The organism is Microbacterium sp., from assembly GCF_026393345.1.
In the GTDB taxonomy this organism is placed as follows: domain Bacteria; phylum Actinomycetota; class Actinomycetes; order Actinomycetales; family Microbacteriaceae; genus Microbacterium.
Map to the genome: position 1 here is coordinate 1 of NZ_JAPLAI010000040.1, position 56,702 is coordinate 56,702.

The 56,702-nt window shown below is 70.0% G+C and carries 52 protein-coding genes, 2 tRNA genes and 2 pseudogenes (1 of these 56 running past the window's edge); 35 read left to right on the forward strand and 21 right to left on the reverse strand.

Features of this window, described 5'->3' with window-relative positions:
* The 4 genes from ilvC to serA all read left to right on the forward strand — a co-directional run.
* Window positions 1–693 (forward strand): ketol-acid reductoisomerase (ilvC, locus tag NT132_RS06610; protein ID WP_297786666.1); only part of this gene is annotated, 693 nt, incomplete at its 5' end.
* Window positions 694–759: 66 nt separating this feature from the next.
* Window positions 760–1,314: a DNA polymerase III subunit gamma/tau gene (locus NT132_RS06615; protein ID WP_297786669.1), complete on the forward strand. Its 555-nt coding sequence runs from the start codon at window positions 760–762 to the stop codon at window positions 1,312–1,314.
* On the forward strand, window positions 1,311–1,667 hold the full coding sequence (locus NT132_RS06620; protein WP_297786672.1) for a hypothetical protein: 357 nt from the start codon (window positions 1,311–1,313) through the stop codon (window positions 1,665–1,667). Before NT132_RS06615 ends, NT132_RS06620 begins: the two co-directional genes overlap by 4 nt.
* A 129-nt stretch (window positions 1,668–1,796) precedes the next feature.
* Window positions 1,797–3,401: a phosphoglycerate dehydrogenase gene (gene serA / locus NT132_RS06625; RefSeq protein ID WP_297786675.1), complete on the forward strand. Its 1,605-nt coding sequence runs from the start codon at window positions 1,797–1,799 to the stop codon at window positions 3,399–3,401.
* A 44-nt stretch (window positions 3,402–3,445) separates the two neighbouring features.
* Here serA and NT132_RS06630 read toward each other — a convergent pair whose 3' ends face one another.
* Entirely contained in the window at window positions 3,446–3,991 is a 546-nt protein-coding gene (locus tag NT132_RS06630; RefSeq protein WP_297786678.1) for a helix-turn-helix domain-containing protein, read from the reverse strand.
* A gap of 65 nt (window positions 3,992–4,056) precedes the next feature.
* Here NT132_RS06630 and NT132_RS06635 point away from each other — a divergent pair, with 65 nt between their 5' ends.
* The 5 genes and pseudogenes from NT132_RS06635 (at window position 4,057) to NT132_RS06655 (ending at window position 9,868) form a co-directional block, all read left to right on the forward strand.
* A complete protein-coding gene (locus NT132_RS06635) occupies window positions 4,057–5,592 on the forward strand; it encodes an MFS transporter (RefSeq protein ID WP_297786681.1) in 1,536 nt (511 codons plus the stop codon).
* 44 nt (window positions 5,593–5,636) lie between these two features.
* Window positions 5,637–6,689: a 3-isopropylmalate dehydrogenase gene (locus NT132_RS06640; protein ID WP_297786684.1), complete on the forward strand. Its 1,053-nt coding sequence runs from the start codon at window positions 5,637–5,639 to the stop codon at window positions 6,687–6,689.
* Between the two features lie 61 nt (window positions 6,690–6,750).
* Window positions 6,751–7,867 (forward strand): annotated as a pseudogene (locus NT132_RS06645) (branched-chain amino acid aminotransferase).
* Between the two features lie 8 nt (window positions 7,868–7,875).
* On the forward strand, window positions 7,876–8,640 hold the full coding sequence (locus tag NT132_RS06650) for a fumarylacetoacetate hydrolase family protein (RefSeq protein ID WP_297786687.1): 765 nt from the start codon (window positions 7,876–7,878) through the stop codon (window positions 8,638–8,640).
* Window positions 8,633–9,868 (forward strand): MFS transporter, encoded by a 1,236-nt coding sequence (locus NT132_RS06655; protein ID WP_297786691.1) that lies wholly within the window; start codon window positions 8,633–8,635, stop codon window positions 9,866–9,868. The genes NT132_RS06650 and NT132_RS06655 overlap by 8 nt, the downstream gene beginning before the upstream one ends.
* A gap of 19 nt (window positions 9,869–9,887) precedes the next feature.
* On the opposite strand, the gene NT132_RS06660 is transcribed toward NT132_RS06655, so the two are convergent.
* A complete protein-coding gene (locus NT132_RS06660; RefSeq protein ID WP_297786694.1) occupies window positions 9,888–10,955 on the reverse strand; it encodes an aminotransferase class V-fold PLP-dependent enzyme in 1,068 nt (355 codons plus the stop codon).
* A 125-nt stretch (window positions 10,956–11,080) separates the two neighbouring features.
* Here NT132_RS06660 and gltX point away from each other — a divergent pair, with 125 nt between their 5' ends.
* The 4 genes from gltX to NT132_RS06680 all read left to right on the forward strand — a co-directional run bounded on the left by gltX (window position 11,081) and on the right by NT132_RS06680 (window position 14,906).
* Window positions 11,081–12,595, forward strand: a complete 1,515-nt coding sequence (gene gltX / locus NT132_RS06665; protein ID WP_297786697.1) for a glutamate--tRNA ligase — start codon at window positions 11,081–11,083, stop codon at window positions 12,593–12,595.
* 71 nt (window positions 12,596–12,666) lie between these two features.
* Window positions 12,667–12,738, forward strand: a tRNA-Gln gene (locus NT132_RS06670).
* Between the two features lie 221 nt (window positions 12,739–12,959).
* Window positions 12,960–14,021, forward strand: coding sequence for an epoxide hydrolase family protein (locus tag NT132_RS06675; RefSeq protein ID WP_297786699.1), 1,062 nt, complete (start codon window positions 12,960–12,962; stop codon window positions 14,019–14,021).
* Window positions 14,022–14,087: 66 nt separating this feature from the next.
* On the forward strand, window positions 14,088–14,906 hold the full coding sequence (locus NT132_RS06680) for an SDR family oxidoreductase (RefSeq protein ID WP_297786702.1): 819 nt from the start codon (window positions 14,088–14,090) through the stop codon (window positions 14,904–14,906).
* A gap of 12 nt (window positions 14,907–14,918) precedes the next feature.
* On the opposite strand, the gene NT132_RS06685 is transcribed toward NT132_RS06680, so the two are convergent.
* Entirely contained in the window at window positions 14,919–15,710 is a 792-nt protein-coding gene (locus NT132_RS06685; protein ID WP_297786704.1) for an AraC family transcriptional regulator, read from the reverse strand.
* 49 nt (window positions 15,711–15,759) lie between these two features.
* Between NT132_RS06685 and NT132_RS06690 the strand changes: the two genes are divergently transcribed.
* Complete coding sequence (locus NT132_RS06690) at window positions 15,760–16,209, forward strand: DUF2000 domain-containing protein (protein WP_297786706.1); 450 nt, start codon at window positions 15,760–15,762, stop codon at window positions 16,207–16,209.
* Between the two features lie 3 nt (window positions 16,210–16,212).
* On the opposite strand, the gene NT132_RS06695 is transcribed toward NT132_RS06690, so the two are convergent.
* Window positions 16,213–18,231: a DUF262 domain-containing protein gene (locus NT132_RS06695; RefSeq protein ID WP_297786709.1), complete on the reverse strand. Its 2,019-nt coding sequence runs from the start codon at window positions 18,229–18,231 to the stop codon at window positions 16,213–16,215.
* Between the two features lie 171 nt (window positions 18,232–18,402).
* On the opposite strand from NT132_RS06695, the gene NT132_RS06700 reads away from it, so the two are divergent.
* Entirely contained in the window at window positions 18,403–19,176 is a 774-nt protein-coding gene (locus NT132_RS06700; protein ID WP_297786711.1) for a hypothetical protein, read from the forward strand.
* Window positions 19,177–19,369: 193 nt separating this feature from the next.
* Here NT132_RS06700 and NT132_RS06705 read toward each other — a convergent pair.
* Both NT132_RS06705 and NT132_RS06710 read right to left on the reverse strand, forming a co-directional pair.
* Window positions 19,370–20,743 (reverse strand): annotated as a pseudogene (locus NT132_RS06705) (hypothetical protein); the annotation flags it as partial.
* Window positions 20,744–20,857: 114 nt separating this feature from the next.
* Entirely contained in the window at window positions 20,858–21,496 is a 639-nt protein-coding gene (locus tag NT132_RS06710) for an MBL fold metallo-hydrolase (RefSeq protein ID WP_297786810.1), read from the reverse strand.
* A 138-nt stretch (window positions 21,497–21,634) separates the two neighbouring features.
* Here NT132_RS06710 and NT132_RS06715 point away from each other — a divergent pair.
* A tRNA-Glu gene (locus NT132_RS06715) sits at window positions 21,635–21,710 on the forward strand.
* A 116-nt stretch (window positions 21,711–21,826) separates the two neighbouring features.
* Here the strand turns inward: NT132_RS06715 and NT132_RS06720 are convergent.
* From NT132_RS06720 to NT132_RS06745, 6 genes are read right to left on the reverse strand one after another with little or no spacing between them, the layout of a single operon-like run.
* Entirely contained in the window at window positions 21,827–23,740 is a 1,914-nt protein-coding gene (locus NT132_RS06720; protein WP_297786713.1) for a heavy metal translocating P-type ATPase, read from the reverse strand.
* A gap of 57 nt (window positions 23,741–23,797) precedes the next feature.
* Entirely contained in the window at window positions 23,798–25,054 is a 1,257-nt protein-coding gene (locus NT132_RS06725) for a HAMP domain-containing sensor histidine kinase (protein ID WP_297786714.1), read from the reverse strand.
* Window positions 25,051–25,719 carry a response regulator transcription factor gene (locus NT132_RS06730; protein ID WP_297786716.1) on the reverse strand — a complete coding sequence of 223 codons (669 nt, stop codon included), beginning with the start codon at window positions 25,717–25,719 and terminating at the stop codon, window positions 25,051–25,053. Before NT132_RS06730 ends, NT132_RS06725 begins: the two co-directional genes overlap by 4 nt.
* Window positions 25,720–25,754: 35 nt before the next feature.
* On the reverse strand, window positions 25,755–26,513 hold the full coding sequence (locus tag NT132_RS06735; protein WP_297786718.1) for an FAD:protein FMN transferase: 759 nt from the start codon (window positions 26,511–26,513) through the stop codon (window positions 25,755–25,757).
* Between the two features lies 1 nt (window position 26,514).
* On the reverse strand, window positions 26,515–27,051 hold the full coding sequence (locus NT132_RS06740) for an FMN-binding protein (RefSeq protein ID WP_297786720.1): 537 nt from the start codon (window positions 27,049–27,051) through the stop codon (window positions 26,515–26,517).
* Window positions 27,048–28,343: a ferredoxin reductase family protein gene (locus NT132_RS06745; protein WP_297786722.1), complete on the reverse strand. Its 1,296-nt coding sequence runs from the start codon at window positions 28,341–28,343 to the stop codon at window positions 27,048–27,050. The genes NT132_RS06740 and NT132_RS06745 overlap by 4 nt, the downstream gene beginning before the upstream one ends.
* Window positions 28,344–28,716: 373 nt before the next feature.
* Here NT132_RS06745 and NT132_RS06750 point away from each other — a divergent pair, with 373 nt between their 5' ends.
* Both NT132_RS06750 and NT132_RS06755 read left to right on the forward strand, forming a co-directional pair.
* A complete protein-coding gene (locus NT132_RS06750; protein ID WP_297786724.1) occupies window positions 28,717–29,904 on the forward strand; it encodes a glycosyltransferase in 1,188 nt (395 codons plus the stop codon).
* Window positions 29,905–29,980: 76 nt separating this feature from the next.
* Window positions 29,981–30,988, forward strand: a complete 1,008-nt coding sequence (locus tag NT132_RS06755) for a TerC/Alx family metal homeostasis membrane protein (RefSeq protein ID WP_297786726.1) — start codon at window positions 29,981–29,983, stop codon at window positions 30,986–30,988.
* A gap of 1 nt (window position 30,989) precedes the next feature.
* Here NT132_RS06755 and NT132_RS06760 read toward each other — a convergent pair whose 3' ends face one another.
* Together NT132_RS06760 and NT132_RS06765 are read right to left on the reverse strand one after the other, a co-directional pair.
* Window positions 30,990–32,303: an LLM class flavin-dependent oxidoreductase gene (locus tag NT132_RS06760; RefSeq protein ID WP_297786728.1), complete on the reverse strand. Its 1,314-nt coding sequence runs from the start codon at window positions 32,301–32,303 to the stop codon at window positions 30,990–30,992.
* Window positions 32,300–33,628 carry a PLP-dependent transferase gene (locus NT132_RS06765; protein WP_297786730.1) on the reverse strand — a complete coding sequence of 443 codons (1,329 nt, stop codon included), beginning with the start codon at window positions 33,626–33,628 and terminating at the stop codon, window positions 32,300–32,302. Before NT132_RS06765 ends, NT132_RS06760 begins: the two co-directional genes overlap by 4 nt.
* 221 nt (window positions 33,629–33,849) lie before the next feature.
* Between NT132_RS06765 and leuC the strand changes: the two genes are divergently transcribed.
* The 6 genes from leuC to NT132_RS06795 are packed head-to-tail and all read left to right on the forward strand — an operon-like array spanning window position 33,850 to window position 40,174.
* Complete coding sequence (leuC, locus tag NT132_RS06770; protein ID WP_297786732.1) at window positions 33,850–35,313, forward strand: 3-isopropylmalate dehydratase large subunit; 1,464 nt, start codon at window positions 33,850–33,852, stop codon at window positions 35,311–35,313.
* Window position 35,314: 1 nt separating this feature from the next.
* The gene (gene leuD, locus NT132_RS06775; protein ID WP_297786734.1) at window positions 35,315–35,926 is read left to right on the forward strand and encodes a 3-isopropylmalate dehydratase small subunit; all 612 of its coding nucleotides are present in this window, start codon (window positions 35,315–35,317) and stop codon (window positions 35,924–35,926) included.
* Window positions 35,927–35,937: 11 nt separating this feature from the next.
* A complete protein-coding gene (gene murA, locus NT132_RS06780) occupies window positions 35,938–37,305 on the forward strand; it encodes a UDP-N-acetylglucosamine 1-carboxyvinyltransferase (RefSeq protein WP_297786736.1) in 1,368 nt (455 codons plus the stop codon).
* Complete coding sequence (locus NT132_RS06785; RefSeq protein ID WP_297786738.1) at window positions 37,305–38,075, forward strand: 1-acyl-sn-glycerol-3-phosphate acyltransferase; 771 nt, start codon at window positions 37,305–37,307, stop codon at window positions 38,073–38,075. The genes murA and NT132_RS06785 overlap by 1 nt, the downstream gene beginning before the upstream one ends.
* Window positions 38,059–39,195: an NAD(P)H-dependent glycerol-3-phosphate dehydrogenase gene (locus NT132_RS06790; RefSeq protein WP_297786740.1), complete on the forward strand. Its 1,137-nt coding sequence runs from the start codon at window positions 38,059–38,061 to the stop codon at window positions 39,193–39,195. The genes NT132_RS06785 and NT132_RS06790 overlap by 17 nt, the downstream gene beginning before the upstream one ends.
* A complete protein-coding gene (locus tag NT132_RS06795) occupies window positions 39,173–40,174 on the forward strand; it encodes a D-alanine--D-alanine ligase family protein (RefSeq protein ID WP_297786742.1) in 1,002 nt (333 codons plus the stop codon). Before NT132_RS06790 ends, NT132_RS06795 begins: the two co-directional genes overlap by 23 nt.
* Window positions 40,175–40,426: 252 nt before the next feature.
* Here the strand turns inward: NT132_RS06795 and NT132_RS06800 are convergent, their stop codons facing one another.
* Window positions 40,427–40,894: a DUF3515 family protein gene (locus NT132_RS06800; protein ID WP_297786744.1), complete on the reverse strand. Its 468-nt coding sequence runs from the start codon at window positions 40,892–40,894 to the stop codon at window positions 40,427–40,429.
* A 102-nt stretch (window positions 40,895–40,996) separates the two neighbouring features.
* Between NT132_RS06800 and thiL the strand changes: the two genes are divergently transcribed.
* Complete coding sequence (thiL, locus tag NT132_RS06805; protein ID WP_297786746.1) at window positions 40,997–41,974, forward strand: thiamine-phosphate kinase; 978 nt, start codon at window positions 40,997–40,999, stop codon at window positions 41,972–41,974.
* On the opposite strand, the gene NT132_RS06810 is transcribed toward thiL, so the two are convergent.
* Window positions 41,944–42,519: an RsmD family RNA methyltransferase gene (locus NT132_RS06810; protein WP_297786748.1), complete on the reverse strand. Its 576-nt coding sequence runs from the start codon at window positions 42,517–42,519 to the stop codon at window positions 41,944–41,946. The two genes, thiL and NT132_RS06810, sit on opposite strands and share 31 nt — an antisense overlap.
* Window positions 42,520–42,541: 22 nt before the next feature.
* Complete coding sequence (locus tag NT132_RS06815) at window positions 42,542–43,135, reverse strand: 1-acyl-sn-glycerol-3-phosphate acyltransferase (protein ID WP_297786750.1); 594 nt, start codon at window positions 43,133–43,135, stop codon at window positions 42,542–42,544.
* A 61-nt stretch (window positions 43,136–43,196) separates the two neighbouring features.
* Between NT132_RS06815 and NT132_RS06820 the strand changes: the two genes are divergently transcribed.
* The 6 genes from NT132_RS06820 to mutM all read left to right on the forward strand — a co-directional run bounded on the left by NT132_RS06820 (window position 43,197) and on the right by mutM (window position 48,367).
* The gene (locus NT132_RS06820; protein ID WP_297786752.1) at window positions 43,197–45,356 is read left to right on the forward strand and encodes an ATP-dependent DNA helicase RecG; all 2,160 of its coding nucleotides are present in this window, start codon (window positions 43,197–43,199) and stop codon (window positions 45,354–45,356) included.
* Between the two features lie 83 nt (window positions 45,357–45,439).
* Window positions 45,440–45,940 carry a pantetheine-phosphate adenylyltransferase gene (gene coaD, locus NT132_RS06825; RefSeq protein ID WP_297786754.1) on the forward strand — a complete coding sequence of 167 codons (501 nt, stop codon included), beginning with the start codon at window positions 45,440–45,442 and terminating at the stop codon, window positions 45,938–45,940.
* 87 nt (window positions 45,941–46,027) lie between these two features.
* The gene (locus tag NT132_RS06830) at window positions 46,028–46,525 is read left to right on the forward strand and encodes a YceD family protein (protein WP_297786812.1); all 498 of its coding nucleotides are present in this window, start codon (window positions 46,028–46,030) and stop codon (window positions 46,523–46,525) included.
* Window positions 46,526–46,538: 13 nt separating this feature from the next.
* The gene (rpmF, locus tag NT132_RS06835; RefSeq protein WP_247622624.1) at window positions 46,539–46,748 is read left to right on the forward strand and encodes a 50S ribosomal protein L32; all 210 of its coding nucleotides are present in this window, start codon (window positions 46,539–46,541) and stop codon (window positions 46,746–46,748) included.
* A 10-nt stretch (window positions 46,749–46,758) separates the two neighbouring features.
* Window positions 46,759–47,448 carry a ribonuclease III gene (gene rnc / locus NT132_RS06840; protein WP_297786758.1) on the forward strand — a complete coding sequence of 230 codons (690 nt, stop codon included), beginning with the start codon at window positions 46,759–46,761 and terminating at the stop codon, window positions 47,446–47,448.
* On the forward strand, window positions 47,441–48,367 hold the full coding sequence (gene mutM, locus NT132_RS06845) for a bifunctional DNA-formamidopyrimidine glycosylase/DNA-(apurinic or apyrimidinic site) lyase (protein ID WP_297786760.1): 927 nt from the start codon (window positions 47,441–47,443) through the stop codon (window positions 48,365–48,367). The genes rnc and mutM overlap by 8 nt, the downstream gene beginning before the upstream one ends.
* On the opposite strand, the gene NT132_RS06850 is transcribed toward mutM, so the two are convergent.
* From NT132_RS06850 to NT132_RS06860, 3 genes are all read right to left on the reverse strand, one after another.
* Window positions 48,360–49,436 (reverse strand): GNAT family N-acetyltransferase, encoded by a 1,077-nt coding sequence (locus NT132_RS06850; RefSeq protein ID WP_297786762.1) that lies wholly within the window; start codon window positions 49,434–49,436, stop codon window positions 48,360–48,362. The two genes, mutM and NT132_RS06850, sit on opposite strands and share 8 nt — an antisense overlap.
* Before the next feature lie 38 nt (window positions 49,437–49,474).
* A complete protein-coding gene (locus NT132_RS06855; RefSeq protein ID WP_297786764.1) occupies window positions 49,475–49,744 on the reverse strand; it encodes a hypothetical protein in 270 nt (89 codons plus the stop codon).
* 166 nt (window positions 49,745–49,910) lie between these two features.
* On the reverse strand, window positions 49,911–50,036 hold the full coding sequence (locus tag NT132_RS06860) for a hypothetical protein (protein WP_297786766.1): 126 nt from the start codon (window positions 50,034–50,036) through the stop codon (window positions 49,911–49,913).
* A gap of 335 nt (window positions 50,037–50,371) precedes the next feature.
* Here NT132_RS06860 and smc point away from each other — a divergent pair, with 335 nt between their 5' ends.
* The 4 genes from smc (at window position 50,372) to NT132_RS06880 (ending at window position 56,094) form a co-directional block, all read left to right on the forward strand.
* On the forward strand, window positions 50,372–53,866 hold the full coding sequence (smc, locus tag NT132_RS06865; RefSeq protein ID WP_297786767.1) for a chromosome segregation protein SMC: 3,495 nt from the start codon (window positions 50,372–50,374) through the stop codon (window positions 53,864–53,866).
* A gap of 77 nt (window positions 53,867–53,943) precedes the next feature.
* A complete protein-coding gene (locus NT132_RS06870; RefSeq protein ID WP_297786768.1) occupies window positions 53,944–54,627 on the forward strand; it encodes a hypothetical protein in 684 nt (227 codons plus the stop codon).
* A 31-nt stretch (window positions 54,628–54,658) separates the two neighbouring features.
* Window positions 54,659–55,531 (forward strand): signal recognition particle-docking protein FtsY, encoded by an 873-nt coding sequence (gene ftsY, locus NT132_RS06875; RefSeq protein ID WP_297786770.1) that lies wholly within the window; start codon window positions 54,659–54,661, stop codon window positions 55,529–55,531.
* 62 nt (window positions 55,532–55,593) lie between these two features.
* Window positions 55,594–56,094 (forward strand): DUF2004 domain-containing protein, encoded by a 501-nt coding sequence (locus NT132_RS06880; protein ID WP_297786772.1) that lies wholly within the window; start codon window positions 55,594–55,596, stop codon window positions 56,092–56,094.
* 5 nt (window positions 56,095–56,099) lie between these two features.
* Here the strand turns inward: NT132_RS06880 and lipA are convergent, their stop codons facing one another.
* On the reverse strand, window positions 56,100–56,702 hold the 3' portion of the coding sequence (gene lipA / locus NT132_RS06885) for a lipoyl synthase (RefSeq protein WP_297786774.1). Its footprint extends 399 nt past the window's final position; 603 of the gene's 1,002 nt are visible here — the last part of the coding sequence; its start codon lies beyond the right edge, outside the window; its stop codon occupies window positions 56,100–56,102.

Sequence of the window (56,702 nt, forward strand, 5' to 3'; positions counted from 1 at the left end):
ATCCGCTTCGGCTACATCGAGGCCCCCGAGGGCGTCGACGTCATCCTCATCGCCCCGAAGGCCCCCGGACACACGGTGCGTCGCGAGTTCGTCGCCGGCCGCGGCATCCCGGACATCATCGCCGTCGAGCGCGACGCATCCGGCACCGCCTGGGCGACCGCGCTCGCCTACGCGAAGGCCATCGGCGGCACCCGCGCTGGCGTCATCAAGACGACCTTCACCGAAGAGACCGAGACCGACCTGTTCGGTGAGCAGGCCGTGCTCTGCGGCGGTGTCTCGCAGCTCGTCCAGTACGGCTTCGAGACCCTGACCGAGGCCGGTTACCAGCCGCAGATCGCGTACTTCGAGGTGCTGCACGAGCTCAAGCTCATCGTGGACCTGATGTGGGAGGGCGGCATCGCCAAGCAGCGCTGGAGTGTCTCCGACACCGCCGAGTACGGCGACTACGTCTCCGGCCCGCGCGTCATCGACCCGCACGTCAAGGAGAACATGAAGGGCGTGCTCGCCGACATCCAGTCCGGTGCCTTCGCCGAGCGTTTCATCGGCGACCAGGACAACGGCGCCGTGGAGTTCCTCGCGCTGCGCGAGAAGGGTGCCCAGCACCCGATCGAGCAGGTTGGCAAGGAGCTGCGCGCGCTGTTCGCCTGGAAGCAGCAGGACGAGGGCTACACCGAGGGCTCCGCGGCACGCTGAGTCGGATCGGTCACGACGGCGCCCGGGGGATCACCCCGGGCGCCGTCGCCGATTAGTCTGGAAGCCATGGCACGACGAGACGACGACGCCCTCTCCTGGGGGGACGACGACCCGACCCTCGATGTCGGCGACGACGGCGTCGAATGGGACGACGACCCGGCCGCGCCCGCCGCGCCCGCCCGTCCCGGTGTGGTCACCGCGCAGGTCACCGGTCCGGACGGCGTCACCCGCACGCGCGAGGTCGTGCACCCGTACACCGACGACCGGAAGCGCCCGCGGTCACAGCGATCGACCGCCGAGAACGCGGCCGAGGCCCCGACCGACGCCCCGCTCGGCAACGTGGCGCTGGTGTCCCTCGGTGTGCTCGGCGGCATCTACCTGCTCTTCGCGGTCGGCTGGTTCCTCGCGGGTTCCCGTCTTCAGGTGTGGGGCCTGCTGTTCCTCGACCCCGCCGGCTACATCGCGGCGTGGATCCTCGCGACGGTGGCCCCCGTGGCGTGGTTCGTCACGGTGCTCGTCGTGGCACGCCGCCGGGCGGTGTGGCAGCGCGTGCTGCTCCTCGTTCTCGGGATGCTGATTCTCGTCCCCTGGCCCTTCCTCTCGACGGGAGTCGCGGTATGAGCGCGGACACGGCCAACGCCGCCTCGCGGACCACCGCCCTGCCCGGCTGGCTCATCGGGGTCGTCACCGGGTTCTTCGGCCTCTTCTTCGCGTACGCGATGTGGACCGCGGTCGCCTTCCTGCTCCAGCAGGCCGGGGGAGACGCGGGCCTCACCGGATACGGCTGGTTCGTGCTGCTGCTCCCGGTCGTCTTCCCGGTGATCGTGTGCGCCGCGGCCTTCATCCTGGGCCGTCGACGCCGCATCCTGCCGTTCGTGCTGGTGGAACTCACCGGCCTCGCGCTCGTCGCGGTGTTCTGGATCAACGTTTTTGCTCTGGCGGTCACATCCGCCGCAATTTACAACGCGGTGTGACCGCTCCGACGGGGCGCGCGGCGCGTCCGCGATAGGCTGGCACTGGTCTCGCCGTCGGAGACGAGCGGACCGACCCCCATTCTGCATCCGCCCTGCGCGGACGCCTCGTGACGCCCGAAGGACCTTCTCGTGAGCAAGCCCGTCGTCCTCATTGCCGAAGAACTGTCTCCTGCCACGATCGACGCGCTCGGTCCTGACTTCGAGATCCGAACCGTCGACGGCGCTGACCGCGCCGCGCTCCTCCCGGCGCTGGCCGAGGCCCACGCGGTCCTCATCCGGTCCGCGACGAAGATGGATGCGGAGGCGATCGCCGCGGCCCCTGTGCTGAAGGTCATCGCCCGCGCCGGCGTCGGACTCGACAACGTCGACATCAAGTCGGCCACCACCGCCGGCGTCATGGTCGTGAACGCCCCGACCTCCAACATCATCTCCGCCGCGGAGCTGACCGTGGGCCACGTCCTGAGCCTCGCCCGGCACATCCCCGCCGCGCACGCGTCGCTCGCCGCCGGTGCGTGGAAGCGCAGCTCCTTCACCGGGACCGAGCTGTTCGAGAAGACGATCGGCATCATCGGCCTCGGCCGGATCGGTGCCCTCATCGCCGCCCGCGTGCAGGGCTTCGGCATGCGCGTGATCGCGTACGACCCCTATGTCACGAGCGCCCGTGCGCAGCAGCTGGGCGTCGAGCTCGTCTCGCTCGACGAGCTGCTGGAGCAGAGTGACTTCGTCACCATCCACATGCCGAAGACGCCGGAGACCACCGGGATGATCGGCATCGACCAGCTGCGTCGCATGAAGCGCACCGCCTACGTCATCAATGTCGCCCGCGGCGGCCTCATCGACGAGGACGCGCTGTACAAGGCGCTGACCACGCACGAGATCGCCGGCGCCGGCCTGGACGTCTTCACCAGCGAACCCCCCAAGGAGGGCGGCTCCGCGCAGCGCCTGCTCGACCTGCCGAACGTCGTCGTCACCCCGCACCTCGGCGCCTCGACCGAGGAAGCCCAGGAGAAGGCCGGGATCTCCGTCGCCAAGTCCGTCAAGCTCGCCCTCGAGGGCGACCTCGTCCCGGATGCGGTCAACGTCGCCGGCGGCGTCATCGACCCGTTCGTCCGCCCCGGCATCGCGCTCGTCGAGGCGCTCGGCCAGTTCTTCAGCGGGCTGGCCTCCAGCGCGCTCACCAGCCTCGACATCGAGGTGCGCGGTGAGCTGGCCGCCTACGACGTGAGCGTGTACCGCCTCGCCGCGCTGAAGGGGATCTTCAGCCGCATCGTCAGCGAGAGCGTCTCGTACGTCAACGCACCGCTGTTCGCCGAGCAGCGCGGCGTCGAGGCGCGCCTGATCGTCGAGGCCGAGAGCCCGCTGTACCGCAACATCACGATCCTCCGCGGCACACTCGCAGACGGCTCCGTGCTCGAGGTGGCGGGCACCCTGGCCGGCACCCGCATGGTGCCCAAGGTCGTCGGCATCAATGGCTACGAGATCGAGGTGCCGATCGAACAGCACCACATCGTCATGCGCTACGCCGACCGCCCCGGGATCGTCGCGATCTACGGCCAGGAGCTGGGCGCCGCGAAGATCAACATCGAAGGCCTGCAGGTCGCCGCCCCCGACGCCACCGGCCGGGCGCTGTCGGTTCTGACCGTCGACTCGCCGGTCTCGGACGACCTCCTCGCCGCGATGCGTGACGCCGTCGGCGCCGACCTGTTCCGGCAGATCGAGATCACCGAGGCGTGAGTCTGTTCGGTCGGATCGAGATCACCGAATCCTGAGCCGACGGCTCACGCGCGGGTCGAGCGTTCGACCAGCGCGATGAGCGCGTCCATCGCCGGGCCCGAGGGAACGGGCCCGGCGGCGGCATCATGCTGCTGTTGGTAGTTCGCGTAGAGCCCATCACCGACCAGCAGGACGAGATCCAGGGCTGCAGCGTCCGCGGTGTGCGGGCGAAGTGCATCCGCCCAACTCTCCCGGGTGTCCCGCAGTGCATCGCGCGCGGTCGTGTTCCCGCTTTGCGCGATGCGCGAGGTGGCGACGATGACGCGGTCCAGTGGATCGCCCGCGACGGCTGAGGTTCGCAGGAAGTAGGCCACCGGGCCCTCGGGGGAGGCGGCCATCGCTGCGAGATCCGCATCCACGAGGGCCGCCAGGCGCTCGATGATGCCCTGTTCCAGCGCATCCTTCGACCCGAAGTGATAGAGCAGGCCGCCCTTGGAGACGCCGGCCGCACGTGCCGTGGCGTCCATGGTGGCGGCTCGGGCGCCCTCGTCGATGAGCAGGCGCTCGAACGCGTCGAGCACCTTCTCGCGGGCGTGCGGCGGACGGCTCATGGGTTGAATCGTATCGACGGGAGGGTCAGGGACCTGTTACTATACCAGCTGGACGGTATATAAACATGACTCTGACAGAAGACATCCGCATTGCCGAGGCGAACGGCACCCGCGCCGGTTGGCGGGGGTGGGCCGCACTCGTGGTGCTCATGCTCCCCGTGCTGCTCGTCTCGATCGACAACACGGTGCTCAGCTTCGCCCTGCCCGAAATCGCCCTGTCGCTGCAGCCGACGAGCGCGCAGCAGCTCTGGCTGCTCGACATCTACCCGCTGGTCCTCGCAGGCCTCCTCGTGACCATGGGGACGCTCGGGGACCGCTTCGGCCGCCGCCGGATGCTGCTCATCGGGGCGACCGGCTTCGCCGTGGTCTCCGCGCTCGGTGCCTTCGCCCCGACCGCGGAACTGCTCATCGCCGCGCGGGCACTCATGGGCGTGTTCGGCGCGATGCTGATGCCGGCGACCCTGTCACTGCTCCGCAGCATCTTCACCCAGCGCGCCCAGCGGCGGCTGGCCATCGCTGTATGGGCCTCGATGTTCTCCGCCGGTGCGGCGCTCGGACCCGTCGTGGGCGGCATCCTGCTCGAGCACTTCGCCTGGGGGTCAGTGTTCCTCCTCGCGGTTCCCGTGCTCGTCCCGCTGGTGGTACTGGCACCGCTCCTCGTTCCGGAGAGCCGCGACCCCGCGCCGGGCCGGGTCGATGCATGGGGAATCGTGCTGTCGATGGGCGCCATGGTGCCGATCGTCTACGGCATCAAGGAGACTGCGGTGTCCGGACTGTCCACCACGGTGGCGCTCTCGGTCGCGGTGGGACTCGGATGCGGTGCGCTGTTCGTCCGCCGTCAGCTGCGCTCAGACGCGCCGATGCTCGACATGCGCCTGTTCACCCGCGGCGCGTTCACCGGCGCGTTGCTCGTGAACCTTCTCAGCGTCGTCGCGCTGGTCGGCTTCATCTATTTCGTCGCCCAGCATCTGCAGCTCATCGTGGGCCTCGCACCGCTCCAGGCGGGCCTCACGCTCGTCCCCGGTCTGCTCGCCATGATCATCTCGGGTCTCGCGGTCGTGCCGATTGCGGCGCGAGTGAGCCCTGCCGTGGTCATCCCGGTCGCGCTCGCCTTCTCCGTGGTCGGCTACCTGCTGGTGACGCTCGTCGCCGTGGGCGGCGGTGTCGGCCTGCTGATGATCGCATTCGTCTCGCTCGGGCTCGGTATCGGCGCGGCCGAGACGGTCTCCAACGAGCTCATCCTCTCCTCCGCACCGCCCGCCAAGGCCGGAGCGGCCAGCGCCGTGTCTGAAACCGCGTACGAGCTCGGTGCGGTGCTCGGCACCGCCGTGCTCGGCGGCATCCTCACTGCCCTGTACCGGACCGGCCTCGTTGTGCCTGCTGGCATCGACGCAGAGACCGCCGCGAGCGCGCGCGAGACGCTGGCCGGAGCGGTCGCCGCATCCGATGCGCTCGGTACAGCTGGTGACGGACTCCGGGAGGCGGCCGCGGCCGCGTTCGACGGCGGAGTCGTCGTCACCTCGCTCATCGGAGCGGCGCTCGTCGTCGTGGCGGCGGTGATCGCGGCCACTACGCTGAGAAGGTCCCGTAACGCGTCATAGCGCGCCTCGTCGTCGCGTGTCGCGGAATCCGATCGAGGAGTGCAATGTCGCGTGTCGTGAAGCTGGCCGTCATCCCCGGTGACGGTATCGGACCAGAAGTGGTCGCCGAAGCCGAGAAGGTCCTGGATGCGGCCACCGCGGCAACCGATGTCGTCTTCGACAAGACGCGGTTCTCGCTCGGCGCGGCCCGGTACCTGGAGACGGGCGACACGCTCACGGACGACGATCTGGCGGCCATCCGCGCCCAGGATGCGATCCTGCTCGGCGCCGTCGGCGGCGTCCCCGGCGACCCGCGGCTGAAGGATGCGAACATCGAGCGCGGGCTGCTGCTGAAGCTGCGCTTCGAACTCGACCACTACGTGAACCTCCGCCCGTCGAAGCTGTACGAGGGGGCGTCCGGTCCGCTCGCCGACCCCGGCCAGATCGACTTCGTCGTCGTCCGCGAGGGCACCGAGGGGCCCTATGTCGGCAACGGCGGCTCCATCCGTCGCGGCACACCGCACGAGGTCGCCAACGAGACCTCGGTGAACACCGCTTACGGCATCGAGAGGGTCGTCCGCTACGCGTTCGCCCTCGCCGAGCGCCGACGGCACCGCCTCACGCTCGTGCACAAAACCAACGTGCTCGTCCATGCGGGGGGCATGTGGAAGCGGATCGTCGATGAGGTGGCCTCGGAGTACCCCGGGGTCGCCGTAGACTACCTGCACGTCGACGCGGCAACCATCTTCCTGGTCACGAACCCGGGCCGCTTCGATGTGATCGTCACCGACAACCTCTTCGGCGACATCCTGACGGACCTGGCCGGCGCCGTAACCGGTGGCATCGGTCTCGCCGCATCCGGCAACATCAACCCGGACGGCGCGTTCCCGTCGATGTTCGAGCCGGTGCACGGATCGGCCCCGGACATCGCAGGGCAGCAGAAGGCGGATCCCACCGCCGCGATCCTCTCGGTCGCGCTCCTGCTCGATCATCTCGGGCTGCGCGACGAAGCCCAGCGCGTCACCCGCGCGGTGGAGGAGGACATCGCCGGACGCGGTGACACCGCCCGCACCACTTCCCAGATCGGCGACGCGATCGCGGCGGCATTGCAGGCGTAGCCTGGAATCCGCCGCATCCACAGGCCCCGACAGCGCACCGCGCAGACTCAGTGAGACAGTCATGACCCTTCTCGACATCGATCCCGACGCCGGCCTCGCCCCGCTCGCGTTCACCGTCACCCGCAACCTCGCCGCGAAGACGCCTGCCGCGCGCGAAGAGATCCTTCGGAACCCCGGGTTCGGGCAGCACTTCACCGACCACATGGTCGACGTCTGCTGGTCCGTCGGTGGCGGGTGGCACCGGCCGCGCGTGCAGCCGTACGGTCCCATCTCGCTCGACCCGGCGGCCGCGGTGCTGCACTACGGGCAGGAGATCTTCGAGGGCATCAAGGCGCATCAAGGCATACCGGCACGCGGACGGCTCGATCCACACCTTCCGCCCCGACCAGAACGGCCGGCGGCTGCAGCGCTCCGCGCGTCGCCTTGCGCTGCCCGAGCTGCCGGTGTCGTACTTCATCCAGTCGATCCGCGAGCTGATCGCCGTCGACGGCGCCTGGGTGCCCGGTGGAGATGACCAGTCGCTGTACCTGCGCCCGTTCATGTTCGCGAAGGAGGCGTTCCTCGGGGTGCGCCCCGCCCACAAGGTCGCGTACTACCTGATCGCGAGCCCCTCCGGTGCGTACTTCAAGGGCGGTGTGAACCCCGTCTCCATCTGGCTGAGCGAGGACTTCGCCCGCGCCGGCAAGGGCGGTACGGGCGCGGCCAAGACCGGTGGCAACTACGCCGCCAGCCTGCTGCCGCAGGCCGAGGCGTACGAGAACGAGTGCGACCAGGTGGTCTTCCTCGACCAGGACGGCAACGTCGAGGAGCTCGGCGGCATGAACATCGTGTTCGTCTACAAGGACGGCACGCTCGTCACGCCGCAGTCGGACTCCATCCTCGAGGGCATCACCCGTGAGTCGCTGCTGCAGCTCGCGCGGGATCGGGGCCACAAGATCGAGGGCCGGAACGTCTCCCTGCAGGAGTGGCGTGAGGGCGTGGCATCCGGTGACATCGTCGAGGTGTTCGCCTGCGGCACCGCCGCCGTGGTCACCCCGATCGGCGTGCTGAAGGGCAAGGACTTCTTCGACGAACAGCCCGCCGGCACGCTCGCGCTGTCGCTGCGCGAAGAGCTCACCGACATCCAGTACGGCCGTCGCGAAGACCGCCACAACTGGCTCGTGCGGCTGGACGCCTGAGGCCGTCGATGAGGATCGCACGCTTCAGTCACCAGGACGTCATCCGGTACGGCATCGTCGACGGTCGCGAGATCGTCGAGCTCGTCGGCGACCCGATGTACGCCGGATACGAGACGACGGGGGAGCGGATCCCGCTCGCGGACATCACCCTGCTCGCGCCGGTCATCCCGCGGTCGAAGATCGTCTGCGTCGGGAAGAACTACCACGACCACGCTGCGGAGATGGGCGGGGAGGCGCCGGTGGAGCCGCTGCTGTTCCTGAAGCCCAACACCGCCGTCATCGGCCCGAACGACGCGATCGTGCGCCCCACCCAGTCCGAGCGGACCGATTTCGAGGGCGAGCTCGCCGTCGTCATCGGGAAGATCGCGAAGAACGTGCCGGTTGAACGCGCGCTCGACTATGTCTTCGGCTACACGATCGGCAACGACGTCACGGCCCGCGACCTGCAGAAATCCGATGGGCAGTGGTCGCGCGCCAAGGGGTTCGACACCTTCTGCCCGCTGGGCCCGGCCATCGAGACCGAGTTCGACGCCGCATCCGCCCGCCTCACCACCCGCCTGAACGGCGAGGTGAAGCAGGAGGCGCCGCTCTCGGACATGATCCATTCGGTCGCCGACATCATCGCCTACGCCTCTGCCGCGTTCACGCTGCTCCCGGGCGACGTCCTCCTCACCGGCACGCCCGCCGGGGTCGGCCCGTTCCAGGCCGGTGACGAGATCGAAGTCGAGATCACCGGCCTCGGGATTCTGCGGAGCACTGCCCGCAATGCCTGATGCGACGCCGGTGGATGCGGACCTCCTCCGCATCCGCCGGCGGACGCTGTGGGCGCTCTCGCTCGGTCAGATCCTCGGCGGGATCGCCTTCGGGGCGACGCTGTCGCTCGGTGCCGTCATCGTCGCCGAAGTCTCCGGAGACGATGCGCTGTCGGGTCTCGCCACCGCATCCGTGACCCTCGGGGCGGCGGCGTTCGCGATCCCACTCGCACGCCTCGCTCGCGCGCAGGGCCGCCGCCCTGCGCTAGCGCTGGGGCTGCTCGTCGCGCTCGTCGGCGTCGTCGGCGTGATCGCGGGTACGGGCACCCGCATCCTGCCGCTGCTGCTCGCGGGAATCGTGCTCATCGGCGCGGGGCAAGCGGCCAACCTGCAGTCCCGGTTCGCCGCGGCCGACCTCGCCACCGACCGCTCGCGCGCCCGCGACATCTCCGTCGTGGTGTGGGCGACCACGATCGGTGCGGTGCTGGGGCCCAACCTCGTCGGCCCGGGGGAGGTGCTCGGTGAGGCTCTCGGGTTGCCGGCGCTCACCGGGCCGTACGTGTTCACGATCGCCGCGCAGCTGCTCGCAGTTGCCATGTACCTGGTCCTCCTCCGCCCGGACCCGCTGCTCCTGGCGGCGAAGCTCGTTGCCGACCGCGCCGCGGGTGCCGCCTCCGCGATCGCCCGGGCGGACCGGCCCGTTGCCGCCCGTGTTGCGATCGTCGCGATCGCCGGGGCGCATGGCGTGATGGTCGCCGTCATGGCGATGACTCCGGTGCATCTCATGCACCACGGCGCGACGCTCACGATCGTGGGGCTGACGCTCAGCCTGCACATCGCCGGGATGTACGCGCTGTCGCCCGTGTTCGGCCTGCTCGCGGACCGCTGGGGACGCATCCCGACGATCGTGCTCGGGCAGGCGCTGCTGGCGGCGTCGCTGATCCTCGTCTCGGTGGCGCAGGACAGTCAGCTTGCCGTGACGGTCGGCCTCGTTCTCCTGGGTCTTGGTTGGAGCGCGTCGACGGTCGCGGGCGCGGCGCTGCTGACCGAAGCCTCCGCGGAGGATCTGCGCACCCGGCGTCAGGGCCGCAGCGACCTCGCGATGAACCTCGTCGGCGCGGCGGGTGCCATCCTCGCGGGTGTCGTCCTCGGCTGGATCGGCTACGGGGGTCTCGCGCTCCTCGCGCTCGTGATCGTCGCCGCCGTGCTCCTGCTCCTCCCGCTCGCCGCTCGCGCCGGTCGCCGCTGACACTCACGCCAGCTCGGCGTCAGGGCGAGCGGAGGGCGGCGACGGCGTGGTCCACATCCGCATCGTCGTTGAAGACGTGGAAGGCGACGCGGGCGCGCCCGGCGCGGCCCGAGGCGGTGATCCCGGATGCGGTGAGCCGAGCGAGATCGGCTCCCTTCGGGTCCGGCCAGGTCACGATGGCGCTGGGAAGCTCCGGCTGCGGCAGCCCGCGCTCAGCACGGAACCGCGCCGCGAGTCCCGTCGTGTACGCGTGGATCTCCGGTATCGGGGCGGCGGCGAATAGCTCGAGCGACGGCCGTGCGCCGACGAACGCCTGCCACGCGGGCGACACGTCGAATCGCCCGGCGCCCGGGCCGAGGGTCGCCGCGGTCCCGTACGTCGACACCCACGGATCGGCGCCCGCGTACCACCCCGCCTGCACCGGCCGCAGGCCCGCCGCGTACTCCGGCGCGAGCGCGAGGAACGACACCCCGCGCGGCGCGCACAGCCATTTGTACGCGTGGCACACCGCCGCGTCGAACCGCGCCGCATCCACGGGCATCCATCCCGCCGCCTGCGTCAGATCGCACAGGGTCCGGGCGCCTGCCGCCCGGGCGGCGGTGACGATCGCGCCGGCATCCGCGACTTCGCCGGTCGCCGACTGCACCAGCGAGAACGCCACGAGCGCGACCCCGGGCCGGATCTCGCCCGCCAGGTCGGCGAGCGGCACGGTGCGTACCCGGATGCCGCGACCGGCGTAAACGAACGGCAGCAGCAGCGACGAGAAGTCGCCCTCGACGCCGAGCACCTCCGCGTCGTCCGGCAGGTTCGCGGCGATCAGCGCGACCTGCACCGAGGTCTGCGAGCCGATCGCGACGTCGAGCGCGTCTACACGCAGGATGCGGGCCGCATCCGCCCGTGCGGCCTCCACCGTCGCCGTGAGCGCGCGTGGATCGGGGCCGCGGTCCACGGCGCGGGCGAGGTCCGCCGTCAGCGCGGCCACCGACGCCCGCGGGAACAGCCCGCCGGTGCAGGCGGCGAGGTAGTCCCGGCCGCCGGCGAAGGCTTCGCGCACCTCTGTCACCGTCGACATCGGAGTGGGGCTCATGCCTTCAGCCTCGCGCCGCCGCCCGCATCCGTCCACCCCGCCCGCCGTATGCCAGACCGGCGTCAGGCCTCGGCGGGAGAGCAGTCAACGGGCGTCTCGCCGCCACGCGGGTAGGCTGGATGCCTATGGCTGGCACACCCGATCCCCGCACCACCACCGCATCCGGAACCGACGTCCGCGTCCGGTTCTGCCCCTCCCCGACGGGGCTGCCGCACGTCGGTATGATCCGCACCGCGCTGTACAACTGGGCGTACGCCCGGCACACCGGCGGAAAGCTCATCTTCCGCGTGGAGGACACGGATGCGGCCCGCGACAGCGAGGAGAGCTACCGCCAGCGCGTCGACGCGCTCACCTGGCTGCGCATCGACTGGGACGAGGGCGTCGAGAAGGGCGGCCCGCACGAGCCGTACCGTCAGTCGGAGCGCCGCGAGATCTACGCGGCGGTGCTCCGGAAGCTCGTGGACGTCGGCGCGGTGTATGAGTCCTACTCGACTGCGGAGGAGATCGACGCACGCAACGAGGCCAACGGCCGCGCCAAGCAGCTCGGCTACGACAACTACGACCGCGACCTCACCGAGGAGCAGAAGGCCGCCTTCCGCGCCGAGGGCCGCGAGCCCGCCTGGCGCCTGCGGGTTCCGGACCACGACGTCACCTATGTCGACCTCATCCGGGGCGAAGTGACCTTCCCGGCCGGATCCTTCCCCGACTTCGTCGTCGTCCGCGCCGGCGGTCAGCCGCTGTACACCTTCACCAATCCGGTGGACGACGCGGTCATGGGCATCACCCACGTCATCCGCGGCGAGGACCTCATGCCCTCCACCGCGCGCCAGCTGGCGCTGTACACGGCGCTCATCGAGGCCGGCGTCACCGACTTCGTCCCGCGCTTCGGACACATGCCGCTCGTGCTGGGGGAGGAGGGCAACAAGAAGCTCTCCAAGCGTGATCCGAAGGCCGACCTGTTCCTGCAGCGCGAGAAGGGCTTCATCCACGAGGGTCTGCTGAACTACCTCGCCCTGCTCGGCTGGTCGCTCGCGCCCGACCGTGACGTGTTCTCGCTCGACGAGTTCATCGCCGCCTTCGACATCGCGGACGTGAACCCGAACCCGGCCCGCTTCGACCAGAAGAAGGCCGAGTCGATCAACGGCGACCACATCCGGATGCTGGCGCCCGAGGACTTCGCCGCCCGCATCGTGCCGTACCTCGCCGCCGCGGGCATCGTGCGCGAGACCCCGACGAAAGAGGAGCAGGCCATCATCGCCGCCGCCGCTCCGCTCGTGCAGGAGCGCGTGCAGCTGCTCGGCCAGGTTCCGGGGCTCCTCGGCTTCCTCTTCACCGACGCCATCGCCTACGACGACGACGCGCTGAAGAGCCTTCCGGCGAATGCCGGCGAGGTGCTCGTGGCTTCGGTGAACGCGCTGGAGCTCGTGCCGGAGGCGGAGTTCCACACCGCCGCGATCCAGCAGGCGCTCCAAGATGCGCTCATCGAGGGGCTCGCGCTGAAGCCGCGCGTGGCCTACGGGCCGCTCCGCGTCGCCATCAGCGGCCGCCGCGTCTCGCCGCCGCTGTTCGAGTCGATGGAACTGCTCGGCAAGGCCGAGTCGATCCGTCGCCTGGGCGCGCTCGTGCGACAGATCGGCTGACCGCTCGGTTTGGCCGAGCTGCGCACATCGGCTAATATGGACTCTTGTGCGCAGCTCCGGCTGAGGCATGGTGGGGTATGGTGTAATTGGCAACACGGCGGTTTCTGGTACCGTTGTTCTTGGTTCGAGTCCAGGTACCCCAGCTTTCACGAAGCCCGGAATTCCGCTGAAAAAGCGGAGTCCCGGGCTTTTTTGTGTGCGCCGATCCGCGGTGGCGCAGCGTTCGCTGAGACGTAACCTGATGCGGCAGGGGGCGCGGGGACGACCCCGAGCGGTCTGACGCTGCCGTGTCGGCGCCGGCTGCTAGCGTCGCCGGCATCACACGAAGGAGACACCCATATCGAACGAGGATGCCCCGCCGACCGTGACCGCGGCCGAGATCGACGATCTCCGGGCGCGGCTCACGGCTGTCCGCCCCGTGCCGCTGCCACCGGGGCACGGCTGGCACCGGGGCGTGGATGCGGAGTACCTTGCGGACCTCCTCGCCTTCTGGGCCCGCGACTATGACTGGACCCGGCACGAGGCCCGCATCCAGGCGCTGCCGTGGCGACTCGTGGGGAACGCCCGGCCGCTTCGCGTGATCTACCGGGAGGCGGCGTCCCGCGACGCTCCCGTGCTGCTCCTGCTGCACGGCTGGCCGGACTCGGCGCTCCGCTTCGAGCGGCTCCTTCCCCTTCTCGATGACGTCACCCTGGTCATCCCCGCGCTGCCCGGCTTCCCCTTCGCCGTACCGATGCCGGAGGGTGGCCTCTCCTCCGCCGCCATGGCGGAGATGGTGGCGGACGCTATGACCGACCTGGGGCACGACCGGTACGTGGTGTCGGCCGGCGATGTCGGTTGTGATGTGGCCGAGGCGCTGGCGGCCGGGCACCCGCACGCGGTGTCCGCACTGCACCTGACCGATGTGTCCCAGTACCACTTCCTGGTCGACCCGCCGGAGGATCTGTCCCCGGCAGAGCGGGCGTATGTGCGCCACGGTCATGAATGGCAGCGGCAGGAGGGCGGCTACATGTACGAGCAGTCCACGAAGCCGCACACGCTCGCCGCCGCGCTCGGTGAGTCACCCGCTGGCCTTGCGGCGTGGATCCTGGAGAAACTACGCGGCTGGATCGACGGCGATCTGGAGAGCGTGTTCTCCCGTGAAGAACTTCTCACCTGGATCTCGGCATACTGGTTCGGGCGATGCATCGGCACGTCCTTCACGCCCTACGCCGAAGGCGGCGCGAAGCCCTGGGGTCGGGTCGCGGCGCCGACCGCCTTCACGGTGTTCCCGAAAGACCTCGTCAACGCGCCGCGGGAGTTCGCCGACCGCTACTTCGCGGTCGAGAGCTGGGAGGAGCCGGCGCGAGGCGGTCACTTCGCCGCCTTCGAGCAGCCGGATGCATACGCCCGGGGCGTGCGGACGGCCCTCTCCCTCGCCCGCTGAGAAGGCGCAGAGCGCGGTCGCCGTCAACCGGCCCTCACCCGGGCGGCGCGGGTCTATCGTGTCGGCATGGCTCAGAAGACTTTCTTCATCACCGGAACATCCCGCGGCTTCGGTCGCGCCTGGGCGACCGCCGCGCTCGAGCGCGGCGACCGCGTTGCCGCCACCGCTCGCGACGTCGCGACCCTCGACGATCTGGTCGAGCGCTTCGGCGACGCGATCCTTCCCCTCGACCTCGACGTCACCGACCGGGAGGCGGACATCGCGGCCGTCCGGCGCGCGGCCGATCACTTCGGCGTGCTGGATGTCGTCGTCAACAACGCCGGCTACGGACAGTTCGGGATGGCGGAGGAGCTCGCCGAGCAGGAGCTGCGCGATCAGCTCGAGACCAACGTGTTCGGTGCCATCTGGGTCACCCAGGCGGCGCTGCCGATCCTGCGTGAGCAGGGCTCGGGCCACATCATCCAGGTGTCGTCCATCGGCGGGATCTCGGCGTTCGCCGGTCTCAGCGCCTATCACGCGTCCAAGTGGGCCCTCGAGGGGTTCTCGCAGGCACTCGCACAGGAGGTCGACGAGTTCGGGATTCATGTCACGCTCATCGAACCCGGCGGATTCGCCACCGACTGGGCCGGCGACAGCGCCCGTCGATCCCAGCCGCTGGCGGCATACGACGCCGCGCGGGAGCGGCGCGCGCAGCAGCGATCGGCGCAGACCCCGGGCGACCCGCAGGCCTCCGCTGCCGCGTTCCTGCGCGTCGTCGATGCCGACGAGCCGCCGCTGCGCGTCTTCTTCGGCACGGCCCCGCTCGAGATCGCGCGCCGCGACTATGCCGGGCGCCTGGCGACGTGGGAGGAGTGGAACGAGGTGTCCCGGCTGGCGCAGGGCTGAACGCCCCGCGGCTCAGCTGCGTCCTCGCGCCGCGAAGGCCGCGGGCGTCGTCCCCAGGACGGCGCGGAAGTGCCGCGTGAGGTGAGGCTGATCGAAGAACCCCGCGGCGGCGGCGGCCGCCGACGGCGACACGCCGGCCAGGAGCAACCGCCGGGCGCGGTCCACGCGGCGTCCGGTGACGTAGCGGTGCGGGGCGATCCCGTACGCGGCCGCGAAGATCCGTGAGAGGTGTCCCGGGTGCGCGCCGAGCACGACCGCGGCGTCGGCGAGCGTGACGGTCTCGGTGAGGCGATCGTCCAGCAGCCGCCGGAGCCGCCGTGCCAGCGGGGCATCCTGCGCGATCGGCGGCGGAGGCTCACCGAATTGCGCAGCGGCGATGTCGCGGAGGTCGAGGAGAGCATGCTCGGCGATGGGCTCATCCGCCGGGTGTGCCAGCGCCGCGTGCACGGACTGCGCCGCCCGCACCGCGTGCGGGGTCGTGAGCAGCGGCGCATCGACTGCCCCGCGGGTGGCCCGGGGCGGCAACCAGTCCGCATCCAGGTACAGCACGCGCTTACGGAATCTGGTGCCGGGCTGCGCCGAACGGCCATCGTGCGGCACGAACGGCGGCAGCAGCGTGACCGTGCCGGGCGCCGCGTGATGGCCGGCACGGTGGAGGTCGTACCGAACCGCGCCCTCGTCGATCAGCAGCACGGTCCAGGAATCGTGGGTGTGCAGCGGGTAGGCGTGGTGATCCATCGTCGCGTGCAGCACCTCCTGGACGCCGGCCAGACCGGGGTGCCAGGCCCGCAGCGAATCGACCATGCGACGAACGTACAAGACGGCCTCACCGGTGACGAGAGAGGGTCGCCTCATGACCACTATCGACCCCGCCGCCGGCCCTTCCGAGATCGTCCGCTTCGACACCCGCGTCGTGGTCGTCCTACGTGATGACCTCCTGCCGTGGCAGGAGCTCAACGTCACCGCGTTCCTCATGAGCGGCATCGCCACGAGCGCCCCCGATCTGGTCGGGGCGCCGTACGTGGACGCCGACGGCAACGACTACCTGCCGATGCTGCGCCAGCCGGTGATCATCTTCACCGCGGATGCGGTGACGCTCGGCGAGGTACGTGCCAGGGCGAAGGACAGGGGGATGGCGGTGGCCGTCTACACGGCCGACCTCTTTGGCACGAGCCATGACGAGGCCAACCGTGCGGCGGTGGCGACGGTCGCCGCATCCGATCTGGACCTCGTGGGTGTCGCGGTCCGTGGTCCGCGGAACGCCGTGGACCGCCTCACGAAGCGTGCGGTGAAGCACGCCTGAGGCTCAGCGCATGGCCTCGCCGATGTAGGAGTACTTCAGGAACACCTCGGACGCGATCCCCGCCTCTTCCAGCACGCCCTGCACCGCGGTGAGCATGTAGCGGGAATCCCAGCCCATGTAGAGGGAGCGGGTCTCATCGAGCACATCCCACTGGCCGTTCCACGCCTGGCCCTCGTAGACCGGTCCGCCGTGGCGGGCGCTGTAGGTGAGCACGGCGTCGCGTGAGTCAGCCCAGAGCCGCTTAAACACACGGTTGAAGAGGTACTTGATGTCCGGCACCTCCCAGTGCTCGCCGCGGTACTCCACGTACGCGTACTCGCGCTCCCAGCCGCGTGGCCAGCCGCGGCGACGCACCGCATCCAGGATGGGGGTGAGGCCGTCGTCGTCGATCGCCGTGACCCGTGGCCGGGCCCACAACGCCACCAGCCGCGCGGTGAGTTCCTCGGTCCGCTCGGCCATGGCCGCCGTGCCCCAGGTCTCCCGCTCGCTGAGCGCCGCGGTCAGCGGGATGCGGCTGCGCGCGTAGAGGAGGCGCTTCTCGGGGAAGGACGCATCCACCGCCCGTTCCGCCAGTCGCTCCTCGAGCAGGGTGAGGTTTCCGAGGGTGCCCGCGAGTGCGCGATGGCTGTTCTGCTCGTCGTCGCTGTACTCCGCCCAGGTACGGACGCCGTCACCGCTCCAGGTGTCTGCCGGCGCGAGCGGGAACACGTGCTCCACGTCGATGTCGGCGAGGCTGTCGAGCCCGGCCAAACGCCCCAGCACGTACGACGGATGCGGGAGCTCGCCGAACTTGACCGCAACACGGACGCGCTCGTCCGAGGGGGAGATCCGCGCGATCGCGTGCCACAACGCCTCCTGTCCGTCCTCCCGGGCACGGCAGAGGCGCGCCACGAGCCGGTCGATCGGCATCCCGACGATGCGCCGGCGCAGGAGGAGCGCCTGCACGAACTCGAGTGTCTGCAGCAGCGCGGGCCGATCGAGGGCGCCGTGCAGGTGGTCGTGGACCGCCCGCATCACCAGCGGGTACATCGATCGACCGAAGGTGTTGAGGTAGCCGAGCTGGCGGCCGAGGCCGGCGTCGGCGGCGTGGGCAGGCTCGAGCAGCACCCGGTAGATCTCCGAGTACTCCTTCCACTGCGCGGCCTGATGACGCAGCGTGCTGATGTCGAGACGGGGAAACTCGTGCCGGAACGCGTCGTACACGCCGCGCCCGCCGGCGACCGTGACCTCGCGGCCGGTGAGCATGACGAGATAATGCCGCCAGAACTCGCCGATCGTCTCGCCGGTGTTCTCCTCGATCGGCACCCAGAACGACTGCTCGATCTCGAGTTGCTCGGCGTGCGAGAGACCCATGAGGACGTAGTTGTGGATGAGCTCGTGATCCCGCAGCGGCTCGCCGGTGGAGTTGAGACTCTCGAAGATCTGCTGCGCGTTGGCGTCGGGGCCCAGCGTGATCGCTACGTGCTCCAGGCGCTGCAGGCCCCGCCAGATGCGGGCCACCTCATCGGGGCGGATCTGACTGCGGAAGAACGCGTAGTTGTCGTCGAACCGCGAGGCGCGGGTCGCTTCGTCCTCGGAGCGGCGGTCGAGGACCACGCTCTCGAACACGTCGGCCCAGGCACGGTGCGGTCGTAGCTTCGTACGCGTGGGGTCATCGGGGCGCACGAGCACGCGGCGGAGGTCGGCGGCGAGCTCCGCGTCGGTGTCGCGCACGGTGTGCTGCAGCGCCGCCACGAGCAGCATGAGGGTCGTGATCCGCTGCTGCCCATCGATGAGGACGAGCTCGTCGTCGGCGGGGGAGACCTTGGTCGACAGGATCGAGGCGAGGAAGTGGGTGTGCGCATCGTCGGCGTCGGCGACCGCGCGGATATCGGCGAGGAGCTGCTCGCAGCCTCCGATGTCCCAGCGGTACTGCCGCTGGTAGACCGGCACGACGATGCTCGTCACTTCCGACGACAGCCAGGCGATGGTGCCGACGGCCGTCGCATCCACGTTCGTGGCGGTACTCAGGGCCGTGGTCATCGTGTGTCTCGTCCTCCGGAAATCGTTGGTCGCGCCGACGCAGTCACGCACCGCAGCCGGGGTCAATTTTACCGGCCACGCTCCCAGAGGCCGTCAGGACCCGCGAGCTAGGCTGACCTTACCTGGGCCTGTAAAAACTTCGCTGGCCCCAACCGAAAGGCATGATTCGTCATGGGTTACATCACGTCCGCCGCGCTCGAGGAGACCGGGTACGTCGTCCTCGACCGCTACAACCAGGAACTCGACCCCAAAGAGTGGCTGGACATCGAGTACAACGACTGGAAGTCGTCGGGCGACACCCGCTTCGCCCCGCTCGCCAGCGCCTTCGGCGAGATCGAGTGCAACGGCTTCTGGAACCACAAGCCGCCGCGCACCGACAAGGACGGCGTGTTCATCCCCTCGCAGGTCGAGAAGGCGCCGAACCTGGTTCGTCGCGCCAAGGAGCCGGGCGCAAACATCGGCCGCTGTCGCGTGATCGAGCTGCAGCCCACCCCGTACGGCGAGTGCCTGTACAACCTGCACCAGGACGACAACAACCGCCTGAACCCGGACGGCACCGGCTGGGTCGTGCGCGGGTTCTTCAACCTGTCGGACGACAAGGACAGCTTCTTCGTGCTGCGGCACAACCGGACCGATCCGGAGGGCGAGGTGCGTATCGCCCTTCCCGCCGGAGCGCAGCTGATCATCGACACGCAGCGCCTGTGGCACGCCGCCACCCACAACGGTGACGAGCCGCGGTACTGCCTCATCACGTCGTGGGAGTCCGGCCCCGAACTCGACGCGTACATCGAGAAGTACCACGGCGTGAACCACGTCGAGAGCGTGCCGATCTCGCAGGAGGAGCTCGACGCGGGGCAGGCCGAGCAGGCGCGCCGGGATGCTGCGCGCGCGGCCTACTACGCCGCCAAGGGCCAGGCCGAGGTCCAGGCCATGAGCGAGGCCTGATCCGTCTCTCGCGCACACAGAAGCGCCCCGGCCGTGATGGCCGGGGCTTTCGGCGGACCGAGGCATACCCGTCGGCGCGGGAGCGGTGCGAGATGCGGTGCCCGATCCAGAAACCGAGCCCGATGAGCCCGATGAGGCCGACGCCGAGGATCCACGGCAGGATGCTCGGCACCGCGGTGCTTGCCCCGGTCGCCAGCTGCACCGAACCGTCGGCCAGCTGGCTGTTGCCGTCCGCGAGGGACGCTGCACCGGCCTGCAGGTCGATGCTGCCGTCGAAGAGGTCTTCGGAGCCATCGGACAGGGTCGTGGCACCGGTCTTCAGTTCGGCAGCGCCCGAAGCCAGCGAGGTGGCCCCGGCCGCGAGATTTCCGGTCCCCTCGGCGAGGGAGCCCGCTCCGGCGGACAGGGTGCCCGCGCCGGCGGCGAGATTCTGCGTGCCGGTGTTGAGCCGGCTCGCGCCCGCAGCGAGGTTGTTCACGCCGGTGGAGAGCGTCTGCGCCCCGGCTGCGACCGAGTTGACGCCGTTGTTCAACGACGCCGCGCCGGCGGCGAGGGCAGGAGCGCCGGTCGCGGGACTGGCGAGGTAGCCCGTTCCCGGCCAGCCCTTGCTGGAGTCCCCATCGATCAGTCCGTTGAGACCGCCGATCACGCTACCCACGCCATTACGGGCGCCGATCAAGCCCTGCGCGAGCTGCGGCGCGGCTCCCGCCGGCGCGGCCAGCGCGCTGATCGCGCCGGAAGAGCTCGTGAGCAGGGTCTCGATGCCGGCGGCCGCGTTCGGGTTGCTGCCGAGGTACGGTGACGCGTTCAGCGCGGCCCGGACGGCCGAGTCGTTCTGGACTGCGGAATGGAGGCTGTTGAGGCCGCCCGCCAGCGTCGGCGCCGCGGCGACCGGCACCGCAAGCGCACTGCCGGAACCTGCCAGCGTGACGACGCTCGGCGTCACACCGGCATTCAGTGCGTCGTACAGATTCGTTTGCGTGCTGTCTCGGACGGCGCGGGCGTAGGTGTCCGCCCCCACCACGCCGTCGGACAGTCGCTGCGCACTGCTGGCCAGGGTGGTCGCGCCCGCCGCGGCCTGCTGCGCGCCCGCGGCGAGGTTCGCGGCTCCGTTCGCGGCCGTCTGCGAGCCGGTGGCGAGGGTCGCCGCACCGGAGGCGGCCGTTCCCGCCCCTGCGGCGAGCGACTGCGCACCCGTGGCGAGGCTCGTTGCGCCGGCGGCCGCGGATGCCGCGCCCGCGGACACCTTGTCGGCACCCTGCGAGGCGCTCAGCGCGCCAGCCTCGAGATCATCGGCACCTTCGGCGAGATCACTCGCTCCGTCGGACAGCGCGGTTGCGCCGTCCGCGAGTTCGATCGACCCGTCGCCGGCCTGTGAGGCGCCCGAGGAGAGTTGGTTGGCGCCGTCGGACAACTTTGCGACGGTGACGAAATAGAGCACGACCATCGCCGCGAGGAGGAGCGCCAGGACCGACACGGCGATCCGCATCCCCCATCCGTGACGGTGTGCTGTTGTAGTGCTCGACATTGAGGACTCCCTGTCTGCTGCCCGCGCCGTCGCGGACATCCCGGTCGCGTGAGGCTAACAGCGAATATTCAGGGATCCTCGGAGGAACTATGCCCGGTACTAAGTGTCACGCCACGTGACACCCGGTTTCTTGTGTGTGGTCTACAAACGACTTCAGACGTCGGTGCTCTGTCCCGGTTCGAGCTCGACGAACTCGCCGCCGTTCTGCTCCACGGCCCACTGCAACCGGGCGCGACCCATCGACAGTCCGGCTCGGGAGAGCGTCATGTCATGCGTGCCGAACGCACGCGCAGGTTTGACTGCCAGCACAAAGTCCATTGCGTCGCCGATCTTGAGCCACGGCGCGCCGACGGGTGCCGCGAGGAGGGACACCGCAACGCCCTCCGGGACGACATAGGAGTCGCCGGGGTAGTAGAACTTGCCGTCGACCAGTACACCCACGTTGTCGACGACCGGGATGGACTCGTGGATCACCGCGTGACGACCGCCGAAGAACTCGAGGTGGAACGGGCCGACATCGACTGCGTCGCCGGGTGCGACTGTAGTGATGCGGTAACCGGGCGCTGCGTGCTCGACACCCTCCGGCGCGAAGATCGGGGTGTCCGGATGCGTCGCCAGGATGCGATCGAGGTTCTCCGGCGTCCAGTGATCCACGTGCTCGTGGGTGAGGACGATCCCGACGAGTCCGTGCAGGTCGGTCAGGGGAGTGGTGAAGGTCCCCGGATCGATGACCAGCTTCTTCCCGTTCTTGTCGAGGGTGAGGGCGGCGTGCTCGTGCTTGGTCAGGCGCATCCCTGCAGTCAACTCCTCGATCGCGGCCTCGGGCAAGCCGGTCGACGATCGACACGCGGACGCCGCCTCGATTTGTCTCGTGCTCGAGAGCCATGGCATAATCGAACGGTTGCGAAAACGGCAACGACGAAGTACTAGGGCCCCATCGTATAGCGGCCTAGTACGCTGCCCTCTCACGGCGGTAACGCGGGTTCGAATCCCGCTGGGGTCACCACACTGAAAACCCCCCGGATTTCCGGGGGGTTTTTTCGTTTGCGCCTCCTGCGTGTGAGCTCCCCGACCCGCGTCCTCCTGCTCACCGACTGGAGGCTGCTGCCTGGCTCGTGATTATCACGGCCGGTGCGGCGGGGACCCTACCGCCTCGGTGAGGCGCGGCGCCGGGCGCTGCACCGCCTCCGCGAGCCCACTACGCGGCCCGCCGAGTGCCCGCAGCGCATAGAGGATGGTGGTGAGGTCGACGAGTTCCTGGATGAGCGCGCCACCGACAGCAGGGATGGCGCCGGTCATCGCGATGATCATGAGGGCGATGCTCAGCCCGACGCCGATCCAGATCGCGGTGAGCGCCACCCTCATGGTGTGCCGGCCGATGGAGACCGCATCCACGATCTTCTCGAGCGAGTCGACCAGGATGACCACATCCGCCGCATCCCCGGCCGCCGTCGCGCCCTTCGCCCCCATCGCGACGCCGATGTCGGATGCGGCGAGCACGGGCGCGTCGTTCACACCGTCGCCGACCATCATGATCGGCCGCGGACGCAGCTCACTCGCGAGGTGCACCTTTTCCGGCGGCAGCAGTTCGGCGTGGACCTCGTCGATGCCCACCTCGGCGGCAACGGACGAGGCCGTCGGCCGCGCATCCCCGGTGAGCATCACGATCCGCTGGACTCCGTTCGTCCGGAGCCACGCGATGACGCGACCCGACTCGGGGCGGGGAGCATCGGCCAGGACCAGGACGCCGGCGAACCTGCCGTCGATGGCGACATACGCCGCGGCCTGGCCAGGGTCCAGCGTGGCCCGGGTCGTCTCCGGGGCGAGCGAGCTGACGTACGCGGGCTTCCCGACGACCACATGCCGACCGCCGAAGACCGCCTCGACGCCATTGGTGGCGACCTCGTTGGCGTCGTCGGTGGCGAGAAGTTCCATGCCACGGCCGACGGCGGCGCGTCGGATGCCGTCGGCCAGGACGTGGGACGAGTACTGCTCGGCGGATGCGGCGAGCAGCAGCACCTCCTCGGCGGTGAACCCGTCGGCCGGACGCACCTCGACGAGATCGGGCCGGCCCTCGGTCAGCGTCCCGGTCTTGTCGAACGCGACCGAGCGCACGTGCGCCAGCTGTTCGATAACGGCGCCGCTCTTCATGATCACGCCGGTCTTGGCCGCACGGGACAGTCCGGCCAGGAACGCGACCGGAGCGGCGATCAGCAGCGGGCAGGGGGTGGCGAGGACGAGGACTTCGGCGAAGCGCGTGGGATCGCCAGACAGCGCCCATCCCGTGCCGGCGAGCACGAGTGCGACCGCGGTGAACGGGATCGCGAACCGGTCGGCGAGGCGCACGACGGGTGCGCGTGAGTCCTGCGCGCCCTGCACGAGCGCGACGATCTGCTGATACTGGCTGTCGGCGCTTCGGCGGGTCGCGCGGATGCGGACGGCGCGGGTGCCGTTGATCGCCCCCGACATCACATCCTCTCCGGCGACGCGGCTCACCGGCAAGCTCTCGCCGGTGAGCGAAGATTCGTCGAAGGTTCCGGATGCGGTGAGCAAGACGCCGTCGACCGGCACGATCTCGGACGGGCGAACCAGGAGCAGGTCGCCGATCGCGACCTCGTCGACCGCGACATCCTGGGGCTCTTCCGCGGTTGTGCCGTGTTCGCGAATCACATGGGCGATGCGAGGGGAACGATCGAGCAGCGCTGCCAGATCACGGCGCGCGCGGCGGCCGGCGAAGGCTTCCAGCGCCTCGCCGCCCGAGAGCATGAGCACGACGATCAGCGCGGCGAGGTACTCGCCGACGGCGAGGGTCGCGATCATCGCGACGACGGCGAGGATATCGAGGCCGACATGACCGCGAAGCACATCTCGCACCATGCCGATGAGCGTCCACACGATGAACGCCGACACCGAGATCGTCGCGATCCACCGGGCTGTCGTGGCGGACCCGGTGGCGAGCAGAACCAGGACGAGAGCGAGCACAACCAGTGACGCGGCGATCGTCGGGTAGCGCCGGATGGTGCGAATCAGGATCACGATCTCAGCCTGGCGCTTCGGCGGAGCTGTCGCCAGCGCGGCACATCGGCATCCGGTTCACGAACCCGCGTGTGTGACGCCGGGCTTGTCGTGAGAAAGCGGAAAGCTGCACCGGATAGCGGCGCCTGATGCCGGGTGCTCGATCGTGACGCTTCCGCCGTGGCGCTGGACGATCTCGGCGACGATCGCGAGCCCGAGCCCGTAGTGGCGCACGCCGCCGGTGTCGCTCGCGGCCCGATGGCTGGCGAATCGTTCGAACGCTGTCGCTTCGACCTCCGACGGAAAACCGGGGCCGTCGTCGGCGACTTTCACGATCGCCTGCCTGCCTTCGGCAGCGACGGACACCGTTACCGTCGAGCGGGCGTGATCGAGAGCATTGGTTGACAGGGCGATGACGAGACGCAGCAGGGCCGCGCGTGACCCGTCGACGATGACGGGAGCCGATGCGCCCGAGCGCGCGTGCGTGATGCCCCGCCGCTCGGATTCGTCGTGCAGGAGCGCGATCGCGTGGTCGGTGACCTCGACCAGATCGACAGGGATCGTCTCGGTCATCGTGCGGGGATCGGCCGCGAGCAGAAGATCTTCCAGAATCTCGGTGAGCGCACGGGTGTCTCGCACGATCTCATCGACCGCGGCCGTGACCTCAGCGGGCGGGGCGGTGCTGCGTCGCCGCGCGAGCAGTTGCGCTCGCGTGCTGAGGAGCGTGAGCGGCGTCCGCAACTCGTGGCTCGCATCAGCCACGAACCTGCGCTGCAGCGCGAGCGCGTCCGCCATCGGTCGGATCGCTCGTCGCGCCATCTGCGACGCCGCGACGAACGCGAGCAGGAGCGCGACGGCACCGCCGACGATCAGCGCGGTCGCAAGTCGTTGCAGCTCTTCTGCGCTCTCGTGGGTGTCGAGCACCGCTTGAACCACGCGTTCGCGCCCACCCTCCCGGGTGGGCGCCGTCGTCGTGAGAATGAGGTAGTCCCGGCCTCCCACGGTGCGCCGCTCCTGAACGTCGTCACCACCGGCGGCGACGGAGCGAAGCGCGTCGACATCGATGAGACCGGTGGGCAGATTCTCGGTCGACATGAGCTGACCGCTGTCGCGCTCATCGATGAAGGTGAGGTAGATGCCGTCGGGTGCGTCCGCGGGGGAGTCGAGCCGGGTGGCAGCCACGAGCGTGCGTTGATTCGACTGTGTGACGCTCGCACTTACGAGAACGTAGACGACGGTGCCGACGATCGTGAGGATGATGAGCACGAGCACGGTGAACTGCGCCGTCAACCGGAGGGATGCTCGCCTCAGGTCGTCACGGGCTTTCGCCGTCATGACAGCGGCCCGAGCTGATAGCCGATACCGCGGATTGTTCGCACACTGCCGCGTCCGAGTTTCTTGCGCAGATAGTGGACGTAGGTGTCGACCACGCCGGGATCATCCGCATCCGGAAACACGCTGACCAGCAGATCGCCGCGTTCGAACACCTGGCTCGGGCGACGTGCGAGACGTTCGAGCAGGTCGGACTCGCGCTCGGAGAGCGGGATCGGGTCGCCGTGGCGGGTCGTGACCGTGCGGCTCGTGACATCGAGTGAGCCGCCGGGAACCGCGATCACGGGGACATCGCTTCGGTGGCGTCGGAGCAGCGCACGGATGCGGGCGAGCAACTCATCGATATCGAAGGGCTTGGCGAGATAGTCCTCCGCACCGCGGTCGAGGCCTTCCACGCGATCGGCCGGGTTCCCGAGTGCCGAGAGGATGAGTGCGGGCGTGACGACGCCCCGGTTGCGCAGGCGGTTAAGGACGTCGAGTCCTTCCATCACCGGCAGGCCGCGGTCGAGCACCATGGCGTCGAACTGCTGCGTCAACCCTTCGTGCAGCGCACGCTGGCCGTCGCGGGCGAGGACGGTGTCGTATCCCTCGTCGGTGAGCAGCTGCTGGAGGAGCTCTGCGAGGCGACCGTCGTCTTCGACGAGCAGAATCCGTGCGGGCTCCGGCATGCTCGAAGTATAGGGACCAGGCGCGAGCGCAGAGCTCACGCCGGGGCCAGACCGGGCACGCGGCGGAGTCCCGGAGTCGCCGTCACGACTCCGGAGTTGTCGACGGTGATCGCGTCGACATCGAACCGGTCGAGGAGGTCCTGGTAGCGCTCGGGGCCCGCGGCGACGAGCGCGGTCGCGACGACATCGGCGGTGACGATGTCGTCTGCCCGCACCGTCACCTGCCGGAAGGCGTCGGGCACCGATCCGGCACTGGCGCGCCAGATGTGCTCTCCGCGCTCCGCCGTTCCCGACGACGCCAACGCCGTGCGGCGCCCGCTGAGTTCGATCACGCAGAGCAAGCCGCCTCGGTCGTCCGGGTCGACGACGCCGGCCTGCCATGGTTCGCCGCCGACCGTGCCGCGAGTGAGGATGTCGCCGCCGACGGCCAGCATCCATGCGGATTCGCCTGCGGCCTCCAGCACGGTGGCAGCGGCATCCATCGCCTTCGCCTTCACCGTGCCGGACAGGTCGATCACGCCGTCGGGACGATGCGGGGTGAAGACGCCGTCGGTGTGACGCGACCACTCCAGGGCCTCGGCGTACGCCTCGCGCAGCTCGGTGCTCGCTCGGGTGAGCAGAAGCTCTCCCGCGGCCACACGGCTCAGCTCGGATGCGGGGCGGTAGAGGCTGAACCGCAGGTCGAAGGCGCGGAAGACGTCTTCGACCTGCGTCAGCACTGCGGGGGCCGCGATCGCACCGGCGAACCTCAGGCTCACGGTTGTGCCCATGGTGTCGAAGACGTGCACCGCCATGTCACAGCCCTGCCTGGTCGATCGCGGACTGCAGGGAGGTGAGGTAGGCGTCGCTGGTGTAGGTAGCACCAGACACCCCCTGCACATTCGCGGACTGCGCCGCGAGCACCGCTTGCCGCAGCACCGGAGCTGCCCGGTTGCTGATCGAAACAGACCGTTGATCCTTGTCGGTCAGCTGCAGCGCGGTGACGTCGGTGATGGTGCCGTCGACCACGGTGATCTGCACCTGCACGTTGCCGAACCGTGTCTGCGAGACCGAGCCGGTGAAGGTGCCCGAGACGCCGGCTGAGGCTGCCGCCGAATCTGAGCTCGCCGCAGCGGTGCTCGTCGGCGAGGGGGTGGCAGCATCCGTGGTGGCGCCACTGCTGGAACCACTGCTCGAGCCACGGGATGCGGTGGAGTCAGACGCCGTACTCCCGGAATCCGCTGCCGTCGCCGGCGTGACCGAGGTGGTCTGTCCTGCCGATCCGATCTGCCAGCCGAGTACGAGCACAGCGGCAGAGGAGGAGAGGCTCAGAACGAGCGCGCGTGCCCTCACCAGTCAAACCTTTCTACATGAATCTGTTCTTCAGGAAGCCCTGCGGCGCGGCCGTCGCGGATCACGAGATCTGTCCACGCCTGCGGCCCACAGACGTACAGGTCGGAGGAGAGAAGATCGGGGAACACGGTGTTGATGGTGACGCCCCGGTTGAGGGCTTCGAGCGACATCCATGTGGCGAGACCGTGGGGCCGAGCCCCCAGCATCGTGTAGACCGCGTTGCCACCCATGCCCGGTAGCTCGGCGATCTCGTTCCACAGATACCCCTGCTCGGTGTCGCTGCCGCGAAGCAGCACGGTCGCCTCGCCCGGGCGAAGTGCGGAATGCTCCAGTAGCGAGCGGATCGGGGTGATGCCGATGCCGGCGGCGACCACTGCCAGCTTCGGTGCGACGCGGTGCGCATCGGTGAAGACGCCGTACGGTCCTTCGATCGAGACCTGTGTTCCGCGACGTACGCGCGAGATGGCGGCGCTTCCGGTGCCGAGGTCGCGCACGGTAATCCGAGCGGAAGTTGCCGTAGGCACCGAAGAGAACGAGATCGGGTGGGCGTGCCACCAGGTGGAGCCGGTCCAGAACCGCCAGATCGCGTACTGCCCACCCGCGGTCTGCAAGCGGTCGAGGTTGCGCCCAGTGAGGTGGATCGAGACGACTCCCGGTGCGATCTTCTCAACCGCGGCCACCCGGATGCCGTGGCGCGCGCTGCGGACGATCGGCACGCCGAAGCGGAACACGGCGATCGAACCGAAGGCGAGCACGTAGAGCGCGATCCAGTAGGCACGTTCGCCCGTGCCCTCGGCGAGGACGCCGCCCGCGCTCAGCTGGTGGGGGACCGCGATGAGCACCGCGGCGTAGCTCAGCAGGTGGATCAGGTGCCAGGCCTCGTACGAGAAGCGGCGGCGCACAGCAACCACCGAGGTCACGACGACCAGCACGAGCAGCCCGAGCCCGAGATACGCCAGCGCCATGTCGGGGCCCTGGAACAGGCTGATCGTCTCGGTGACGACGTTCGACCCATCGGCCATCGCGTAACCGATGGTGAGGAGCACGCCGTGGGCGAGGATCAGGTAGAGCGCCGGCTTGCCGATCTGTCGGTGCACCGCCATCGCTGTGTCTTGACCGAACACCCGATCGATCAGGGGGATGCGGGCGGCGAGCACGAGCATGACCAGGATCAGGTCGGTGCCGACGAGCCCCGTGACGATTCCAGCCGCGGTCAGCACGCCAGAAAGATCGGTGATGTTGCCGATCCCACCGCTGGCGAGCCAGAGCGTCACGGCGGACGCGACCGACACCCACACGAGGGCGACGAGAAGATCAGCCGCTCGCCGTCGTCGTCGCAGTCTCGCGCGCCTGTCGGGATCGCGCGGGCGCAGCGGAGCGGGCGGGAGAGGAGGGCGGGTCGGTGCCGTTTTGAGGCTCATGCTCAGCTCGATTCGGGTGAGGCTGTTATCTACCCTCCTTACGATGGCCGCGGATTCTTCCAGCATTCTTAGACGCGCACCCGGGGGCTGCAGCGCGGATTGTTTGCCTGCGCGTCATCCGCCGAGACTTCAGCTGCGGGGCGATGTGTCGTGAGATAGGGAAACGTTCCCCACTGGCACGCCGCACCGCTCTCGTCACCGAGAAGACCAGCACGTGCGGCCTGATCATCCGAGAGGTGCCGACATGACCCAGCCGCTTCGCGTCCTGTCGCTGTACGAAGGTTTCTTCGCCGGTGGCGCCCGGGTGCTTCATTCGGATGTCGTCGCGGGCCTCCACGCCGGGGGACAGCAGCACAGCGTGCTCTCGATCGCCGCCAATGCGCGCCGCGAGGGCACGGTGCAGCACATGACCGCCGACCATCGCTATCAGAAGCTCGTCGCCTCCGGTGTCGGAGTGCGTACCCTCGGCCGCACCGCCGGCGCCCAGGCTCCCGCGCGCAGCGAGTACACCGCAGAGCAGCTGGAACTCGCCGCCGAGGCGCTCAGCGACGCCGACGTCGTGCTGTCGCTGAAAGAGCAGCCGGTCGCTCTCCTGCTCGCGCTCCAGGCTCGCGGTCTGATGCCCGACGTCCCCGTCGCGGCGTGCCTGCACCGCTCTGATCCCGGCCACTCCGGCGACGCTCTGCTGTGGCTGCGCGAAGCCGCCGACCGCGGAATCGTGACGACGACCATCGCCTGCGCGCAGTCCACCGCAGAGGCGTATGCGGATGCGGGGGTGCTTCCCGCATCCCGCCTCGTGATCACGAACGGCGTCGACATCCGCCGATTCCGGCCGGGTCGCGCCGCTGAACGTGCGGCGATGCGCCGGCAGATCGGTGTGCCTGGCGACGTGCCGGTCGTCGTGTTCGCCGCTCGCTTCGACGCCATGAAAGACCCCGAGCTCTTTCTTCGGGCGGTGGCGCGCCACTCCCGTCGCGGCCGTGCGCACTACCTGCTGTGCGGTGCGGGAATGTCGGCTGACAACCCCGCGCTCATGGACCTCATCGCACGCGCGGGGGCTGCGGGCGCGAACCTGCACCTGCTCGGCATCCGGAACGACATGGAGGTGATCTATCGGATCGCTGACATCGTCGCGCTCACGAGCGCGTTCGGCGAGGCCTCACCGCTGTGCCTGCTCGAGGGCGCGGCGAGCGGTGCGGTGCCGGTGACGACCGACGTCGGCGACGCCGCGCGCGAAACGGCCGGCTTCGGCGTTGTCACACCGCGCGACCCAGATGCGATCGCCGCGGCCTGGGACGACGTGCTCGGCTCGCTGCGGGGCCTCCGCGGTGACGCGATCGCTGCCCGCGGGCGCCTCGATCGCGCACGGATGATCGCGCAGTACGGGCAGGCGCTTTCGACGCTCGCGCCGGCGGCCGCTCTGGCGGCCTGACGCTGTCCGAAGAGCCACGGGTAGACTGGGTGCGACCAGTCGGGGAGTGTCCCGCATCCTCTTTCGGAAGGCTCCCATGGGCTTCGAGATCCCGCTGTGGTTCGAGATCACGGCACTCAGCGTGCTCACCGCGATCCTCATCGCCGACCTGTTGCTGATCCTTAAGCGTCCGCACATTCCGTCGCTGAAAGAGGCGACCGGATGGATCGTGTTCTACGTGGCGCTGGCGCTCATCTTCGCCGTGGTGCTACTGGGCGTCACCGGCAGCGGGGATGCCGCCGGACAGTTCCTCGCCGGCTGGCTCACGGAGTACAGCCTGTCGATCGACAACCTCTTCGTGTTCGTCCTGCTGATGACGCAGTTCTCGGTGCCCCGCCGCTATCAGCAGGAGGTGCTGATGGTGGGAATCATCATCGCGCTGGTGCTGCGCGGACTGTTCATCCTCCTGGGCGCCGCGCTGATCGAGAACTTCAGCTGGATCTTCTACATCTTCGGCGCGTTTCTCGTCTTCACCGCGTGGCGCCAGGCGTTCCCGGGCAAGGACGACCAGGACGCGAACACCGAGACCGGCATCGTGCGGTTCCTGCGCCGCTTCATCGACATCACCGACCACTACGACGGCTCGAAGCTGCGCACCGAGGTCAAGGGCCGCAAGATGTTCACGCCGATGCTGCTCGTGTTCATCGCGATCGGTTTCACCGACCTCATCTTCGCCATCGACTCGATCCCCGCGATCTTCGGCATCACCCGAAGCGCGTTCATCGTCTTCGCGACCAACATCTTCGCGCTCATGGGGCTCCGCCAGCTCTACTTCCTGCTCGGCGGGCTGCTCGACCGGCTGCGGTACCTGCACTTCGGGATCGCGTTCATCCTCGCCTTCATCGGCGTGAAGCTGTTCCTGCACGCGCTGCACGAGAACGAGCTGCCGTTCATCAACGGCGGGCAGCACGTGGAATGGGCGCCGGAGATCTCCACCTGGGTCTCGCTGGGCGTCATCGTGCTCGCGATGGCTGTCGCCACCGTCGCGAGCGTCGTCGCCGCCCGGCGCCCGGGCAACGCCGAGCGCGTCGACGGCGGGCACTGAGTCAGAACGCAGACAGGTTCGCCTTCAGCCCGCCGGAGACGAACTCCTCCCGGAGGAGCCCCCGCCGCCGCAGGATCGGCACCACGCGGTCCAGCATCCGGTGCACCGTCACCGGGTGGAGGTCGCCCCAGAGGAGCACACCGTCGTTGCCCCACGCCGCGAGTCGTTCGATGAGGTCGGCGAACTCGTCCGCCGTGCCGACGAACCCCGAGCCGTCGGAGAGCCGCCCGGCGCGGGCATGCGCGGCGAGGATCGTCCGCAAGGGTGTGGCCGCATCATGATCGCCGACGAGGCGCCGGATGCTGCCGTGCGACACATGGTCCGCAAAGATCGCGAGGTCGAGCGGCGCATCCAGGTCGAGGGCGGTCAGATCGGTCTCGAGGTCGCTCGACTGCCGCCGGGCGATGGTGCGCAGGGTCTCTTCGTCCGGGTGTCGGGAGGCCGCCACCAGGCGGTCGGCCTCCTCCGGGGAGTCGACGAGCACGGGCTGCACCGCGAAGAGGATCGTCACGTCCTCGGGTGAGCGGCCGCGCTCGAGCGCCGCCTGGTGGATGCGGGCGCGGTAGGCCGTGATGCTCGCCTCGTCCAGCGGGCTCAGCGCCAGCTGCACGTCGGAGTTGGCGCCTGCGAACGCGAGGCCGCGGCCGGAGCCGCCGGGGGAGACGATCGCCGGCTCGTCGTGCTCGAACGGCACGGCGTTCAGCGGCCCGTCGAACGCGAAGTACTCGCCGCGGTGGGCGACCGGCCGCATCCGGGTGCCGTCGGCGTACCGGCCGGAGGCGACGTCCTCGACGAGGGCGCCCTCGTCCCAGCTGCGCCACAGGTCGCGCACCCCGCCCAGCCATTCCTCGGCGCGGTCGTACGCCGCGTCGTGGCCGAGCGGCGGGGCGGCGCCGAAGTGACGGGCGCTGCCGGTGTCGGTGACGACGTTGAGCCCCAGGCGATCCTCGCTGAGATGCTGCAGCGTCGCGAACTGCCGTGCCGCCGTGTACGGAAGGTACGCGGCGGGGTTCACGGTCGGGACGACGCCCAGGTGCTGGGTGGCGGCGAAGAGGTACGGCGCGAGCAGCAGCGGATCGTGCTTGGGACCGCCGAAGGCGTGCCGTACCCGGAGGTCGATCGTGTCGGCAGAACCGAGCGAAGGCGCATCCTCGATGATGAGCAGGTCGAACCCGGCCTGCTCGAGCACCCGCGCCGACTCCTGGTACAGTTCCGGCCGCGTCCATCTGTGGTTCCACTCCCAGGCATCCGTGCCCCAGCCGTGCGGGCCGAACCCCCGCGCGAGGAACCACCCGAAGTGCTGCAGCCGGGTCATGCCAGCACCTCGACGGCAGTGACCGCCGCGTCGCTCTGCGGCAGCCCGAGCCCCCGATCCAGGTCGGCGAGCAGGTCGTCGACGTCTTCGATGCCGATCGACAGGCGGAGGGTGCCGGGATGCACCCCGAGCGCGCGCCGGGCTTCCTCGCTGTGCTGCGCGTGGCTGGTCGTCGCCGGGTGCAGCACGAGGGAGCGCACGTCGCCGAGGTGCGTCATATGGGTGAACACCTCAACGGACTCGATGAGGCGGCGCGCGGCCTCCTCGCCCCCGGCGAGCGTGAACTGGAACACGGAGCCGAAGCCGCGCGTCAGATACCGGCGCGCGACCGCGTGATGGGGATGGGTGGGGAGGCCGGCGTAGTCGACGCTCGTCACCTCGGGCCGGCGCGCCAGCCATCGGGCGACCGCCAGGGCGTTCGCGGACTGCTGCCGCACCCGCAGGCTCAGCGTTTCGACGCCCTGCGCCACGAGGAACGCGTTGAACGGCGACGGGCTCGGCCCGAACCGCGGCGCGACCGACTCGCGGACGTAGGCGATCCGGGCGCGGCCGCCGTGCCGCTCTGCGACGCTGGGGGCGCCGCTGCGGGAGGCGGCGACCAGGTGCGGGAACAGTGCGCCGGAACGTACCGGATCGAACCGCCCATCGTCGATGATGACGCCGCCGAGCGCCGCGCCCTGGCCGGCGAGGAACTTGCTGGCGGAGTGCACGACGACGGCCGCGCCGTGCTGCAGCGGGCGCAGCAGATAGGGCGTCGCGAACGTGTTGTCCACCACCAGCGGGATGCCGAGGTCGTCGGCGACGCCGGCCACCGCGGCGATGTCGAGGATGTCGTTCCTGGCGTTGGAGATCGACTCGGCGAAGAAGACGCGCGTGTTCGGACGGCTTGCCGCCCGCCATGCCGCCGGGTCGGCGACGTCGTCGACGAAGTCGGTTTCGATGCCCAGGCGTGCGAGGTTGTCGAGCAGCAGTCCGCGCGTGCCCTCGTAGATGTGTGTGGACGCGACGACGTGGTCGCCCGCGCCGACCAGCGCGAGCAGCGCGACGCTGACGGCGGCCTGACCGCTCGCGACGAACACGGCATCCGCGCCGCCCTCCAGGTCGGCGAGCTTGCGCTCGAGCGCGTCGATCGTGGGGTTCCCGGTGCGGGTGTACCCGAATCCCACGCCGGTCTGGAAGTGATGCGCGGCATGGTCGAAGTCGTCGAAGGTGAAGCCGGCGGTGAGGAAGATCGGCAGCGCGCGCGGCGATGCGTCGGCCCACTCCGTGCCCGCGTGCACCTGTCGTGTGCTGAAGCCCGCGGTGGCGGAGGACGGATCGGGCATGCGGGACCTTTCTGCGATGTGTCCGCATAGGCTCGCACGCGCACGCCCGGGAACCGAGGGCCGCCGACACAGAGCGACACGCGCGGTGCGGCCGGTGCCTCGAGGCGGGGTGGTAACCTGACGCAATGCGGATCGCGCGGCTTCTCCTTATCGGCCGCGACGGGGGCGCGTTCCAAGCCTGACTCGTCGCGGAGTTCGTCGCGGGCCTGGAGCACGACAACATGAGCATCTCTGCATCCGACATCCCCGAGCGTCCGCGCACCCTGGCCGAGAAGGTCTGGGACAACCACCTTGTCGTCAAGGGTGAGAACGGTGAGCCGGACCTCATCTACATCGACCTGCACCTGGTGCACGAGGTCACGAGCCCGCAGGCCTTCGACGGCCTCCGCGCCGAGGGTCGCCCGGTGCGCCGCCTCGACCTGACGATCGCCACCGAGGACCACAACACCCCGACGCTCGACATCGACAAGCCGATCGCCGACCTCACCAGCCGCACGCAGATCCAGACGCTGCGCAACAACGCCGCGGAGTTCGGGGTGCGCCTGCACTCGCTCGGCGACAAGGAGCAGGGCATCGTGCACGTGGTGGGCCCCCAGCTGGGTCTGACGATGCCCGGCATCACGGTCGTCTGCGGTGATTCCCACACCTCCACCCATGGTGCGTTCGGCGCGATGGCGTTCGGTATCGGCACGAGCGAGGTCGAACACGTGCTGGCCACGCAGACCCTGCCGCTGAAGCCGTTCAAGACCATGGCGATCACCGTCGAGGGCGAGCTGAAGCCCGGCGTCACGGCGAAGGACATCATCCTCGCGGTCATCGCGAAGATCGGCACGAACGGCGGCCAGGGTTACGTCCTCGAGTTCCGCGGCAGCGCCATCCGCGCCCTCTCCATGGAGGGGCGCATGACGATGTGCAACATGTCGATCGAGGCCGGCGCCCGCGCCGGCATGGTCGCCCCGGACGACATCACCTTCGACTACCTCGAGGGTCGCCCACACGCGCCGAAGGGGCAGGACTGGGAGGACGCGGTCGCCTACTGGCGGACGCTGCCGAGCGATGAGGGTGCCGTCTACGACGCCGAGGTGTTCCTGGACGCCGATCAGCTGGAGCCGTTCGTCACGTGGGGCACCAACCCCGGCCAGGGCGTGTCCCTGAGCGACGTCGTCCCGACCCCCGCAGACTTTGCCGACCCCAACGACCGCATCGCTGCCGAGCGGGCGCTGGAGTACATGGACCTCACCCCGGGTACGCCGTTGAAGGACGTGCCGGTGGATGCGGTGTTCATGGGTTCGTGCACCAACAGCCGGATCGAAGACCTCCGGGCCTTCGCCTCTGTCATCAAGGGCCGCACCAAGGCCGAGGGCGTCCGCGTCATGGTGGTGCCGGGCTCCGCCCGGGTGCGCCTGGAGGCCGAGGCCGAGGGCCTGGACAAGGTGTTCATCGAGTTCGGCGCGGAGTGGCGGTTCGCCGGCTGCTCCATGTGCCTGGGCATGAACCCGGACCAGCTGGCGCCGGGCGAGCGATGCGCCTCCACCTCGAACCGGAACTTCGAGGGCCGGCAGGGCAAGGGCGGACGGACGCACCTCGTCTCGCCGTTGGTCGCCGCCGCGACCGCCGTGCGCGGCACGCTGTCGAGCCCGAGTGATCTGGAACCCGTGGACCAGCTGGTCGGAGTGGAGGCCTGAGATGGACAAGTTCCGCACGCACACCGGGATCGCCGTGCCCCTGCGCCGTTCCGCCGTCGACACCGACCAGATCATCCCCGCCGTCTATCTGAAGCGGGTCACGAAGACCGGTTTCGAGGACGCCCTGTTCTCGAACTGGCGTCAGGACCCCGAGTTCGTCCTGAACCAGCCGGTGTACTCGGGTGCGTCGATCCTCGTCGCCGGCCCCGACTTCGGCACCGGTTCGAGCCGAGAGCACGCCGTCTGGGCGCTGCGCGACTACGGTTTCCGGGTCGTCCTGAGCTCCAAGTTCGCCGATATCTTCCGCGGGAACGCGGGCAAGCAGGGCCTCGTCACCGGCATCGTCACCGAGAGCGACATCGAGGCGCTGTGGGCCGCCATCGAGGCGAACCCGGACGTACCGATGACGGTCGACCTGGAGCGGCGCGACGCGGTGATCGCCGATGTCCGGGTCCCGTTCGAGATCGACGATTACACTAGGTGGCGCCTCCTGGAGGGCCTCGACGACATCGGGCTCACCCTCCGGAACGAAGACAAGATCGCAGCTTACGAGGCGCGACGAGAATCCTGGAAGCCACGGACACTACCGGTTCAGCCGCTTCCCGCACAGTGAGGGAAGGCACCATGACACTCCTCGGCGATACCGCAACCGCATCCGGGAAGAAGCCCACCGAGGGGGAGATCCTCTCGATCCGAGGCGGACGCCCGCTGTCGGGAACGGTGGAGGTGAAGGGCGCGAAGAACCTCGTCACCAAGGCGATGGTCGCGGCCCTCCTCGGCGAAGAGCCGAGCATCCTGCGGGACGTCCCCGACATCAGCGATGTCGCCGTGGTCCGTTCGCTCCTCGAGGTGCATGGCGTGCGCGTGGCGGAAGGACCCGAGCCGGGGTCGCTCAGCCTCGACCCGCGTGACGTCGAGAGCGCGCACATGGAGGAGATCGACGCGCACGCCGGTGCCTCCCGCATCCCGATCCTGTTCTGCGGCCCGCTGCTGCACCGGCTCGGTCAGGCGTTCATCCCCGACCTCGGCGGCTGCCGCATCGGCGACCGGCCGATCGACTTCCACCTCGACGCGCTCCGCAAGTTCGGTGCCATCGTGGAGAAGCTGCCGAGCGGCATCCGTCTCTCCGCGCCGCGGGGTCTGCACGGGGCCAACATCCACCTGCCGTACCCGAGCGTCGGCGCCACCGAGCAGGTGCTGCTCACGGCGGTCCGTGCCGCCGGCACGACGGAGCTTCGGAACGCCGCCATCGAGCCCGAGATCATGGATCTCATCGGGGTGCTGCAGAAGATGGGCGCCATCATCTCGTACGAGCCCAACCGGGTCATCGTGATCGAGGGCGTCGAGCGGCTGCGCGGTTACGACCACCGTGCGATCTTCGACCGCAACGAAGCCGCCAGCTGGGCATGCGCGGCGCTGGCGACCGGGGGCGAGATCTTCGTCGGCGGCGCCAAGCAGCAGGACATGCTCACGTTCCTCAACGTCGTCCGCAAGGTCGGCGGCGACTTCGACATCCGCGAGGACGGGATCCTCTTCCGTCGCGGTGCCGGCGACATGCAGGGCACCACCGTCGAGACCGACGTGCACCCCGGCTTCATGACCGACTGGCAGCAGCCCCTGATCGTCGCGATGACTCAGGCCACCGGCCGCTCGATCGTGCACGAGACCGTGTACGAGAACCGCTTCGGCTTCACGCAGGCGCTGGTGCAGATGGGCGCCGACATCACGGTGTACCCGAACGGCCTGCAAGAGGGTCCCCGCCGGGTGCCGCGCCGCTCGCTCGAGCAGGCCGCCGTCATCCAGGGCCCGACGCCGCTGCGCGGTGCCGACATCACCGTCCCCGACCTCCGCGGCGGCTACAGCCACGTGATCGCCGCGCTGGCCGCCGAGGGCGAGTCGGTGGTGCGCAACATCGGCATCATCCGCCGTGGCTACGCCGGATTCCTCGACAAGCTGACAGCTCTCGGCGCCGACTTCGACGTGATCGGCTGATGGCGGCGCGTCGTCGGCGGCGGGACCGGGAGGTCACGCACCCCAGCGTGTACTGGCTGCTGGGAGGGATCATCCAGCCCGTCCTCTCGATCTTCGCGAAGATCGAGATCGTGGGCGAGGAAAACGTGCCGGAGGACGGCCCGTTCGTCCTCACCCCCAACCACAACAGCGAGCTCGACCCGCTCATCATGGCGATCGCGGTGTTCCGCCTCGGGCGCGCACCCCGGTTCTTCGCCAAGGAGAGCCTGTTCAAGATCCCGGTGTTCGGCTGGGCGATGAAGCGGGCGGGCATGATCCCGATCTCGCGATCGAATTCCTCCGTCGCCGCCAAGGAGACGCTGGACATGGCGCGCACGGTCGTGGAGCGCGGTGACGCGGTGGTGGTCTACCCCGAGGGCACGCTGACGCGCGACCCTGACCTGTGGCCGATGCGGGGCAAGACGGGCGCCGCACGGCTGGCCCTGGCGGGCGGCATCCCGCTCATCCCTGCCGCCCACTGGGGCGTGCAGGAGATCCTGCCGCGGTACGGGAAGTTCCGCTTCTGGCCGTTGCGCAAGCAGGTGCGCGTCGTCTTCGGCGCCCCGCTCGACCTGTCCGGCTCACGCGACCTCGCGCAGCAGTCGACCGAGCAGGCGCGGGTGACCGGCGTCCTCATGGACGAGATCGCCCGGCTGCTCGGCGGCCTCCGCGGGCAGACGCCGCCGCCGGAACGCTGGAACCCGGCCGCGCACGGCCAGAAGGAGACGGGTCGCCTTGAGTCGGAGAGCTGAGGCTGCCACGCCGCGCGTGGCCGTCCTCGGCGCCGGCAGCTGGGGCACCACGTTCGGTAAGATCCTCGCCGACGGCGGCGCGAACGTGACCATGTGGGCGCGTCGGCCGGAGCTCGCGAGCGAGATCCGCACCGGCCGCCGCAACAGCAAGTACCTTCCGGGCATCAACCTGCCCAAGGGCATGACGGCCACCTCCGACCTGGCCGAAGCCATCGAAGGCGCGCAGCAGGTCTACCTGTCGGTGCCCAGCCAGACGTTGCGGGCGAACCTCATCGGCATCCGTGCGCTCGTCGCCGACACCGACGTGCCGATCGTGTCGCTCATGAAGGGCGTCGAGAAGCGCACCGGGATGCGGATGAGCGAGGTCATCGAGCAGGAGCTGCGCTGCGACCCCGACCGGATCGCGGTCGCCTCCGGCCCGAACCTCGCGCTCGAGATCGCGCAAGAGCAGCCGACCGCGGCCGTCATCGCGTCGCGGAGCCTCGTCACGGCCGAAGCCGTCGCCATCCGCGCGCGGAACCGCTACTTCCGCACCTTCGTGAACACGGACGTCATCGGCACCGAGTTCGGCGGAGTACTGAAGAACCTCATCGCCGTCGCCATCGGCATCGTCGACGGGGTCGGGTACGGCGAGAACACGAAGGCGTCGATCATCACGCGGGGGCTCGTGGAGATGACCGACTTCGCCGTCGCGAACGGCGCCCAGCCGGAGACCCTGCAGGGTCTCGCGGGCCTCGGCGACCTGATCGCGACGTGCCAGTCGCCGCTCAGCCGCAACAACACCGCCGGGCGCCTGCTCGGCCAGGGATACAGCTTCCAGGACGTGGTGGACCACATGCAGCAGACGGCGGAGGGCCTTGCCTCCGTGGCGCCGATCCTGCAGCTGGCCCGTGCCAGTGGCATCCAGATGCCCATCGTGGAACAGGTCAAGCGGGTGCTCGATGGCACCATGAACCCGCGCGAGATCGCGCCGCACCTGACCACCGACGACGACACCCCACAGGGGGAGAGGACCCAGCATGGACAAGCCGGCAGTGGCGGTGCTCTTCGGCGGGCGCACCAGCTAGCACTCGATCAGTTCCGCAACGGCGGGCGGGGTGCTGCACGCGATCGATCGTGAGCGCTTCCACGTCATCCCGGTCGGGCTGACGCGCGCCGGCGCGTTCGTCCTCGAGGACGACGACCCGGACAAGTTCACGCTGGATCCCGCGCACCTGCCGGAGGTCGCCGACAACGGCACCCGCATCCTGTGGCCCGAGGCCGCGGGGGAGCGGACGCTGCGCGTGCGCCGCGCCGACGGCACGGTGGACGACCTCGGCCCGATCGATGTGGTGCTGCCGATCTTGCACGGCGCGCACGGTGAGGACGGCACCATCCAGGGTTTCTTCGACACGCTGGAGCTGCCCTACGCCGGTGGCGGCGTGCTGGATTCCGCGGTGTGCATGGACAAGCACTTCATGAAGGTCGCCCTGCATGCCGCGGGTGTGCCGGTCGCCGAGGGCATCACGGTGCGTCGCGGGGACGACGACGCGGAGAGCGTCGCGCGTCGCATGGGGGAGCTCGCCTTCCCCTGGTTCGTGAAGCCGTGTCGTGCCGGCTCCAGCGTCGGCGTGTCGAAGGTGCATGCGCTCGGCGAGCTGGACGAGGCGCTGCGGGTCGCGTTCGCGGAGGACGACAAGGTGCTCGTCGAGCGCGGCGTCGCCGGCCGCGAGGTCGAGGTCGGTGTGCTGGAGGGGCGGGACGGTGCCCCCGCACGCGCCTCGCTGCCGGGCGAGATCGTGCTCAGCGGCCGCGAGTTCTACGACTTCGAGGGCAAGTACCTCGGCGGCGACGGCGTCGAGGTGGTGTGCCCCGCCGCGCTGTCCGACGACGAGATTGTGGCGCTCCGTGAGATGGCGCTACGCGCCTTCGCCGCGGTCGACGGCCGCGGGCTCGCCCGGGTGGACTTCTTCCTCACCGCCGACGGGCCACTCGTGAACGAGCTGAACACGATGCCGGGCTTCACCCCGATCTCGATGTTCCCGAAGTGCTGGATCGCCTCCGGCATGACGTACCCGGAACTCATCAGCGAGCTGATCGACACCGCGCTCTCCCGCTGAGCCCGCCCCCCGCATCCGTCCTCCGCCGCATCCGTCCTCCGCCGCATCCGGGGCATGTCCCACTTTCTGCAGAACATGTCCCACTTTCTGCCGCTTTGGCCTGCTCATAACGGCAGAAAGTGGGACATGGTCAGCCGGCGCAGGCCGGCGTGGTGCCGCGTCAGCGCGCTCGAGAACAGGAGATAGCTGTGGAACAGGAGGATTCCCGCCGAGTCGTCCTGTTCTCGGGATATCTCCTGTGCGGGAGCGAGGTCAGGATGCGGGGCGCTCGGTGCACTCGGCGGTACGGTCGAGCTTCGTCACGAGCGCCGACAGGCCGGACAGTGCGTCGAAGCTCGACACCACGTCGTAGTCGACGTACACCTCGACCGCGGGCTCGCGACCGAAGGTCGTGAAGCGGTAGTTCGGGGCATCCGTGTCGTCGACGAGCCAGTCCACCCCGTCGACCGTTTGACACGGCAGCGCGGATGCGGCGGGCGCCTCGACGCCGCACGACACGATGATGGCCGCGGGGTCGCCCCAGGCTCCTGTCGCCTGGGCGTCCGTCCACCGGCGCTTCTCGCCCGCAAGCGTGCCGGGTAGGAACGCGGTGATCTCCGCACACGCGGGGTCATTGGCATCCGGCGCGGGTTGCAGCGATACGGTCGACGCGCATCCGCTGAGCGCGAGACCGGTCACGAGGAGCGCGGCGGCGAGACGGACGGTGCGGATGCGGGACACCCCTCCAGGCTAACCCGCCGCAACCCGGCGCCCGGCGGCCCGCGACACCGGATGCGGCACCCTGCGGCGGGCGAGGCGGCCGCGGGTCGGTAGCGTGGAGGGGTGGACGACACCGTAGGGCAGCTCGGCGAGCGCGAAGTACTACGCCGCATCCTCGCCCGGATCGGCCGGAGCGCGGCGGAGGTAGGGCCCGGCGATGACGCGGCCGTGCTCGCCGTTCCGGGCGAGCGAATCGTGGCGACCACCGACACCCTGGTGCACGGACCCGACTTCCGGCTCGCCTGGTCGAGCGGGTACGACGTCGGCTGGAAGGCCGCCGCCGTGAACCTCGCCGACATCGCCGCCATGGGTGCCCGCCCCACCGCGCTGCTCGTCGCGCTGACAATGCCCGACGACACCCCGGTGGCGTTCGTCGAGGCGTTGGCCGACGGCCTGCGCGAGGCGTGCGCCGCGCTCGCCCCCGGCTGCGCGGTCGAGGGCGGCGACCTCGCCGCCTCCGACACGCTCACCGTCGCGGTGACCGCCCTCGGCGTGCTCGATCAGGATCCCGTGCTCCGCTCCGGGGCGCGGGCCGGCGACGTCGTCGCGCTGGCGGGGGATGCGGGCGTTGCCGCGCGCGGCTTGCAGCTGCTGTTCGACCGCTTCCGCGATGCCGACGGCGCCCCCGTTGCCGTGACCGACGATGCGGCACTGACGGATGCGGAGCGCACGGCCCTCGCCCGGCAGCTGCGCCCGCATCCGCCGATCGCACACGGCCCCCTCGCGGCTGCGGCGGGCGCCACGGCCATGATGGACGTGTCGGACGGCCTCGTGCTCGACGCCACCCGTCTCGCCACTGCATCCGGGGTCACCGTCTCGATCGACACCGCCCCGTTCGCGGGTGAGCCGCTCGCCCTCACCGGCGGTGAGGACCACGCACTGCTCGCCACGTTCCCGGCCGAGTCGGCGCTGCCGGACGGATTCCGTCGCATCGGCGAGGCGCGGATGGCCGGGGCGCATCCCGTGCTGGTCGACCGCGAGCCGCCGGTCGGTCGCGGCGGCTGGGATCCCTACGCGGACTGGGATGCGGCGAGGGGCTGAGCCCACCACACGGCGGTGTCGCCGTACACCCGGCCGCGGACGAGTTCGAGCCCGGATGCTGCCCAGTCCGGCTCTGCGGCGCGCTTGCCCCGCTCCACCACGACGAGCGCGTCGGGCGAGAGGACGCCGCCGAGGAGGCCCAAATCGGCCGCCAGGTCGCCATCCGAGAGCTCATAGGGCGGATCGGTGAACACCAGGTCGTAGGTGGCGCGGGCCTGTCGCAGGAACGCCTGCACCCCGCTCCGGTGTACCCGTGCCGGGGCGCCGACCGCACGGGAGACGCGCTCCGCGTTTCGCTGTGCCACGGTCGCCGCGGGCCCCGCCTTCTCCACCAGATCGGCGCTCACGCCGCCTCGGCTGAGGGCTTCGAGACCCAGCGCACCGGTCCCGGCGTACAGGTCGAGCACGCGGGTCCCCGCGATCGCGTCCGCGCTATCGAGCGCGCCGAAGAGGGATTCGCGCACGCGTTCGCTGGTGGGCCGGGTGCCGCGGTCGGGCACGTCCAGTCGGATGCCCCCGGCGGTCCCCGCGATGATCCGGGTCACGCTGCCAGCCTATCGAGGGCGCTCACGCGTCGGGGGAGACGGCGCCCGTGCCGTCCTCTTCGCGCAGGCGTGGTTCGGTGCGGAGGGCCGGCCGTACGCCCGCCTTGTCGGCATAGAACGCGCGGATGCGGTCCATGTCGGCCGGGATGTCGCCGGTGAGCTCCAGCGTCGGTCCGAGACCGGTGGTCATGGTGGTCCGGTCGACGTAGCCGAGGGTGACGGGCATCCCCGCCTGCAGCGCGATCCGGTAGAACCCCGACTTCCAGTGGGAGCCCGCACCGCGCGTCCCCTCCGGGGTGACGACGAGGCCGAACACCTCGCCCGCGTGCACCCGGGCGACGACCTCGTCCACCACCCGGGCCGGGTTCTTCCGGTCCACCGGGATACCGCCGAGGCCGCGCATGAGCGGTCCCCGCCAGCCGCGGAACAGGCTGCTCTTGCCCAGCCACCGCACCGGGACCTGCAGCCGCCACGCGATCGCCAGCATGATGACGAAGTCCCAGTTGGAGGTGTGCGGCGCACCCACCAGCACGGTGGGCCGGTCGGGGGCAGGCTCCGACACGAGCCGCCACCGGCTCAGCGCCCAGAACAGGCGGGCCATCAGGGAGCGCAGCATCCGTCCACCGTAGCCCGGTCGCCGCGTGGCCGGTGTCGGTGCCGCGGCCTAGACTTTCGGCGTGACCGTGACCCTCGACAGCCGCCTGGACGGCGTCGTGGGCGGCAAGACCGCCGCCGCGCTGAAACGGGCGTTCGCGATGCGGACCGTGGGCGATCTGCTCTCGCACTATCCCCGCCGCTACGCGCTGCGTGGCGAGCTCACCCCCATCGACTCGCTGACGGTGGGTGAGCAGGTGACGATCGTCGCGCAGGTGGAGTCCGCGACCGAGCGGAAGATGCAGAGCCGGCGCGGCAGCATCCTCGAGGTGATGATCACCGACGGGCGTGGTCATCTGCAGCTGACGTTCTTCAACCAGTCGTGGCGGCTAGGCGAGCTTCTGCCCGGCAAACGCGGCATCTTCTCCGGCAAGGTCGGCGAATATCGCCACGGGAAGCAGTTCGCACACCCCGATTACGAGCTGTTCACCGATGAAGACACCGCCGTGATGGCGGCAGCGACGTACGCCAAGCAGCCCATCCCCATTTACCCTGCCACGGCCGCGCTGCCGAGCTGGAAGGTGGGCACGATCGTGCGGCACGTCCTCGACGTGCTCGGCGAGCTCGACGATCCGCTGCCGGAGAAGCTGCGTGCCGAACAGGGGCTCCTGCCCTTCCGCCTCGCGCTGCAGCGCGTCCACACTCCCGATTTCGAGGATGAGACCGCTCCGGCGCTGCAGACTCTCCGGTGGCACGAGGCCCTCGTGCTGCAGACCGCACTGCTGCAGCAGCGGCAGTTCACCCGCGCGCTGTCGGCCACCGCTCGTCCTGCCGGTGACCTGCTGGCCCGCTTCGACGAGTCGCTGCCGTTCCCGCTCACGCCCGACCAGGTAAGCGTCGGTGCGAGTATCGCCGGCGACCTCGTGGGTGCGTGGCCCATGAATCGCCTGGTGCAGGGCGAGGTGGGGTCGGGGAAGACCCTCGTCGCCCTCCGCGCCATGCTGCAGGTCGCGCAGAGCGGCGGGCAGAGCGCCCTCATCGCACCCACCGAGGTGCTCGCCGGGCAGCACCTGCGCTCGATCACGCGGATGCTGGGGCGAGACCTGGCGCCCGAGCTCATGCCGACGCTCCTCACCGGGCAGATGCCCGCAGCGGACCGGCGGAAGGCGGCGCTCCGCGTGGCATCCGGTCAGGCGCTCATCGTCGTCGGCACGCACGCGCTGCTGAGCGACAAGACCACCTTCGCGGACCTCGGCCTCGTCGTCGTCGACGAGCAGCACCGGTTCGGCGTCGACCAGCGGGAGGCGCTCCGCGCCAAGGGCACGAGTCCGCACGCGCTCGTGCTCACCGCCACGCCCATCCCGCGGACGGTCGCGATGACCGTGTTCGGCGACCTCGACGTGTCGACCATCCGCACGATGCCCGCGGGGCGCGCCGGCATCGAGACCTTCGTCGCCCCGCTCGCCGAGCATCCCGCGTGGTTCGCCCGGGTGTGGGATCGTGCCGCGGAGGAGATCGCGCAGGGGCGGCAGGTGTTCGCGGTGTGCCCGGCCATCGATGTCGAGGCCGGCACCGCCGAACCCGCCGATGGCCCGGAGCCGCCCACCGACACCGCGGAGAACACCCCCACCCGGTGGGGGGTCGTGCAGCTCGCCCGCCTCCTCGCCACCCACCCGAAATTCCGGGACCTCCGGGTCGAGACGCTGCACGGAAAGCTCCCCGCAGACGAGAAGGACCGCATCATGCGGGCCTTCGCCGCGGGCGAGATCGACGCGCTCGTCGCCACCACCGTCATCGAGGTGGGCGTCGATGTGCCGAACGCCTCGACGATGATCATCATGGACGCCGACCGGTTCGGCGTGTCGCAACTGCACCAGCTGCGCGGCCGGGTGGGCCGTGGCGGGGTACCGGGCCTGTGCCTGCTGGTCACCGAGGCGGCGCCCCGTACGCCGGCGCGCGCCCGGGTCGAGGCCGTGGCGGCCACCCTCGACGGCTTCGCCCTCGCCGAGGTCGACCTGGAACTGCGCGGAGAGGGCGATGTGCTGGGCGACGCCCAGTCGGGTGTGCGGTCGTCGCTCCGCCTCCTCCGCGTGGTCACCGATGCCGATCTCATCGCACAGGCCCGTACCGAGGGGGAGCGGATCCTCGACGACGACCCCGCGCTGCTGCGGCATCCGGGGTTGGCCCAGGCCATCGAACGACGCCTGGATGCGGGCGAGCGCGCCGCCATGGCGAAGAACTGACCGCTGCTCCCCGGGGCAAGAACCGCGAAACCTTCTATGTCGTCCGGCCATGGGCGGTGCGGTGCCCCCAGTACGCTGAGGGGGTGAGCAATCGGATCGCCGTCGTCCCCGGATCCTTCGATCCGCCGACCCTCGGCCACCTCGACGTCATCCGTCGCGCCGCAGGACTCTACGACGAGCTGCACGTCGTCGTCGTGCACAACCCGGGCAAAGAGGCCATGCTGCCGATCGCGCAGCGGCTGAGTCTGCTCGATCAATCGATCGCCGAGGGCGGCTTCGACGCCGACCACGTGACGGTCGCCTCGTGGAGCGTAGGTCTGCTCGTCGACTACGCCGCCGATGTGGGCGCGGGGGTGCTGGTCAAGGGCATCCGTTCGCAGCTCGACGTGACCTACGAGACGCCGATGGCGATCGTCAACCGGCACCTGGCCGGCGTCGAAACGGTGTTCCTGTTGCCTGACCCCTCCCACGCGCTGGTCTCCAGCTCGCTGGTGCGTCAGGTGGCGGGCCTCGGCGGCGACGTGTCGCCGTACGTCCCGCCCGCGGTGGCGCGGTTCCTGGACACCGGCGCCCGCGGCATCTGAGGGCGCGGGTAGACTCCCCGGGTGAGAAATCGTCGGCCCGGCCCGTTCAGCATCAACATCCGTGACATCGATCGTCGTCCGGGGGAGATGCGTGAGACCGAACTCGACGTCGTCCTGACGGAGAAGTGGGGCGAAGGTCTCGTGGCCGTCGAGGCCGGGGAAACCCTGGAACTCGACGCGCGGTTGGAGTCCGTTCACGAGGGCATCCTCGTCACCGGCGAGGTCCATTCCACCTACTCCGGAGTGTGCGGCCGATGCCTCATCGACATCGCCGCGCCCGTCGAAGTCGAGTTCCAAGAGCTTTTCGCGTATCCTGGTGGGGAAGCGAATGACTTCGAGGTTCAAGACGACCACGTGGATCTTGAAACTCTGGTCAGGGATGCGATTGTTCTCTCGCTTCCGTTCCAGCCGGTTTGCCGGCCGGACTGCCCGGGGCTCGACCCAGCCACGGGTGAACGTCTGGCTGACAGCCCCGGAGCGGCATCGCAAGAACCCGTCGATTCACGGTGGGCAGCGCTTGCGGAGCTTGCTGCGGAGCCGGCCGAAGAGCCCGGCGAAACCGGGCAGAACCCCCAGAACTCCTAGGAAAGAGAAGACCATGGCTGGAAACCCTCCGAAGCGCAAGGTTTCGCGCTCCAACACTCGTTCGCGTCGCGCGCAGTGGAAGGCCGCGCCCGTCGCGCTGGTCAAGACCATCGAGAACGGCAAGGTCGTCTACAGCCGTCCTCACCAGGCGAAGGTCGTCACCGACTCGCAGGGCACCGAGCTGTTCCTCGAGTACAAGGGCCGCAAGGTCGCCGACGTCTGATCCGCGTCCTATGACGGACGTGGCGGACCTCTCCGCACTTTCCGAGAAGCTCGGGGTCGTCATCGATCCCGAGCTTCTCTCTCTTGCACTGACCCATCGTTCCTACGCGTACGAGCACGGCCAGATCCCGCACAATGAGCGCCTGGAGTTCCTCGGCGACTCGGTGCTGGGTCAAGCCGTCACGGTTCGGCTGTACACGCAGCATCCCGACCTCGACGAGGGTTCCCTCGCCAAGCGTCGCGCCGGCGTCGTCTCGACCCTGGCGCTGGCGGAGGTGGCGCGCACCATCGGGCTGGGCGAGTTCATCAAGCTCGGCCGGGGTGAGCAGCTCACCGGCGGAGACGACAAGGACTCGATCCTCGCCGACACCGTGGAAGCGCTCATCGGCGCGACCTATCTGTCGGTGGGTCCGGAGGCCGCCACGGCGCTGGTCATGCGACTGATCGAACCGCTCCTCGACGACCCGGACCGCTACGGTGCGGCGATCGATCCGAAGACCAGCCTGCAGGAGCTCGCCGCCGCACAGGGTGCGCCCGCCCCGGTCTACGAGGTGACCTCCGCCGGGCCCGACCACGCGCGCACGTTCCGTGCCGTCGTCGTCGTCGGCGACCTTCGCACCGAGGGCACCGGGACGAGCAAGAAGCACGCCGAGATGGCGGCGGCGCTCACCGCTTGGCACCAGCTCAGCGGCCGTGCCTGAGCTTCCCGAAGTCGAGGTCGTCCGGGCCGGGCTCGAGCCCGCGGTGCGCGGTGCGACAGTGCTCGGCGTCGAGGTGCTCGACGAACGCGCCCTGACCCGGCATGCCCTCGGGGCCGTCGATTTCGAGCGACGCCTCACCGGCCGCCGCATCCGGGCCGCGGCCCGCCGGGGCAAGTTCCTCTGGCTGCCGCTGGACCCGCGGGATGTCACGGATGCGGACGCCCCCGAGGCCGTAGTTGGACACCTGGGGATGAGCGGCCAGCTGCTGCTGCGGGATTCCGGTGCACCGCGGGAGCGGCACGAGCGCATCCGGCTGTCGATCGCGCACCCCGACCACGGTGACCTCGCGGTGGTCTTCGCCGACCAGCGCACCTTCGGGTCGCTCGCGCTCGATGTGCTCGAACCCACCCCCGACGGGCGGGCTGGCGGGCGCGGTGCCGACGAGCCGCTCGTTCCCGGTCAGGTCGCACACATTGCGCGCGACCCGCTCGATCCTGCCTTCGACGACCGGGCATTCCGCGCGGCGCTTCGCCGCAAGCGGGTCGACGTGAAGCGCGTGCTGCTGGATCAGACCGTCGTGAGCGGGGTGGGGAACATCTACGCCGACGAGGCGCTTTGGGCCGCCCGCATCCATCCGGAGACGACCGCGTCGCTGCTCGCCACCCGGACGGTGCACCGCCTCCTCGCGGAGGTGCGGACGGTGCTCACGAAGGCGCTGGCCGAGGGCGGCACGAGCTTCGACGCCCAGTACGTGAATGTCAACGGCCAGGCCGGCTACTTCGCACATTCGCTGAACGCCTACGGCCGCACTGGAGCGCCGTGTCCGCGGTGCGGTACGCCGCTCGTGCGGGTGTCGTTCACGAACCGGTCGAGTCACTTCTGCCCGCGCTGCCAGAAGCAGCAGCGTTCGCTCAGCTGAGCATTTTCTTCCAGGCGCCCTCGTAGGTCTCTGGCACGAAGCTGAGTGCCTCGTTGATGTCGAGCATCGGCCGGTTCTCCTCGGCGTTGTACGTGATCACGCGCGGTGAGTGGGGGAACGCGTCGCGCCAGGTGAGCAGACCCGCGGCCTTCACCAGCATCCCGAGCCGGTGCCCCCGGTGCGCGGCCAGCACAAGCGTGTCTTCCTGGTGGGACGCGGATGTGGAGTCGGGGCCGATGGCGAGTTCGTTGAACGCGCACAGCTCACCGGAGGCGAGGTGCTGCGCGGCCGTGACCAGCACCCGGCGACCACCGTCGAGGTACTCCGCATCGTGGCGACGCAGACGCGCCGCATCCCACGCCTCCTCGTCGTACTCCATGCCGGCGGCGGGCGCGTCGGTGGACATGCGCGACTTCATCCACGCGTAGCCATCGACGAACTCGTCCGGGGTGGGAAGCCACCACTGCACGGTGCGGTATTCGGTCGATGCGGCGCGCGCGGCGTCGAGCTGGGCTGTCAGCGCATCCCGCGACCCGGGCAGGGCGAAGGCGCTCATGCGCACGACCTGCTCGAGGGCGTACCCGTGGCGCAGCAGGAACCGGGCGGCGTGATCCCGGGGGATCGATCCGAAGCCGGTCGGCGGCACCAGCTGCTCCCCGGGCGCGGCGATGTGCTCCACCCAGGTCTGCAGGACGGAGCGGCCCTCGGAGCGCGCGGTGCGTTCGAGCAGCTCGTACGCCGTCGAGCCGATGCCCTCGCCCCACGCGTCACGGATGAGCTCGATGAGCAGGTACGCGCCGCGCGACCCCGCCTCGAGCGGGATATCGGCGCCGAGCCGGCCGACCGGCTCACCGTCTCGCAGCACGAGCCACAGCAGACGTTTCTCGTGCGGATCGGGCTGGTAGACGGGGAGCAGCTCGGCCGGGGTCATCGCATGATCGTCGTGGCCGGAGACCTCGCGGTAGACGCGGTTGCGGACGGCGACCGTGTGGCGGAAGTCCTCGGCGTCCGGACCGTCGGCCCGGGTGGGCACGACGACCGGACGGATCTCGATCGAGGCGGGGGGCATGCGGGCACCTCCTGGTGCGGGGCGGGTGGGGAAGCGGGTCATCGCGGCGGCAGCGAGAACGCGGCGTACGCGTCGGAGCGTTCACGCTCGTGGCGTACCTGCTCGGCGAGCAGGTACCGCGCATGTGCGTCGCGGTCGACGCGGCGCTGCGACCGGTGGCGTCCCCAGAGGAGGAGCCACAGGCCGAGCCGCATGGCGCTGCGTTCGAGCAGCGATGGGCGGTGGGCGGAGTGATCGGTCGTCATGGTGACCGGAGGGCGAGCCCGCACCTGCGTGGGTGCGGAGCCGGAGACATGCAGAGTATTCATGATTCCTGTTTCGATGTGGACGAAAGCGAAGAAGGGGAGCCGGGCGCGCGGAGGGCGACCGGAGGGGAGACCGCAAACGGGGTGCGCGATCGCGGCGACGATGTGCGTCGAGCGGGTCGCGGCGACGGTCAGCCCGCGAAGCGGGCAGAGTCGTGCCCTGCGGTGGTTACGCGGCGGTGTGCGCGCGACCGTTCGGGAAGCCGCCGATCAGGCAGCCCCGAAACGCCTCGATGGAGACGGTCGCCACGGCGGCGCGAGTGCGCTGCACGCCGGTGAATGCTGGATTCATCATGGCGATCTCCTCTCGACATCGGACGGTATGCCGGGACGCGGCACGGTGAAGGACGCTATCGCACAACTCCCAGGTACGTCAACACCTCGGGCGTGTCGCGCCCGCCTCGCGACCTCGCTGCATCCGTCGCCGAGCCCTCCTGCGCGCCCCGGAGCATGTCCCACTTTCTGCCGCTCTGAGCACCTCAAACCGGCAGAAAGTGGGACATGTTCTGCAGAAAGTGGGACATGCGGGGGATGCGGATGCCGCCGGTGGCCGGGGCGTCGCTGCGGGCGGAGCACGCCTGCTCCGGTAGCGTGATCAGGGGTAATCGTCGAGAAGGCCGGAGGACGTCCATGCACCTGAAGAGCGTCACGCTCAAAGGGTTCAAGTCGTTCGCGCAGCCGACGACCTTCGCCTTCGAACCCGGCGTCACGGCAATCGTCGGACCCAACGGATCGGGCAAGTCCAACGTCGTCGACGCGCTCGCCTGGGTCATGGGGGAGCAGGGGGCGAAGACCCTCCGCGGCGGCAAGATGGAAGACGTCATCTTCGCCGGCACGTCCACCCGCGGGCCGCTCGGTCGCGCCGAGGTGCAGCTGACGATCGACAACTCCGACGGCGTCCTGCCGATCGAGTACGCCGAGGTGACGATCAGTCGCACCCTCTTCCGCAACGGCGCGAGCGAATACGCCATCAACGGCGACTCCTGCCGCCTGCTCGACCTGCAGGAGCTCCTCAGCGACTCCGGTCTCGGCCGCGAGATGCACGTGATCGTGGGGCAGGGTCGCCTCGACACGGTGCTGCAGGCGAGCCCCGAGGACCGACGCGGGTTCATCGAGGAGGCCGCCGGCATCCTCAAACACCGGCGGCGCAAGGAGAAGACCCTCCGCAAGCTCCAGGCGATGGAGGCCAACCTCACCCGCCTGTCCGACCTCGCGGGCGAGATCCGGCGTCAGCTCAAGCCTCTCGGCCGGCAGGCGGAGGTGGCGCGTGAGGCGGCGACGATCGCCGCGGTCGTCCGTGACGCGAAGGCGCGGCTCTACGCCGACGAGCTCGTCGGGCTGCGCCGAGAACTCGGCGATCACGCCCGCAACGAGCAGGAGCGGCACGCCGAACGGCTGGTGCTGCAGGATCAACTGGACCAAGCCCGTGTCCGCATCGCCCGCCTCGAGGCGCAGCAGCGCTCCGAGGTGGTCGATGAGGCCCGGCGTGTGGCGTTCGGTCTGGAACAGGTACAGGAACGCCTCCGCGGTGTCTACACGCTCGCCGGCCAGCGCCTCGCGCTGCTGAGCGCGGACGAGGACGCCCTCGCCCCGGCCGTCACCGTCTCGCAGTCCGACGTCGACACCGCGCGGGCAGAACTCGACGAGATCTCCGCCGGCGTCGGGGACGCGCAGGATGCGGCGGCGGCCGCCGGCCGTGAGGTGAGCCGCGCCCGCGCCGAGCTCGACGCCCTCGACGCCGACATCGCCGCCCAGAGCGCGCTGGTCTCCGAGCATGACATGCGCATCTCCGCCCTTCGCGGCACCGCCGAGGCCGCCGCATCCGCCCTCGCCGCGGTGCAGGCGGGTGTCGAACGGCAACAACGGGCGCTGGATGCTGCGCTCGCCCGCCGCGCCGAGGCGGAGGCAGCCCTCGCCGGAGTGGATCCAGACCTCGTCCCGGAGGAGTCCTCGGCCGAGCACGCCGCCGCCTACGAGCAGGCGCAGCGCCGGGCGACCGAGACGGAGGCCGACGTTGCCGGCATCCGGGAGCGCCTGCACGCCGCCGAACGAGAGATCGACGGGCTCACCGCGCAGGTCGCTACCCTCGGCCGTGCCCTCGACGTCCGCGGCGGCGCGTCCGAACTCATCGCCCGCGGCGACGCCGGGGTCCGTGGACTCGTGGGTGACGCCGTGCAGGTCTCGGCCGGGTACGAGGCCGCCATCGCCGCCGCGCTCGGGTCGATTGCCGAAGGCGTCCTCGTCGACACCGCGGAGATCGCCCGCGAGACCGCCGATCGAGTGCGCGCATCCGACCTCGGTGTCGTCGACATCGCGATCGCCGAGGTCACCGCGGCTCCCGCGGTCATCGCGCCGGAGGGGAGCGTCCGCGCCGTCGACGTCGTCACTGCCCCCGACGGTGTGCGGGGCCTCCTGGCGCGGGTGGTCATCGTCGACGATCTCGCCGCCGCGCAGCAGGTGGCAAAGGCCGAGGACCTCACGGTCGTCACCCGTGCGGGCGAGATCGTCACCCGCTACACCGTGCGCGCCGGGACGGGCCCCGGGCGGTCGCGGCTGGAGCTCGCCGCCGAACGGGATGCGGCCGCCGAACGCCTCGCGGAGCTGACCGTCGTCGCCGACTCGCTCCGTGACGCCCTCACCGACCGCACCCGGCAACTCGCCGAGGCGCGCCACAGTACGAAGCAGCGACTGGACGCCCTCCGCGCGCACGATGCGGCGCTGGCCGCCCATGCCGAACAGGTCAACCGTGCCACGGTGCGCCACGAGGCCGCGGTTGCCGAGTGCGAGCGGCTCACCCACCAGCTCGCGCAGGTGCAGACCGCGGTCGCCGAGGCAGAGGACTCGGCCCGAGTCGCCCGCGAACGCCTCGAGCACGCCTTGGAGGCGCCCCGGCCGATGCTCGACGCGTCCGCCCGCGACGAGATGCTGCAGAGCCTCGACGCCGCCCGCGAGAACGAGATGCGCGCCCGGCTCGACGTCGAGACCCTGCGGGAACGCATCCGTGCCGCCGAGCAACGCATCGTCGGGCTGGAGAAACAGCGCGAGCGGGAACGCGTCGCCGCCGCGGAGTCCGCCCGCCGCACGGTCATCCGCCGGCGCCAGCGCGAGATCGCCGCCGAGGTCGCGGGTCAGCTGCCGGCCCTCCTGGATTCGGTCGACCGCTCGGTGAGCCAAGCTCGCGTGGAACTCGCCGCCGCCGAGTCCCAGCGCACGGCCGTGACCGCGGAGCTCGCGGAGCACCGCCGGGCGGAGGGCGTGGTGCGAGAGCGCCTCGCCGCCCTCACCGAGAGCGTGCACAGCCTCGAGATGCACATCCACGAGAAGCGACTGCACGTGTCCAGCCTGCTCGAGCGGGTGGCCAGTGAGCTGGCACTCGACGAAGATATACTGATTTCGGAATATGGTCCGGATCAGCTGATTCCCGCCGAGTCCGATGACGATGCCGCCGAGGGCGTGCCGTTCGACCGAGCGGCCCAGCGTCGCCGTCTGCAGGACGCGGAACGCAAGCTCGGTCAGCTCGGCCGGGTCAATCCGCTCGCGCTCGAGGAGTTCGCCGCGCTGGAACAGCGGCACGCGTTCCTCACGGAGCAGCTCACCGACCTCACGCAGACCCGCGCCGATCTGCTGACGATCATCGGTGACCTGGACGAGCGGATGCAGGTGATCTTCCTCGAGGCATTCGAGGACACCCGTGAGGCATTCACCGAGGTGTTCCCGATGCTCTTCCCCGGCGGCACCGGCAGCATCTCCCTCACCGACCCGGACAACCCGCTGACCACAGGCATCGAGGTGTCGGTGCGGCCCGTGGGCAAGAAGGTGGAGCGGCTCTCGCTGCTCTCCGGTGGCGAGCGGTCGCTGGCAGCGGTGGCCCTCCTCGTCGCGATCTTCACCGCACGGCCGAGCCCCTTCTACATCCTCGACGAGGTCGAGGCCGCCCTCGACGACGCCAACCTCGGGCGCTTGCTCAGCGTGTTCGAGAAGCTCCGGGCCTCGAGCCAGCTCATCGTCATCACCCATCAGAAGCGCACGATGGAGATCGCCGATGCGCTCTACGGCGTGTCGATGCGGCAGGACGGTGTGTCGGCCGTGGTGGGGCAGCGCGTGCGGGAGGCTGCCGCGTCCTAGCAGGTCCGCCTCCTCGCAGATCCGGCCGCGTGTGGACAGCGCGGGTGGGGGTGCCGCCGCGCGGCTAGCGTGGGGCCATGACTTCCGCATCCTTCCGCGTCGGCGCGCTCGTCGTCACCGCGCTCCTGACCACGACGACCCTGGCCGGCTGTTCCGTCGTCGACCTTCTCGCGGGCGGAAAGAAGACGGCCTCCCCATCCGCGTCCGCCACCCCGACCGCCGACCCGGACACAGATGCCCAGGCCGACCCGGATGTCGCGATCTCGTTCGCCGCGGGCGCGGATCTCGATCCCTCGTGGAGCGCGCAGTGGGGTGACCCGTTCCTCGGCAGCACCGACTTCTCCGTGTACGCCGCCGACGACGGCAATGGTGCGTGGTCGTATCAGGAGAATGCGACGGGCTGCATCCTCGGGTACTGGCAGGGGCGGGTCGACGGGCTCGACACATCGGGCGGCGACAGCGACGCATCGGACCAGCTGCTCGCGATCCAGTTCGACGCCGACGTCGCGGAGGTCGCGCCGTACGCCGCGGACGACATCACCTTCGCCTCGCTCAGCGGCCCGATCGCCGCGCGGTCGGTCGCCGGCGCCGACTCCGAGAACGGTCTGACCTACATCGTCGCCGCTCGCGCATTCGCCGCGCTGGGTGCGGGCCTGGTCGCGACGCTCGACTGCCCGGAGGCCATCGACGTCTACACGCAATGGGCGAGTCTGCAGGCGGATCCGGGCGCGTACACGGCGGTCGTGGGTCCGCTCGGCTGAGCCGGCCGCGTCCGGCCCGTAGGCTGGAGTCATGGCCGAGAAATCGTGGTCGCTGGGGCGCGCCCTGCGGGGGATGTTCGTCAAGCCCGTCATCGACGAGAGTACATGGGACGATCTGGAGACGGCGCTGCTCACCGCCGATTTCGGGCCAGACATCACCGAGCGGCTCATCGACGAGCTGCGGGAGAAGGTCGACCGCTTTCGCACCACCGACCCGCGTGACCTGCAGCGGATGCTGAAGGAGACGCTCGAGGAGCACTTCGCGAAGTTCGACACGACGCTGCGGCTGACCGAGCGCCCCGCCGTCGTGCTGGTCGTCGGCGTCAACGGCGTCGGGAAGACCACCACGATCGGTAAGTTCGCGAACTTCCTCCGTCGCTACGGCCGCACGATCGTCGTCGGTGCCGCCGACACCTTCCGTGCGGCCGCCGTCGACCAGCTGGCGACCTGGGCGGAGCGGGGCGGGGCGTCGATCGTCCGGCCGCAGCAGGAGGGCCAGGACCCGGCTTCCGTCGCCTACCAGACGGTGGAGCACGCCATCCGCACCGGCACCGAGATCGTCCTCATCGACACCGCGGGGCGGCTCCACACCAAGGGCGGCCTGATGGACGAGCTCGGCAAGATCAAGCGAGTGGTCGAGAAGCAGGCACCCATCAGCGAGGTGCTGCTGGTGCTGGACGCCACCACCGGCCAGAACGGCGTGATGCAGGCGCAGGCGTTCCTCGAGCATGCGGGAGTCACCGGACTCGTGCTGACCAAGCTCGACGGCTCGGCCAAGGGCGGGTTCGTGCTGGCAGTGCAGGAGCGCACCGGCATCCCCGTGAAGCTGCTGGGCCAGGGCGAAGGCATCGGCGACCTCACCGGCTTCACCCCGCACGTGTTCGTCGAGGCGCTCGTCGACTGACGGGTCCTGCGACGCGCCGCCGCGGACTACCGACTCGCGCGCCAGCCTGGTTTCATGGGGGAATGGCGATCGAACACGACTTCTTCGGGCTCCTCGAGTCCGGCCCCGACGGTTCGATCTTCTGGTCGGAGACCGTGGAGTTCGGCGACCAGTCGGTCACCGTGGATCTCACCGCGCCCGACCAGGACGACGTGTCCCAGGCGGCGCTCGACGTCGCCGCAGGGCTCGTGTCGTCGCTGGAGGCGCTGGACCTGATCGCGCGTGAGGCGATGGTCTCGGAGCTCGACGACCGCACCAGCGAGGTCATCGAGTACATCCTGCAGCAGCAGACTCTCCACGGCGAGCAGATCAACGACTTCCTCGTGGACGAGTCCGGCGACGTGCAGATCGACATCATCCGCGCGCTGCAGCTGATGAGCCTGACCATCCTGGCGGACGAGCACGGCGGCGCCGACCCGTTCGCGGTGCTCGAATACGCGCTGGACTCGGACGCCACCGACGACGTGCTGCTGGTCAACCTCGACTCCGAGGGCAAGGTGCAGTCGGTCACCAGCGCCGACTGAGTCGCTCAGACCGCCTGCGCGAACCCGGATGCCCCGGCCGCGATGTCGCGGGCCAGGTGCGTGAGCTCCGCCGGGATGTCGCGCCCCTTTGCGAGCATCGACTGGGCCCACAGTCGCCCGGCACGGTACGACGAGCGCACCAGCGGGCCGGCGAGCACGCTGAGGAAGCCGATCCGCTCCGCCTCCTCCTTGAACCCGACGAACTCGTCCGGCTTGACCCAGCGGGCGACCGGCAAGTGGCGGGGGGACGGACGCAGGTACTGCGTGATCGTGATGATGTCGCAGCCCGCGTCGTGCAGGTCCTGCAGGGCGGCGACGACCTCGGCGGGCTCCTCGCCCATCCCGAGGATGAGGTTCGACTTCGTGATGAGTCCCGCCTCCCGGGCCGCGGTGAGCACCCCGAGCGACCGGTCGTAACGGAACGCCGGGCGGATGCGCTTGAAGATGCGGGGGACCGTCTCCACGTTGTGCGCGAACACCTCCGGGCGGGAGTCGAACACGGCCGCCAACTGGTCCGGATCGCCGTTGAAGTCGGTGGCGAGGATTTCCACACCCGTGCCGGGGTTCCGGTCGTGGATACGGCGCACCGTCTCCGCGTGCAGCCAGGC

Bases quoted from the DNA above. Each gene is read 5' to 3' on its own strand.
- NT132_RS06615 (WP_297786669.1), top strand. From the start codon at position 760: ATGGCACGACGAGACGACGACGCCCTCTCCTGGGGGGACGACGACCCG.
- NT132_RS06620 (WP_297786672.1), top strand. From the start codon at position 1,311: ATGAGCGCGGACACGGCCAACGCCGCCTCGCGGACCACCGCCCTGCCC.
- NT132_RS06630 (WP_297786678.1), bottom strand. From the start codon at position 3,991: ATGAGCCGTCCGCCGCACGCCCGCGAGAAGGTGCTCGACGCGTTCGAG.
- NT132_RS06635 (WP_297786681.1), top strand. From the start codon at position 4,057: ATGACTCTGACAGAAGACATCCGCATTGCCGAGGCGAACGGCACCCGC.
- NT132_RS06640 (WP_297786684.1), top strand. From the start codon at position 5,637: ATGTCGCGTGTCGTGAAGCTGGCCGTCATCCCCGGTGACGGTATCGGA.
- NT132_RS06650 (WP_297786687.1), top strand. From the start codon at position 7,876: ATGAGGATCGCACGCTTCAGTCACCAGGACGTCATCCGGTACGGCATC.
- NT132_RS06655 (WP_297786691.1), top strand. From the start codon at position 8,633: ATGCCTGATGCGACGCCGGTGGATGCGGACCTCCTCCGCATCCGCCGG.
- NT132_RS06660 (WP_297786694.1), bottom strand. From the start codon at position 10,955: ATGAGCCCCACTCCGATGTCGACGGTGACAGAGGTGCGCGAAGCCTTC.
- gltX (WP_297786697.1), top strand. From the start codon at position 11,081: ATGGCTGGCACACCCGATCCCCGCACCACCACCGCATCCGGAACCGAC.
- NT132_RS06680 (WP_297786702.1), top strand. From the start codon at position 14,088: ATGGCTCAGAAGACTTTCTTCATCACCGGAACATCCCGCGGCTTCGGT.
- NT132_RS06685 (WP_297786704.1), bottom strand. From the start codon at position 15,710: ATGGTCGATTCGCTGCGGGCCTGGCACCCCGGTCTGGCCGGCGTCCAG.
- NT132_RS06690 (WP_297786706.1), top strand. From the start codon at position 15,760: ATGACCACTATCGACCCCGCCGCCGGCCCTTCCGAGATCGTCCGCTTC.
- NT132_RS06695 (WP_297786709.1), bottom strand. From the start codon at position 18,231: ATGACCACGGCCCTGAGTACCGCCACGAACGTGGATGCGACGGCCGTC.
- NT132_RS06700 (WP_297786711.1), top strand. From the start codon at position 18,403: ATGGGTTACATCACGTCCGCCGCGCTCGAGGAGACCGGGTACGTCGTC.
- NT132_RS06710 (WP_297786810.1), bottom strand. From the start codon at position 21,496: ATGCGCCTGACCAAGCACGAGCACGCCGCCCTCACCCTCGACAAGAAC.
- NT132_RS06725 (WP_297786714.1), bottom strand. From the start codon at position 25,054: ATGACGGCGAAAGCCCGTGACGACCTGAGGCGAGCATCCCTCCGGTTG.
- NT132_RS06730 (WP_297786716.1), bottom strand. From the start codon at position 25,719: ATGCCGGAGCCCGCACGGATTCTGCTCGTCGAAGACGACGGTCGCCTC.
- NT132_RS06735 (WP_297786718.1), bottom strand. From the start codon at position 26,513: ATGGCGGTGCACGTCTTCGACACCATGGGCACAACCGTGAGCCTGAGG.
- NT132_RS06750 (WP_297786724.1), top strand. From the start codon at position 28,717: ATGACCCAGCCGCTTCGCGTCCTGTCGCTGTACGAAGGTTTCTTCGCC.
- NT132_RS06755 (WP_297786726.1), top strand. From the start codon at position 29,981: ATGGGCTTCGAGATCCCGCTGTGGTTCGAGATCACGGCACTCAGCGTG.
- NT132_RS06760 (WP_297786728.1), bottom strand. From the start codon at position 32,303: ATGACCCGGCTGCAGCACTTCGGGTGGTTCCTCGCGCGGGGGTTCGGC.
- NT132_RS06765 (WP_297786730.1), bottom strand. From the start codon at position 33,628: ATGCCCGATCCGTCCTCCGCCACCGCGGGCTTCAGCACACGACAGGTG.
- leuC (WP_297786732.1), top strand. From the start codon at position 33,850: ATGAGCATCTCTGCATCCGACATCCCCGAGCGTCCGCGCACCCTGGCC.
- leuD (WP_297786734.1), top strand. From the start codon at position 35,315: ATGGACAAGTTCCGCACGCACACCGGGATCGCCGTGCCCCTGCGCCGT.
- murA (WP_297786736.1), top strand. From the start codon at position 35,938: ATGACACTCCTCGGCGATACCGCAACCGCATCCGGGAAGAAGCCCACC.
- NT132_RS06785 (WP_297786738.1), top strand. From the start codon at position 37,305: ATGGCGGCGCGTCGTCGGCGGCGGGACCGGGAGGTCACGCACCCCAGC.
- NT132_RS06815 (WP_297786750.1), bottom strand. From the start codon at position 43,135: ATGCTGCGCTCCCTGATGGCCCGCCTGTTCTGGGCGCTGAGCCGGTGG.
- NT132_RS06830 (WP_297786812.1), top strand. From the start codon at position 46,028: ATGCGTGAGACCGAACTCGACGTCGTCCTGACGGAGAAGTGGGGCGAA.
- rpmF (WP_247622624.1), top strand. From the start codon at position 46,539: ATGGCTGGAAACCCTCCGAAGCGCAAGGTTTCGCGCTCCAACACTCGT.
- rnc (WP_297786758.1), top strand. From the start codon at position 46,759: ATGACGGACGTGGCGGACCTCTCCGCACTTTCCGAGAAGCTCGGGGTC.
- NT132_RS06850 (WP_297786762.1), bottom strand. From the start codon at position 49,436: ATGCCCCCCGCCTCGATCGAGATCCGTCCGGTCGTCGTGCCCACCCGG.
- NT132_RS06855 (WP_297786764.1), bottom strand. From the start codon at position 49,744: ATGAATACTCTGCATGTCTCCGGCTCCGCACCCACGCAGGTGCGGGCT.
- NT132_RS06860 (WP_297786766.1), bottom strand. From the start codon at position 50,036: ATGATGAATCCAGCATTCACCGGCGTGCAGCGCACTCGCGCCGCCGTG.
- smc (WP_297786767.1), top strand. From the start codon at position 50,372: ATGCACCTGAAGAGCGTCACGCTCAAAGGGTTCAAGTCGTTCGCGCAG.
- NT132_RS06870 (WP_297786768.1), top strand. From the start codon at position 53,944: ATGACTTCCGCATCCTTCCGCGTCGGCGCGCTCGTCGTCACCGCGCTC.
- ftsY (WP_297786770.1), top strand. From the start codon at position 54,659: ATGGCCGAGAAATCGTGGTCGCTGGGGCGCGCCCTGCGGGGGATGTTC.
- NT132_RS06880 (WP_297786772.1), top strand. From the start codon at position 55,594: ATGGCGATCGAACACGACTTCTTCGGGCTCCTCGAGTCCGGCCCCGAC.